We start from the raw sequence: 55806 nt of genomic DNA on the forward strand, positions 1-55806 counted from the left end.
CTGGATCAGGCTCGCACCCGCGCGAATCTTGGTGAGCGCCGCACCTCCGCTGTCGATGCCGCCGGCGCCGATCAGCGGAAATGCACCTTCGACACGTACGAAGGTCTCTGCCACCATGCGGGTGGACAGCCTGAACAAGGGCCGCCCGGACAATCCGCCCTGCTCTTTCGAGCGTGCCTGTTCGCGCAAGGTCGAGGGACGGCCGATGGTGGTGTTCGCGACGATCATGCCATCAACGCCGCGCGAGCGCGCGACATGGACGACATCGTCGAGGTCGGCGAGGCTGAGATCGGGCGCGATCTTCAGCAACACCGGAGAATCTCCCGCATTCTTGCGAACGCGCTCACGCGCATCGATCACCCGCGCCAGCAGATCGTCGAGTTCGGCGGCCTGCTGCAGATTGCGCAGGCCCGGCGTGTTCGGCGATGACACGTTGACGGTGAAATAGCTCGCCACCGGCGCAAAGGTCTCGATCAGCCGCACATAATCCTGCGTGCGATCGGGCGAATCCTTGTTGGCACCGACATTGACACCGACGATACCGCCATTCTGCGCACGTGCAGCCAGCCGACGCAGCACGACCTCTGCACCGTCATTGTTGAAGCCGAGCCGGTTGATGACCGCTTCGTCACGCTCCAGCCGAAAGATGCGCGGGCGTGGGTTGCCGGATTGTGGCTTCGGCGTCACTGACCCGATCTCGGCAAAACCGAAGCCGAGACGGAGCAGCGCGTCCGGCACTTCGGCATTCTTGTCGAAGCCGGCGGCGATCCCCACCGGATTGGGGAAGTCCAGGCCGAATGCGCGGACTGCGAGTTTCGGATCGTCCGGCCGCGGGCGGGCGTAAGGCAGCATGCGCAACCCGCGGATCGCGAGGCGGTGCGCGTCTTCGGCATCGAGCATACGCAGCATCGGTAGAGAAAAGGCATCGAAAGCGCGGATCACGATTTGAGCTCCGGAATGTCGTGGTTGCCGTCGGAGCGCGCACGCAGATCCATGACGGCCGTGACGGCGCCGAGATCGAGTTCGCCGTAGAGATGCGGGAACAGATCGCCGCCGCGGGATGGCTCCCAGCGCAGGTCGTCACCGAGTGCGTCTGCGTCCACAGCGACCAGAAACAGGCCGGTCTGGCCGAAATAGTACTTCCGGAGCGTCTCGGGAAGCTGTGCCGCGGTCGAGAAGTGGATGAAGCCGTCCCGGGCATCGTCGGCGCTGCCGCGATAGGTGCCCTGGCGCTCGGCCTCGCGCCAGCTCGAGGCCGGACAGATTTTATAGATGGTGCGCAACCGCCCAGACTTCCAATTTGGTTGAATCAGCTGTTTTCGATGTGGTGTGGACGCCCAGTCGCGGGATTCGATGGCTGGAGCCGACAGTCGACCGTATCGGCGCCCCCCCTCCACTTCAAGGCTGCACATTTTTTTCAAATGCCTGTTGCGAAATCCGTGCATTCACGGCAATAATTCCTAGATTTCGCCACGATTCACCGCCCCGCAGAAATCCGGGCCAAGGGACCGAAACCGATGATGCTCTCGCACGCCCAGATCTGGAACGCACTCGACCGCCTCGCAGAGCGCAACGGCATGTCACCCTCCGGCCTTGCGAAGAAGGCGGGGCTCGACGCCACGACCTTCAACAAATCCAAGCGCATCACCAACGACGGCCGCGAACGCTGGCCGTCGACGGAGTCGGTCTCGAAGGCGCTGACCGCGACGGGCGTGACCATCGACAGCTTCGTCACGCTGATCGAAGGCACCAAGCGCATCGTGCAGTCGGTGCCGCTGCTCGGCTTCGCACAGGCCGGCCATGGCGGTTACTTCGACGACGCGGGTTTTCCCGCCGGCAGCAAGGGCTGGGACGAAGTGGGCCTGCCGTCGGTGAATGACGAGCACGCTTATGCGCTGAAGATCTCTGGCGACTCGATGAAGCCCGCTTATCGCGACGGCGACATCATCGTCGTCTCGCCGGAAGCGCAGATCCGCAAGGGCGACCGCGTCGTGGTCAAGACCAAGGACGGCGAGGTGATGGCGAAGGAATTGAAGCGCCGAACCACGAAGATCATCGAGCTGCAGTCGCTCAATCCGAACCATGTCGACCGCAGCTTTCCGGCCGCCGACATCGCCTGGATCGCGCGCATCGTCTGGGCGAGCCAGTAACCGAACACACTCTAGACTGGCGTCCGGCCACCGAATGATCTATGCGAGTTCCCTATCCGAAACTCGCAACCTTCGGTGGCGCCATGAAAACCAGAACAATCGTTGCCGGCGCGATAGCGCTGGCCCTCGTTAGCGCAGGTTCTCTCGCACATGCGAAGCCCATGACCTGCGCGGTCGTCACGACAAAGCAGATCGAAGCGCTATTCGACCGCTGGAATGCCTCGCTCGCAACGCTCGACCCCGCCAAGGTCACCGCCAATTACGCCTCGGACGCGGTGCTGCTGCCGACGGTGTCGAACACGCCGCGCACCGACAGCGCGTCGATCCAGAGCTACTTCGTGGATTTTCTGAAGAAGCACCCGCAAGGCAAGATCGACACGCGGACCGTAAAGATCGGCTGCAACATGGCATCCGACGTCGGCACCTACACCTTCACGCTGTCCGGCAAGTCCCCCAGCGATACGCAAATCGTCAAGGCCCGCTACAGCTATGTTTATGTCTACCGCGACAAGAAATGGCTGATCGCGCATCACCACTCGTCGGCAATGCCGGAACCTGTCACGCCCGCGGCAGCGACGGCAGCGCCGAAGTAGGCGTCAAGAAAAAGGCGCGCTCCGTCAGGAAGCGCGCCTTTGACGTTTCGCAAAGCGTGAGCCTCAGGCCGAGCGCGCCAGCGCGCCGTCGATCATGTTGATCGCATTCTGCACGCCATAGACCGCGACGAAGGACCCGAAGCGCGGGCCCTTCTCCTGGCCGAGCAGCACCTGGTACAGCATGTTGAACCAGTCGAGCGAGACGCCGGGCCGGCCATCCTTGGCAAGCTTCTTGTGATCAAGGAACGGCTCGCGGCGGCCGATCTCATAGACCGCGTTCTGGATGTCTTCCGGCGTGGCCTCCGCCGGCAGTTGCGAGAGCGCATCGCGCAGATCCTGCAGCGCCACGCGCTCGATATCGGTGGGCTCGCGGAACGTCTTGGTCGGCGCCACAAAGTCGCGATAGTAGTTGATGGCATAGCCGACCATCGCGTCGAGCCGCGGATGCGTCGCCGCGGAGACGCCCGGTCGATAACGCCGGATGAAGCCCCACAGGGTTTCGGCATTCTCGGCATTCGACGACGACACCAGCGTCAACAGGAGCTGGAACGTAACCGGCATATCCGCCACCGGCGGATCGCCGGCATGGATGTGCCAGGCCGGATTGGACAGCCGCTGCTTGCCGTCCTGCCTGGCGTAACCTTCGACGAACTGCTGATATTCGTCGACATTGCGCGGGATGACGTCGAAGAACAGCCGCTTGGCCGCCTTCGGCTCGCGATACATGAACAGTGACAGCGATTCCGGCGAGGCATAGCGCAGCCATTCGTCGATGGTCAGGCCGTTGCCCTTCGACTTCGAGATCTTGCCGCCCTTGTCGTCGAGGAAGAGCTCATAGTTGAAACCTTCCGGCGATGTCCCGCCGAGCGCCGCGCAGATCTTGCCCGACAGCTTTACGGAATCGATGAGATCCTTGCCGGCCATTTCATAGTCGATGCCGAGCGCCGCCCAGCGCATCGCCCAGTCGGCCTTCCACTGGCACTTCACATTGCCGCCGGTGACCGGCGTCGTGACTTCTTCGTTAGTGTCAGGATCGACATAGGTGACGGTGCCGGCAGCCACGTCGCGCCGGATCATCGGCACCTGCAACACGACGCCCGTCACCTTGCTGATCGGCAGGAACGGTGAATAGGTCGCACGGCGATCCGGGCCCAGGGTCGGCAGGATGATGTCCATGATCTTGTCATAGACTGCGAGCATCTTCAGCAGCGTCGCGTCGAACCGGCCGGATGTGTAGTAGTCGGTCGACGAAGCAAATTCGTAGTCGAAGCCGAACTGATCCAGGAAGACGCGCAGCCGTGCATTGTTGGCCGCGCCGAAGGAGGGATATTCGTTCGAGAACGGATCCGGCACCCGCGTCAGCGGCTTGCCGAGATGCGATGCCAGCATGTCCTTGTTCGGCACATTGTCCGGCACCTTGCGCAGACCGTCCATGTCGTCGGAGAAGGCAATCAGCCGGGTCTTGATCTTGTCCTCGGTGAGTACGCGAAAGGCATGGCGCACCATGGTCGTGCGCGCGACCTCGCCGAAAGTGCCGATATGCGGCAGGCCCGACGGACCGTAGCCGGTCTCGAACAGCACTTCGTCTTTCGGCGTTTTCTTCAGACGCGCCACCAGCGCCTTCGCCTGCTCGAACGGCCAGGCGTTGGAAGTCTCGGCGAGCGCGCGCAGCTCGCTCGGGCTCATGGTGGGGTCTAGCGTGGACATCGTGTTTTGGGCCTCCGGGCCGCGGAACCTAGCGGCTCCGCACCGAAATGCCAAACCGCGGGATGAGAAAATTCAGAACGGGCTGACCGAGAAATAACGCAGCCACAAATCGGTGTAGCGGCCTTTCTCCCAGACCCGGAACAAGGCCCAGTTCAGCGCCTGGCGCAGCGTGTCGTTGCCTTTGCGGACGGCTATGCCGATGCCCTCACCGAAAAAGCGGCTTTCGATGAAGGGGCCGCCGCTGAAGGCGCAACAATCGGCGGAATCGCTGCCATTGATCCAGAAGGCGAACGAGATCGCATCGCCGAAGATGAAATCGACCTCGCTGCGTTTCAGCGCCTGGCGTAGCGCATCGTCGCTTGGAAAAGGCACCAGCACCGCATCGGTGAACATCGCCTTCAGATAGGCCTCATGGGTCGAGCCCGCGATCACGCCGACCCTCTTGCCTTCGAGATATTCCGGGCGGATCTCCGGCATCACCGCATTCTTGCGGGCCACGAAGCGCGCCGGCGCACGGTAATAGGGATCGGTGAAATCGACGCGGGCGCGAATCTGCGGCGTCACCGCCATGGAGGCGATGATCGCGTCGCCCCGGTTGCTGGAAATGGCATCGAGCAACGTCTCGAAGCGGCGCATCTGTACGGTGCAAGTGACCTTGATCTCCTCGCAGAGAAGACGTGCGAGATCGACGTTGAAGCCCGCCGGATTGCCGTCGGGGCCGGTGAAGTTGAACGGCGGGTAGTCGGTCTCGGTCAGAAAGCGGATCACGGTGATGCGCGACAGGTCCGGCCGGTCCGGACGGCGACGCGGATCCCAGAAGCCCGGCACAGCCTGCGGACCGGGCTGGTTCACAGCCGGAGTCGACGTCTGTGCCGAGACGACCGTCACCGAAAACAACGACATCCACGCGCCCAGCAGCAGGCCAAGAGTCAGCTTGAGCGTCAGCGCAGTTGCGCGACACTTCTTCAGCGGTATTTGGTTGCTGGAATTAACCATCTGTGGTTGCATATAGGCGGGTCCGGATCGCGGTCTTATAGACCATCCGGCGCGAGACGCGAGTAGCGTTTGTGGTGTGAGGGCGTTGCATGGGGGTGCAGCAATCTTCCCGGGGTCATCGGCCGCGCGTTTCGCGCCAGCCGGCCGCCGCGCTACGCTCTCCTCCTCTGCCGATCGGCAGGATGACCTCCTTCCCCATGCCGGAGCGAGACGGGTCGGACCGGCGCGCGGAACCAGCCAGCGAACTCGACTGCCTGCGCGGCATACTCCCGGTCCCGCTTCTGCACGCCGCGGAGCGACGGAGTCGCGAGCTCAATCTCGGCGCCGATCAGATCCTGATCCAATGGGGCGTGATCACCGAAGAGACGTATGTCGCGCATCTGGCCCGCCACCTTGGCATCGGCTTCGACGATCTATCGACAGTCGGGCGCGCTCACTGCCCCCTGGCGAATGCCGATCTTCCGGAGATCGCAGAGTTCGGCATCCTGCCCCTCCAGCAGGATGACACACTCAACTGGATCGTCACGCCGCGCGCCTTTACGGCACGGCGGCTGATGCGTTTCTCCACCACATATCCATCACTTATCGCGCGCATTCGGCTGACCACGCGGCGTCACCTGCATCAATATCTGACCGAGCAGACCGGCGACGCGCTTTCGGATATCGCCGCCGAAGGCCTGCTGCAGACGCGACCTGCCATGTCGGCCAAGTCGATCATCGGTTGGCGCAGAGGATTGCAGCCAGCTATTCTGCTGCTGATATGCGCGGTTCTCGCGCTTCTGCATCCGGCGCTGATGATGGATCTGATCGGCGGCCTGGCGGCGATCTGGTTTCTCGCCTTTTCGCTTCTCAGGCTGACTTGCGTGCTGGTGCCGCCGCAGCCGGAGCAACGGTTTCCGCACTTGCGCGACGATCAACTGCCAATCTACTCGGTGGTCGTCGCGCTCTATCGCGAGGAAGCGTCCGTTCCGGGTCTGTTGCGATCCCTGCAAAGGCTCGACTATCCCCCCGAAAAACTCGATATCATTCTGGTGCTTGAGCCCGACGATCTGCGGACCCGCGCGGCGGTTGCCAGAGCCCGGCCGGGGCCGCAGGTTCAGGTCCTGTTCGCACAGGCGACGGGTCCGAAAACCAAGCCGAAGGCGCTGAATGTTGCACTTCCCTTCGTGCGCGGCAGCTTTCTGACCGTGTTCGATGCCGAAGACGATCCCGACCCCGGCCAATTGCGCGCCGCGCTCGGCATGTTTCGCCAGCATAACGACGACGTCGCCTGCGTTCAGGCCGGGCTGCATTTCGACAATCTGACGCACAGCCTGCTGTCACGCATGGCGGCAGTCGAATATGCCGGGCTGTTCGCGGTCTTCCTGCCCGGGCTGGTCGCATTGGGCATGCCACTGCCGCTTGGCGGCACCTCGAACCATTTCCGCACCGACACCTTGCGCGGCATCGGCGGCTGGGATGCCTATAACGTCACGGAAGATGCCGACCTCGGGATCCGCCTGGCGCGGCTGGGCTATCGCTCGGTGACCATTCCATCGGTCACGCTTGAGGAAGCACCGATCGCGTTCGGCGCGTGGCTGCGCCAACGCTCACGCTGGATGAAGGGCTGGATGCAGACCTGGGCCGTGCATATGCGCGATCCCCGAAAACTGTGGGACGAAGCCGGTGCGCGGGGATTCCTCGCACTCAACATCGTCTTCGGCGGCAATATCCTGACGTCGCTGGCTTTTACGGTGCTGGTCGTCAAACTTGTCGCCTGCCTGCTGCTTGCCGATAGCACCCTGCTGCTTGGCGACCGGCTGTCGTCACTGCACGCGCTGGCCATCGCCTGCGGCTTCATCGCGACCTGCATCCTGGGCCTCACCGGCCTGATGCGCCGCGGCCGTCTTCGCGACGGCTGGATCCTGGCCCTGACGCCGATTTATTGGGGATGTCTCTCGATCGCGACCTGGCGCGCGCTGTGGCAATTCTGGACCCGGCGCCATCACTGGGAAAAGACCGAGCACGGTCTCGTGCATCGGACCGGCACGATGGCAGCGAACCGCAGGCGACCTTAGAGATAGCGCTTGAGATCCGTGGCCGCTTCTTCCGGCTTGCGCTTGAGGTTGAACGGCGCGACGAAATTGCCGTCGCGGTCCATCAGATAGATCAGCGCGGTGTGATCCATCGTATAGTCACCGTCCTTGGTCGGCACCTTCTTGGCATAGACGCGGTAGCCGGAAATCACCTTCGCCACCGCATCAGGCGTACCGGTCAAACCCTTCAGATGCGGATCGAAGCTCGACAGATATTCCTTCATGATCGGTGCCGTATCGCGCTCGGGATCGACGGAGACGAAATAGGTATTGATACGATCGGCGTCCTTGCCCATCGCGCGCAGCACTTCCGACATTTCGAACAGCGAGGTCGGGCAGATGTCCGGACAATGGGTGAAGCCGAAGAAGACCAGCGTCGGCTTGCCCTTCAGGCTCTGCTCGGTGACGGTCTGGCCGGACTGATCGGTGAGCTGGAACGGACCGCCGATCGAGGCCGGTGCGGCGACATTGCGAAAACCACCCGTCAGCCACAACACGACCAGCAATCCCGCCGCGAGACTGCCGGCAAAGGCAGCAATGATCACCAGCGGCCGGGTGGTTCGATCAGTCATGGAATGTCCCCTGAATTACCCTTGGCAGCCGATCACATGCAGGCGGCGATGCCAGTCTTGATCATCTCGAAAAATACGGCCGTGCCGTAATGTGCCCACAGCCCGATGGCGCCCACCACAAGGAGCGCCACGAATGCCGCGGCCGATGCAACAATGACCGACGCAAGCCGTGACGGCCGCTCGGACGCGGGCATCGTGCTCTCGGGCGTCGATAAAGGCTGCACCATCAGACGATCTCAGAACGGCCAAGACCCGAGATCATTCAGGAGCCTGCCATCCAGGTTCCAGATAGGCTGAGATGACGGCGCGGGCAAGCGCTCCCGGCGCCGCAGGGCATCACGTCATGCTGATGGAATAAAACCCAGATCGGCCTTTAGCTTTTTGTTCTGACGCGTTTTCTTGACGCGAACCGGCATCCACTTCGCTCGAAAACGCTCTAGCGCGCGCTGGAGGCGTGGGCGTCCATGTAACAGGGCTTGTACATGCCCATCAGCTGGCGACCGCGCAGGAAGATCATCTGCGTCTTCAGTCCGCCGCGTTTGGAGATCCAGCGCCGGATCTGCGTCGGATACATCGAATACAACATCTGGGTGGCTTCCGGGTTGGTCACCGCGCGACCATTGGCGCCCATGTCCCAGGCCGCATGAAAGCCGAGATTGGCATTGGAGGTGACGCAGATCCGGTCACGCGGAACCGCGCCGAGCACGATCGTGCAGGCCGAGGCGCACAGGCCATCGATGATCACGGTTTCGCCGGAAGTGCGCAATCCCTGATATCTGTCGACATAGGTTCCGATCCGTCCGCCACGATCATCCGCGATCCGAACCACCGCGTGACTTGCCCCGACGCCCGCGAACAGCAAGACCGCCGCCAGCAAACCCGTAACGAACTTCATGTCCAGCCCCAAAACCTGTCGATCCCGAATCTGAGCGCCCTGGTGATGCAGGGCATCGTCAGCGTGTTGCCAGATCGTGGCTTTGTCCAGACGAGCATGACGCTTCCAATGCGATTCAAATCGAGTGTTGCGCGCGGGATGCACCTCGTTCCCTTGCGGTATCAATCTGAAACAGCGCCGCCCTTCGCGCGCAATTTCCGTTGACCAAAGTTCCCGTGCCGACTTCAATCTCCATTAACAAAATGGGGGAAACAGTATGGCCGTTGATGCGGATGTCATCGTCGTCGGCGGCGGACTCGCGGGCCTTGTCGCGGCTACGGAAATTGCCGACGCCGGCAAGCGCGTTGTCGTGGTCGATCAGGAAGGCGAGCAGAATCTCGGCGGCCAGGCGTTCTGGTCGTTCGGCGGTTTGTTCTTCGTCGACTCGCCGGAACAGCGGCGCCTTGGCATCAAAGACTCTTATGACCTTGCGATGCAGGACTGGCATGGCACGGCCGGCTTCGATCGCGATGAGGACCTCTGGCCACGGCGCTGGGCCGAAGCCTATGTCGCTTTCGCGGCCGGCGAGAAACGCGACTGGCTGCGCGCCATGGGCCACCGTGTGTTTCCCGTGGTCGGCTGGGCCGAGCGCGGCGGCTATGACGCGATGGGCCACGGCAATTCGGTTCCGCGCTTCCATGTCACCTGGGGCACCGGACCGGGCATCGTCGAACCGTTCGAGCGGCGTGCGCGCGAGGCACAGAAGAAGGGCCTGCTGAGTTTCAGGTTCCGCCACCGCGTCGATGCGCTCAGCGTGACCAACGGAACTGTCGATGGCGTCACCGGCGCGATCCTCGAACCGGCCAACACCGAGCGCGGCGAAAGCAGCTCGCGCGACGTGATCGGCGACTTCTCGTTGCGTGCGCAAGCCGTGATCGTCGCCTCCGGCGGCATCGGCGGCAATCATGATCTGGTGCGCCAGAACTGGCCGAAGCGCCTCGGCGAACCGCCGAAGCGCATGATCTCCGGCGTGCCCGCCCATGTCGACGGCCGCATGATGGGCATCACGGAAGCCGCCGGTGCGCGGCTGATCAATCGCGATCGCATGTGGCACTATGTCGAGGGCATCGAGAACTGGAATCCGATCTGGCCGAAACACGGCATCCGCATCCTGCCCGGCCCATCGTCGATGTGGTTCGACGCCACCGGCAAGCGGCTGCCGGCGCCGCTGTTTCCGGGCTCCGACACGCTCGGCCAACTGCAATATATCCAGTCCACCGGCTATGATTATTCATGGTTCGTGCTGACGCAGGCGATTATCAAGAAAGAATTTGCGCTCTCGGGCTCCGAGCAGAACCCGGACCTCACCGGCAAGAGCTGGCTGATGACCGCGCGCCGTGCCACCAACAAGGGCGCGCCGGCGCCGGTTGAAGCCTTCAAGGATCACGGCATCGACTTCGTGGTGCGCGACAATCTCGACGACCTCGTCAGCGCAATGAATGCACTGACCGGCGACAATCTGCTGAAGCTCGATGAGATCCGCATGCAGATCGAGGCGCGTGACCGCACCATGGCCAATCCCTACGTCAAGGATGCGCAGGTGATGAACATCCACAATGCGCGCAAATATATCGGCGACCGCCTGATCCGCACCGCGAAGCCGCATCGCATTCTCGATCCCGCGCAGGGCCCGCTGATCGCGGTGCGGCTCAACATCCTGACGCGCAAGACGCTGGGCGGTTTCGAGACTGACCTGGACTCGCGCGTATTCGGCAGCAACGGCCAGATCATGCCCGGCCTCTACGCGGTCGGCGAAGCCGCCGGCTTCGGCGGCGGCGGCATGCACGGCTATCGCTCGCTGGAAGGCACGTTTCTCGGCGGCTGTCTGTTCACAGGTCGGACGGCGGGACGATCGGCGGCGAAGGCGGTGGGGTGATCGCTTCGCCGGTCACAGCCATCCATTGCGCTTGAAGCGGGTATACAGGTAACCGCAGATCGCGGCGATGCCGCCCAGCACGACGTAATAGCCGTAAGCCCATTTCAGCTCCGGCATGTGTTCGAAATTCATGCCGTAGATTCCGGCAATCGCCGTCGGCACCGCCAAGATCGCCGCCCAGGCCGCAAGCCGGCGGGTAATCTCGGTCTGCTGCGACTGCCCTGACATCAAGCTGGCTTCAAAGGCAAAGGCCAGCACTTCGCGCAGCGAGTCGATATCTTCTTCGGCGCGTTTGACGTGATCCAGCACATCGCGGAACAGAGGTTTCATGTCATCGTCGATGAACAGAATATCGATATGTTCTAGGCGATGACAGACATCGACCAGCGGCCCGACCGCGCGACGCAGCCGCAGCAGCTCGCGGCGCAGCTTGTAGAGCCGCTCGAATTCGGCCCGCGTCAGCATGCGATGCAGGACGCCATCCTCGAGCTCGTCGATCTCGGACAAGATGGATTCGATGACAGGACGATAGTTGTCGACGATGAAATCGAGAATTGCGTAGAGGATGTAGTCTTCGCCGTGCGTCAGGTTGGTCGGGCAAGCCTCGCATCGCTCGCGGACAGACGCATAGGACGTCGAGGCGCCATGGCGCACGGACACGACGTAGCCTTTACCCAAGAAGATATGCGTCTCGCCGAAAGCAACAGTCTGATCGACCAGTTGCGCCGTTCGCGCGACGATGAAGAGCGCCTCGCCATATTGCTCGACCTTGGGGTGCTGATGCGACTTCAGCGCGTCCTCGATGGCGAGCGGATGCAGATCGAATTGCGCGCGCAGTTTCTCGAGCAGTTCAAGCGACGGTTCAAACAGTCCGATCCAGACGACATGGCCCGGCTTCTGCGCCCAGACGCCCGCCTCCTCGACGGGGATATCAGCAACACGGCGGCCATTGGCATAGACGCTGGAGGCGACAACACCGGGCACATTGCCGGCGGTTGCAGCTGAGAGGGGAAACGTCATGCAAGAACCTTGTGTTGTGCGAACAGCAACGGGCGCCTTTGAAGAACGGCGGGGATGCCAAACCGTTCAATCGCCATGCGGCACCGATCATCTGGAATGAATGAAGGGGCTGGAGCGGACGGAGGGAATCGAACCCTCGTATGCAGCTTGGGAAAACGATTCATTTACCGTCCCAACCTGCCCCTATCCTGTCTTAAACTATTGTATTTACGAGATAATGTGTATTTTGCTAGTCTGGAACACATACAGAACTTTGGATAGTCATTTTAGCTGCATTTGTATGATCGTTGTACGGAGCATTGATGTCTTACTCAAGGAAGTCGCGACGACTGATCCAGTCCGACGTAGACAGTGCGATCGCCTACAGCGCGAGTGAGGAGTGTCGCAGGCAAACGCTTGAACTGGGGGACACAAAAACAGTCGGACTTACGCTGCGGATCATCCCGGGAAAAGCAGTCTGGTACGTGCGCAGGAGGGAGACGACGCTGCGGCTCGGCGAAGCTCATTATCTTTCACTAGAGGACGCACGTTATTATGCCGAGCAGATTAGGCTTGCTGCGGACCGACAGGTCGACTTGAAGCAATTCGCGAAGGTTCTCATCAGTTTCGTCTCCAGCCCAGATTTGAAGCCCGATCAATTGCAAACGATTGTCGAGCACGGCATCGCGCAGCGCGAAAAAGCGAGGACGATTCCAGAGGCGCCCAATTGGACTTGGGCGACGCTAACCAACCGGTTTCTTCAGGAGAAGCTTCCGAAGCTAAAGGAGAAGTACCGCAAGGCCTATGAACATTACCTTCGTCTACCTGAATTCGGCACGATAAACGGAAAACTCGTATCCGAAATCAAACTTCGCGATCTAGAAAAGTTACGCGACGCGATCTTCCTTGCGCATGCTCCCTCCGCAGTCCATCGCGCTCTAACGCAATCAAAAAAGATGCTCAGCTGGGCGTGGCGCTTCCATGCGACCAGAGCGGGGCTAGATGACGTGCAACACGAATGGTGGCTTAGGTGGTCATTCGAGTACAAGACGCGCGCTCGAACACACGAGCCGACCCTGGACGAGATCGCTCGCACCCTGGCAATTGCGGAAACCTATACGCACCTTGCTGACGGCGAACATGACACTTATCCCGGCACACTAGGCGCGTTGTGGGGAGTAGCCCTGACGGGGCAACGAACAGGCGCATTCCTGCAGCTGCGAAACGATCGACTGTTCGACGCCGCGAAACTTCATAGGAAATTGCGTGGCTGGCAGATTGCGAACTGGACTGCTCAGGAGATGAAGGGTGGACGCGACGGCGGACGCCCACACTCTCTACCACTGCCGCCAGAAACTCTCCGGATACTGAATAAATTCCACAAGCAGGCTGGGGGCATCTCACCGTGGATGTTTCCGGCTCGGACGCCAGCTAAACACGTCACGCCTTCGGCCCTCACCTTGCTTATGCACAGGCTGCAGGGCCGCGTCTACGATCACACGGTGAAGCAGAAGCCCCCTCGCGGAGGAAAACCTGGTCCCAAGCCCCGTCCCAAGAAGCATAGGCCGAACCTATTTGAACATTTTGAAGTCCGGCCCTTTACGCTGCATGATTGCAGACGAACCTTGGCAACGTATCTAGACGACCGCAGGTTGGGAGGGGCGGCCACCGCTATCCTCGGGCACAAGAGCAGTACTTCGCGAATGGATGAGCGCGAGAAGCTCGCTCCCGTTACAGAGCAGCATTATAGCCGCTCGCAGAAGATCGATTTAAAGGCGGAAGGTATGGCGTTGTGGACAAAGGCCCTCATCGCTGCTTATGAGCGGGAGCGGCGTAAATTCGGAGAAGCAGTGGCCCTCGCCTTGCGGCATGAAGGTGAGGAACTTGTGATTGCGAAGTACTGACAGGCAGTAGAGCCCGTCGCCGAGCGGTCGCCCTTCTTTATCCTTCAGTTGGACCTGCTTTCGAAGCGAGGCAAATTGTTCGAAAAGGCTGAATAACTCGAATAGACGCCTGGTTCTGATAGCATGATTGTCGCGTTCTGCCGTCGCGCCATGCGGCCGCCGGCGATTAGTGCTGAGACGGTGATGAGGCTGCGATCCCGGAACGACAGTCCCGTTCGCTTCCAGACATCGCCGAACAGCAGTGTATCGGTGTAGTCCGCCAGAGCGAGCGCGAGCGCCTGCATGTCCGGCGGCGCCGCACGAGACTTATCCTGCGCGGAAACTGGCACTGCGGTCAGGCCGTGCGCCGCGAGCGATAATGCGATAATCTTCATCGCAGGTATCCCTTGCGTACGATCATCCCACCACCGGCATGCGGTCGAGAAGCTTGTCGAGCGTAATGGGATAGTCCCTCACCCGGACACCCGTCGCATTGTAGATCGCATTCGCGAGCGCCGCTCCCACGCCGATGGTCGGGTTTCAAGCCTTCTCAATAAGGATCTGCGCCATCCGCTCACCAATCAACACGCAGGTTGCCATTGTCGCAACTCCGGGAATACGCGGCATCACGGATGCGTCGGCAATGCGAAGATTGCGCACGCCATTGACGCGTAGTTTTGAGTCAACCACGGCTTCCTCGTCCTTGCCCATCCGGCAAGTGCCGACCTCATGAAAATAGGTCGTGGCGCCATCGCGAATGAAATCGGTCATTTCTCGGCCGGCAAGTCTCTTGCCCGGTGCGACCTCGCGTTTCGCGAACGCCTTCATGGCCGCGGAGTTGCCGAGTTCGCGGCAAAGCTCGATGCCCGCTGCAAGCGTTGCCACGTCATCGGGATGCCCGAGAAAGTTTGCCTCGACGATCGGCTTGTCGGCAGGATTGGCTGATTTGAGGCGCAGTGTGCCACGGCTCTTGGGTGCGACTAGCCCGGCGCAGAGGGCCCATGTCGTTGCCGGCGGCGCGTATCGTTTCGCGATGACTTCACTGGCATATGGCAGTTCGATCTGGACGATGTTGATATTGGGCGAGGAAAGGCTTGCGCTCGTTTTCCAGAAGCCGGCCACTTCGGCGCCGCTATTGCGCAACTCCATTTGCTGCGGTGCCTCCCACAGGCAACCACCGTGCAGGATATGATCGTGGAAGTTTCGTCCCACTTCTTTTCGGTTGGCGACGGTCTTGATTCCATGAGACTTGAGATCATCTTCGTTGCCGATGCCGCTGAGCATGAGGATTTTGGCGCTGTTCATGCCACCGGCGCAAAGTACGACCTCCCTGCCAGCGCTGATAGTCGTGATTTTGCCGTCGAACTCGACCTCGACGCCGGTGACACGGTCGCCAACCAGGACCAGCCTGTGGACTTCCGCATTTGTCAGCAGCGTCACGTTGCTTTGACCCAGCACCGGATAGAGATAGGAACGCGCCATGCTCTGGCGCTGTCCGTCGCGGATGATCTGGTTCATCAGGGCGAAGCCACCGCTCGCCTCTTCTCGGGCTCCGTTTTGGTCCGACAGAACCTCGTGCCCGAGCTCACGCGCTGCGTCCAGCAACGCCGGCGCGAGCGGCGAAGGATCGGCTGCTGACTGGCACCAGACCGGGCCGCCCTTGCCGCGGTAGCGGGCATCCGGCGCCCCCTGCCAGTCTTCGGCCTTTCGAAAAATGGCGAGGCCTTGCTCGTAGCTCCAGCCTGGGTCGCCGGTGACGTCAGCCCAATGATCGAGATCAGCCTTGAAGGGGCGCGCCCAGATCGTCGCGTTGATACTGCTTCCACCCCCAACCACCCGGCCCATGTGTTCGGGAATCGCCCGACCGTTCACGCTGTCGGAGGGCTCCGATATAACGCCCCAATCGCGCTCGGTGCCGAGGTTCGTAAACCAGAGCGCGGGGTTCGAGACCGACGGCGCCGTATCCCAGTCCCCAGCCTCGATGAGCAATATACTGATGGAGTTGTCGCTTGCCAGGCGGCCGACCAATGCCGAGCCAGCGCTTCCCGAACCGCAGACGATATAGTCATAGCTCGACGAGAGTTTTCGTCTGCGGTCGTTTTGATTGGCGCGAATATCCTCGAGTTGATCGGCCAGCGCAGCCAAGCCGACCGATGACAACCCCGCTGCGACAGCCATAGTGAGGAAAGCGCGGCGGTCGATTGAGCGGTTGAGAAAGGCTCGCTCCAGACCTGCAAGTGCCTGTTGCGATGTATCGACTTCACGCATGCGACACCTCCCTGAACTACTCCCAGCTATTTTTTGCCGGTCTAGTTATGTTCAACCTTCCATAGCGTTTCGCCTAATGTCAAACGGATTTCTCATTGTGCAATGCCAACACACGCTTTCGATGATAGAGCCATCGGTACTTGCGAGCCGTTTATGCGCCTGCCAAGTCTCTTTCCGGCTATCCGATGCCAAGAAATCGCTCGCGGATCGCGGAGTCGTCGGCCAGCGCCTGATTGCTCCCGCTCCAGATGACGGTTCCTTTTTCGACGACGTAATGCCGATCGGCGAAGGTCGACAAAGCATCAACCTCTTTGTCGATGATCAACATTGCCAGCCCGAGCTCCTTCAGGTCGATCAGCCGCCGCCAGATTTCTTCCCTGATCACGGGGGCCAGCCCTTCGGTGGCTTCATCGAGTACGAGCAATTGCGGATTCGTCATCAAGGCGCGCCCGATCGCCAGCATCTGCTGCTCGCCGCCGGACAATTGGCCGCCGCCATTGGACAACCGCTCGCCCAGCCTGGGAAAGAACTCGATAACCTTCGCCATCGTCCAGGCATCCGGTAGGCCACCTGGATTAGCCTCGGCCATCAGCAGGTTTTCTCGCACCGATAGATTGGGAAAGATGTGACGCCCTTCCGGCACGAGCCCGACGCCGAGCCGCGCGATTCGGTGCGGTCGAAGCTGGCTTATAGCCTGGCCCGAGATCGCGATCGACCCGGATGTTATGGGCAGCAGACCGCAGATCGTCCGGACCGTCGTCGTCTTACCCATGCCGTTGCGGCCGAGCAATGTGACGACCTCGCCTGCCGCAATGGACAACGATATGCCGAACAGCACTTGGCTTTGGCCATAGGCAGCGTGAATGTTGGCGACATCGAGAAGCATACGAACTACCTGTGCCCGAGATAGGCCGCGCGTACGGCCGGATCCGACCGGATGTGACCCGGCGCGCCTGTCGCGATCGCTTTTCCGGCAACCAGCACGGTGACGCGGTCTGCGAGCCTGAATACGGCGTCCATGTCGTGCTCGACCAGCAGGATCGAATAGCGCGATTTCAGGCGCAGAAGCAGCGACGTCATGCGCGCGCTATCTTCGCGGCCCATGCCTGCCATCGGTTCGTCGAGCAAAAGAAGTTTCGGCCGCATCGCCATCGCCATCGCCAATTCGAGTTGGCGGCGCTCGCCATGCGAAACATCGCCAGCGCAACGATTGGTTCTGCCGAGCCCGACGGCGTCGAGCATCTCTTGCGCCGGGCCGGTCAGAGCCGGATCGGTATGCGTGCCGCGCCAGAAGCGGAAGCTATGTCCCTGTCGCGCCTGCACCGAGACGGCCACATTGTCGCGCAAGCTGAACTGCGGGAACACCGAGGAAATCTGGAACGAGCGCGCCAGGCCGGCATGTGCGCGGCGGTGAGACGGTTCGCGCGTGACATCGCGGCCATCGAACAGGATCGACCCCGCGTCAGGCGTCAGGTCGCCCTGCAATTGCGAGATCAGCGAGGTCTTGCCAGCACCGTTGGGACCAATTAGCGCCAGCGTCTCGCGATCGGCGACATGCAGATCCAGATGGTCGGTCGCGACCAGTCCGCCGAAGCGCTTCACCAGGCCGGTCACCTGCAGCAACGCGTCGCTCATGGCCGGCGCCCCGTTTCGAACGCCATGCGCAGCAGGTCGGTCAAACCGCCGCGTAACAGGACAACGATGCCGATGATGATCAGGCCGAAGCCGAGTTGCCAGTAGACCGTCCATCCGGAAAGCACGATTTCGAGCACCAGGAAAACCGCTGCGCCCAGCAAGGGACCCCAGACCGTCGACATGCCGCCCAGCACGCACATGACTACGAGGTCGCCGGAGCGGACCCAGGACATTTCCGACGGGCTGATGAACTGCTGCCCGGCAGCCAACAAACCGCCACCAAGGCCGGCGATGGCACCGGAGATCGCAAAAGCCGCCAGTTGATAGCGCAACGGCGGGATGCCGAGCGCCGCCAGTCGCCGTTGATTCTGCGACGAGGCGCGCAGGACGACGCCGAACCTGCTCCCAACCAGGCGCTGCAGCACCACCAGCACAACGCCGAGAGCGATAACGCATCCGAGATAGAACGGCACCCGTGCCATCGCAGGATATCCGAACAGCGTGATGTCGCCGTTGATCTGCAACCCGTCCTCGCCGCCATACTTCTGCAAGGCGACAAAGAAGTAATAAAGCATCTGGTTGAAAGCGAGCGTGATCATGATGAAATAGGCCCCCCCGGTCCGCAGCGACACCACGCCCATGACTGCGGCGGCCAGCGCCGAGACGCAGATGGCCGCGGGCAGCACGACGGCAAGTTCGGTCGAGCCGGGAATGAAGCCGAAAAGCGGTTCGCCGGCCTCGGCCTGGAAGGCGAGGATGCCGACGACATATCCGCCGATGCCGAACAAACCCGCATGCAGAAGGCTGACAAGTCCGCCGAATCCGAGAACGATGTTCAGTGCGATCGCGGCCAGCGCGAACACGATGACCCGGGTGCCGATCTTGAGCAGGAACGGATTGCCGGTCAGCGATGCCACTAGCGGTAATGCCGCGAACAACAAAATCAGGATCGCTATCGGCGTGACGCCGGCGAACCGCGGCGACGGCGTCGCTTCGACGACGGAATGGAGCGCACTGTCAGCCATGGACCGGAAACAACCCCCGTGGGCGCAAAGCCAGAATGACCGCCATCAGCACGAAAATCAGCATGCTGCCGAGCGCGGGTGGCAGCAGCACGCGGCCGAACGTGTCGACGACCCCGACCAAAACGGCTGCAATTAACGCGCCCTTGATCGAGCCGATGCCACCGATCACGGTGACGACCAGCGCCAGGATCAGCACGGGCTCGCCCATGCCGACCTGAACCGCACTGATCGGTCCCGCCATCATGCCCGCAAGGCCTGCCAGCGCGGCGCCGGCCGCGAAAACCAGCGAGAAGATCAGCTCGACATTAACGCCCATGGCCGACGCGATGTCACGGTTGCTCGCGCCTGCGCGGACCCACATGCCGACGCGCGTGTGCGACACCACAAGATACAAGCCCGCCGCGACCAGCAGACCGGCCGCGAGAATGACGAGACGGAAACTCGGATAGATCAGGCCCGGCATCAACTGCACCGACGATGCCAGGGCCGACGGCAGCGGCATGGGGACAGGAACGGGCCCCCACACCATCTTGGTCAGTTCGTTGAGAACGAGGATCAGCCCGAACGTCACCAGCACCTGATCGAGATGGCCGCGGTGATAGAACCGCCTGAGCACAACCGCCTCGAGCAAGGCTCCGGCCAGCGCCGTCGCCGGCACGGCCAGCGCCACGGCGAGCGCGAAGCTTCCCGTGCGGGCCAGAATCGTGGCGGCAGCGAAGGCGCCGATCATGAACAACGATCCATGAGTCAGGTTGATCATGTTCATGATGCCGAACACCAGCGTCAGCCCGGCCGCCATCAGGAACAGCTGGACGCCCAATTGAACGCCATTGAGCGACTGTTCGACAATCAGCGTCAGCCCCATCGCGTCAAACTCCAGATCAAAGACCGCTACTGCGCCGGCTTCATGGCGCAATCGGAGACATGGAAGTCCGCCAGATCCGCCTTGATCAATTCGCCGCGCTTCATGACCGGCCGGCCCTTGCCGTCCTTGACGATCTCGGCGAGGTAGGCGTCCTGGATCGGGTAATGGTTGGTGTTGAACTTGAACTTGCCGCGTAGCGAGTCGAACGTGACCGCCTCCAGAGCTTTCTGGAACGCAGCCTTGTCCTCGATCTTGCCGTCGATCGATGCCAGCGCGGCATTCAGCAGGCGCGCGCCATCAAACGCATTGGCGGCGTAGGGAGACGGCAGACGGCCATACGCGGCCTCGAAATCCGCCGTAAACATCTTGCTCACCGGGTTGTCGAAGTCTTCCGTCCAGAACGTGGAGGCAAAGGCGCCGACGGCCGCCTCTCCCATACCGGGCAGCACGGTCTGGTCGAGCGAGAACGATGGCCCGTAGAGCTTGATGATATTGGCCAGGCCGGCCTGGGCATACTGCTTGACGAAATTGATACCCATTCCGCCAGGATAGAAGAAGAACACGGCGTCCGGCTTGACCGAGCGCAATTGCGAGATTTCGGCGGCGTAGTCGAGCTGGCCGAATGCCGTATAGACCTCGCCGGCAACCTCGCCCTTGAAAGTGCGCTTGAAGCCCGTGAGGTAGTCTTTGCCCGCCGGATAGTTCGGTGCCATCAGATAGACGCGCTTGGCCTTGTTGGACAGATAAAGCCCCATCGCCTCGGGCAATGTGTCGTTCTGGAATGCCGAATTGAAGTAGCGCGCGTTGCACTGCTTGCCGGCATATTGCGAGGGCCCGGCATTGATGCTGAACACGAAGGCGCCTGCATCGAGGACCGGTTTGGCAACCGCCAGCATCACGTTGGAGAAGGTGATGCCTGTGACAATCTGCACGCGATCGCTCTCGACCATCTTGTCGGCAAGCTGGCGACCGACGTCAGGCTTTGCCTGATCGTCGCCCTGGATAATTTCGACCGACCGGCCACCGAGCTTGCCTCCAGAACTCTTCAGGCCAAGCTTGAACCCGTCCAGCAGCTCCTGTCCCAACTGCCCCGACGGACCGGAAAATGTCGAAATGAATCCGATCTTGATCGGCTGCTGGGCATGCGCGTTTGCACCTGCGAGGAAACCCGCGGCACACAATAAGAGCGTTGTCTTTCTCATGGTCCCCTCCCTCCGCAGCGCCTCTTTTTGAACGGGCGACTGCCAAATGAATAACTTGTCGGGCAACGATGGCCTACGAGGCGATCGGCTTTCCAATCGTGATGTCGATCTGGCCGAGACCGGCAATACCGCCGGTGACCTTGTCGCCGGTGACGATGGCGCCCACGCCGGCGGGCGTTCCGGTCATCACCAGATCACCGGGCTTGAGGACCATCGAGCGCGACAGAACGGCAATGATGTCTGGCACCGGCCAGATCAGCTCGGCGAGGTCAGCGTCCTGCTTTACATCGCCGTTAACGGCGAGCCAGATGCGGCCAGCATTGGGCCGGAACGAGCCATCGACGCGATGCAACGGCGCGATAGGCGCCGAGTGATCGAATGCTTTGCCCCAATCCCACGGCCTACCCTTATCACGCGCTTCGAATTGCAGGTCGCGCCGCGTCAGATCGATGCCGACGCCATAACCGAACACGTGATCAAGCGCGGAGGCGGCTGAAATACTGAAGCCTCCCTTGCCGATCGCGACGATCAGTTCGATCTCGTAGTGCAGGTTTGCGGTTTCCGGCGGATAGGGAATCGTCTCGCCGTTATCCACCACCGCGTCGCTGGGCTTGGTGAAGAAGAACGGCGGCTCGCGATCCGGATCTTTCCCCATTTCACGGGCATGCGCGGCATAATTTCGGCCGACGCAAAAGATGCGTCGCACCGGAAAGCGGGCGGAGTCGCCGGCTACCGCGACGGAAGCAATCGCCGGAGGCGCAAAAACAAAATCAGTCATCATTGGCGTCCTAAATCACGCGTTGCCGCGGTCTTCGCGAAACAGATCAAGCTTCTGCTGAACCGGCCGATCCGAGAAGCTGAAGAGAACTGCATCCTCGTCGCTTTCGTGAGTCACCCACTGCCAACTTGGCACGACGAACAGATCTCGCGGCCCCCACTCGAAGGTTTGATCACCGATCCGCGAACGACCCCGACCTTCGATCGGCGCAAATACTGTGGCGTCCGTGGAACGGTATCTTGCGGTCTTGAAGCCGTTGGGCAGAAGTTGAATGAAGGTGCCGATGGTCGGCATCGCGAAATCGCCCGTCACGGGATTCGAGAATCTCAGCTTGAGACCGTGGCAGGCATCCCACTCATCGTGAGCCTTCGCCGCTTCGAGCGCCTCGCGCGTATATGAATATGGATAGTTGAAGATCGGCGAGGCTTTCGCGGTGCGCTTTAGATCGACCGGCAGCAGGTTGCGGCCATAACGCGCGAAGCTGTCCCCGACAGGACGAGTGACTTTCTGCTCGTCCTCCTCGAGCCCCTCCGCGAAGGAGGCATCGAAGAACTGCACCATTGGGATATCCAGACCATCGAGCCAGAACATCGGCTCCGACGCCTGATTGCCGTGATCGTGCCACTTCATTGAGGGCGTGATGACGAAGTCACCCGGCGCCATCATGGTTCGCTCGCCATCAACGGCAGTATGAGCGCCCTCGCCTTCCAGAACGAACCGCAGTGCGGATTGACTATGGCGATGGGCGGGCGCCACCTCCCCCGGCATCACCATCTGAACGCCGGCGTAAAGCGAGGTCGTGACTTTGGATTGGCCACGCAGACCCGGATTCTCGAGAACGAGAACGCGGCGCTCCGCTTCCTTCGCCGTGATGAGCTTTCCCGCCTCCATCATATAGGCGCGGATGTCGTCAAACTTCCAAAGATGGGGCCGACAAGCACTCTTGGGTTCGGGCGTAATAAGATCGCCCATCACATTCCACAGCGCTGACAGGTTTTCACCGTCGATCTTGCGGTAAAACGATTCTCGTTCCGGCGTTTTTTGAATGGCGTTGTCCATAGACAGCCTCCCGTCGTTCTTCTCACTTATTTGACAGTATACTGACAAAACGCATACTGTCAGTCAAGCTTTTCAAAAGCGTGATATCGAAAATGGGAGGGCTAGATGGAACTACACGGCTATTTCCGCAGCAGCGCCTCATATCGCGTCAGGATCGCCCTCAATCTCAAGGGGCTGACCGCACAGCATCTTTCGTATCATTTGCGCAACGGAGAGCAGCGCAGCAGCGCCTATCTCGCCATGAATCCGCAAGGCCTCGTGCCGACATTTCGCAACGCAACAGGCGACCTACTGACCCAATCGATCGCCATCATCGAATGGCTCGACGAGACCTATCCCGATCCATCACTGCTGCCGCAAGATCCGCTGCAACGCGCGCGGGTTCGTAGCTTCGCCATGGTGCTCGCCTGCGACACACATCCAGTGCAGAATCTCAAGGTGCTTGCACGCCTGCGACAACTTGGTTTGACTGAAACGGTCGTCACGGAGTGGGCTGCGTGGGCAAACCAAGAGGGACTCACTGCATGCGAAGCTCTCATCGCAGGCGAGACAGGTCCGTTCTGCTTTGGCGCATCTCCCACGCTCGCCGACATCTGCCTTATTCCACAGCTCGCCAATGCCAAGCGTTTTGGCGTGGACCTTGCTAGGTTTCCTCGTCTAAAAGCCGTGGCATCCGCCGCCGCGGAACTAAAGGCTTTCTCCGATGCCGCGCCAGAAAAACAACACGACGCTGAATAAGCCAGTATTCAACGGCGGTGCATCCCCCCCGTCATCCGCTGCGATGGATGACGTCTACAAGAAGCCAGGCTACCTGTTTCGGCGCATGCAGCAAATTGCGGTTGCCGCTTTCATGGAAGAGTGCCAGGCGGTTGATCTGACGCCAGTTCAATACGCGGCGCTTGTCGGTATTCGGGCCCATCCGGGCATCGACGCCACGCGTTTGTCGGCACTCATCGCGTTCGATCGTTCAACACTCGGAAGTGTCATCGAACGCCTGGAAACAAAGGGCTTTCTTGAGCGGAAATCGGGCCCCGACGACAAGCGCGTCAAACTGCTGCATCTGACAAAAGCTGGAGCCAGCGAGCTTCGCAACGTCGAGCCGCTGGTTGCACAGGCGCAAACCCGCATGTTGAAGCCCCTCTCTCCGACCGACCGGCAGGCCTTGCTCAAACTCCTGACCCAGCTTGTGGACTTGAACAACGACGTGTCACGCGCTCCGATGCGCGTAGATGACGTGATGCAACATCTGAACAAACTGGGCTGAGTCCTGCGGTTAGCTGATCCGTTTCGTCTCATCCGTCGCTATAGTCTCAAAAGCGCCTGACGATCGATCTTTCCTGTCCCCGTTTTCGGAAGCTCGCTCACAAACTGCACTTCACGCGGATATTTGTACGGTAGCAGCCTCTCCTTGACGAAACTCTGCAGCATTTGGGTCGCCTCAGCCGCGTCGAAATCGTTGACATCCATCACGACAACGGCCTTCAGGCTCATCCGACGATCGGCGAGCTCGACCGCAAGCACTGCGCATTCACGAACGTTGGGATGTTCCGCCAAGCACAGCTCGACTTCCAACGGGTAGACCCACTGCCCCGACACCTTGATGAGATCATCCGCGCGACCGCGGAAAAAGTGAAATCCCTCGCTATCGCGCACGAATCTGTCGCCGGTGTAGATCCAGCCGCCCTCACGTATCGTTTCCGCCGTCTTATCCGGCCTGTTCCAATATAGTGGAGTGTTGGAGTCGCCCCGCACCCATAGAATGCCTTCCTCGCCATCAGCAACCGTCTCTCCGTCCTTGTCCTTCAGCGCGATCTCGTAGCCGGGAACGCGCTGACCTGCCGACCCCAGCTTCTTGGCGCCGGGGCGGTTCGACAGATAGATATGGAGCACCTCCGTCGAGCCAAGGCCCTCGACGATCTCAAGTCCCGTCAATGTCTTCCATTCCTTGAAGACGTCCGCCGACAGGACTTCGGCGGCAGACAATGACAGACGCAGCGAGGAGAAATCATGCTTTGCCGCGCCCGCGGCTTTTGTCAGCGCTGTGTAAAGCGTCGGCAATCCGAAGAAAACGGTCGGACGGAATTGCTCGACCGCCGCAAAGATCGCATCCGGCTTCGGCTGCCCAGGCAGCAGCAGAGCGGCAGCGCCGACCGAGAACGGGAACGTCACCGAGTTGCCGAACCCGTAGGCGAAGAACATCTTCGGCACGGAGAAACAGATATCGACCTGTGACAGCTTGAGGATATCACGGGCGAAGGCTGCTTCACTGTACGCCATATCGTGCTGTAGGTGAACGATCCCCTTGGGTCGACCTGTCGATCCGGATGAGTACATCCAGAACGCCATCTCGTTCCGATGCGTGTCCGCCTCAGCCAATTCATCCGAAAATCCTGCCAACCACTGCTCGGACGCAAGCCGAGTCGCAACGGACCCTGCCTCAGCCGTTCCATTGACTACGATCAGCGTGCGTAGCGCGGTGTCGCGGCAAGCCGTTTCATTGAATATGGCACCGAAGGCAGCATCCGTGACGGCAACGCTTGCCCCGGAGTCCGACAGGTAGAACTGCAGCAGGTCAGGCGGCGTAAGGGTATTGATGAGCAATGGGACGAATCCCGCACGCACGGCACCGAAAAATGCCGCCGGATATGCCGGGGTATCGTCGAGAAACAGCAAGACCCGATCGCCTCGCTGCAGGCCAAGCGATCGAAATCCATTTCCCCACTTGCAGGCGTCTGCGCACAGCTCCTGATAAGTGCGCGTACCAGATAGCCCGATGACAGCGACCCGGTCGCCTCGTCCAGCGGTGAGATTGTCAAACAGGATTTGGCTTGCATTGTAGCGAGCGGGAATGGAAAAGCCGATTTCGCAGGCGCCGACGCTGTCAAGCGGCACCTGATCGTTGATGATGAGACCGTCCTGCGGCTTGCTCATCGTGTGCCCTCCCCCCGTTGCGCCTCGTCGTATTGCGCCATGAATGACGGCGACATCTTTCGCAGCCGATCATCATCGACACGACCGGACCGCGTGATGTAGCTGTAAGCAAAATCCATCATGCCAAGCTTCATGTGTTCGGGGAATTTCTCGTACCAATCGGAGCTGGTGCGCGCAGCGGCGATGAGCTTTTTTACGATCGGCTTGCGCTCGGTCTCATAGCGCGCCAGTCCCGCTGCGATATCCGACTCCGCATCCAACGCCTTGACGAGCGCGATCGCATCCTCGATCGCCAGCCGTGTGCCGGATCCGATCGAGAAGTGCGCCGAATGCAGCGCATCGCCGATGAGCACCATATTCTTGAAGGACCAGTGCTCGTTCCAAACCCACGGAAAGTTTCGCCAAACCGACTTGTTCGAAATAAGCGGATGGCCATCGAGCGTAGCGGCAAAGACCTGCTCGCAGACTGATTTTGACTCCTCGATCGTCTTATTGGCAAAATCGTAACGCTGCCAGGTCGTGCGGTCGCACTCGACTAGAAACGTGCTCATCGTCGGCGAAAACCGATAGTGATGCGCATTGAACGCGCCATGCTCGGTGGAGATGAAGGTCTGCGACAACGTTTCGAACCGCTTCGTCGTGCCATACCAGGCGAATTTATTGCTGGAATAGGAGAGCGAACTGCCAAAATCGCCCTCGAAGGTCCGGCGAACGAGCGAATTGAGCCCGTCGGCGGCGACAATCAGATCGTAACCGGCAAATCGGTCAAGCGATGGCACGACGGTGTCGTAATGCAGCTTGACGTGAGCACCGCGCGCACGTTCCTGCAACAGTTTGAGTAGTTCGAGCCGTCCGATCGACGAAAACCCTACGCCATCTATATCGATCGTGCGTTCGCAAAGATTAAGCGTGATGTTCTTCCAGCTCTCCATCCGCGGCGCGATGGCGTCGACCGTCTCGGGATCGTCCGCACGTAAAAAATCAAGAGCCTGCTCGGAAAAGACGACACCGAAACCCCACGTCGCATCGGCGGGGTTCTGCTCGAACACCTCGACCTCGGCGGCGGGATGCTTGACCTTAAAAAGGTAGGCAAAATAGAGGCCGGCCGGACCTCCTCCCAGTACGGCAATGCGCATTTTTCTCTCCCAGAGCCGCTTTTATATTATACAATTGATTGCCTATTAGACAAAAAATGAAGGAACAGCAAGCGATGTTCGAAACCGGCTTTACAGTCGAATGGGGGGATTGCGATGAAGCAGGCATCGTTTTCTACCCAAACTATTTCTATTGGCTGGACTGCACCTTCCAGCGCTTCCTGCGATCTCATGGCTTAAACCAGCGCGAACTCCGCAAGCGGTTTGGCGCTGTGACGCCAATTATTCAGGCTCATTCAGACTTCAAGGCGCCTATTCGATACGACGACACGCTGGTCATCAGAGCGATTGTCCGCCAGGAGAGCGAGCGGCGCTTCCGCGTGGATTACCATTTGAGTTCGAACGGAACCCCCGTCGCAAACGCGCACGAAATTCGCGCATGGGCACTTGTCGCAGCCGACGGATCGATCAAAGGTGGACCAATCGACCCGGAATTCCTTGCGATATGCAATGCATCCGATAAGCCCTAATTGACCCTAGAAATCACGATATGAAACAACCGAAACCCGCCGCTACATTTTCACCCAAGCGCGGCAAGGCGACCGGGAAGACATCGCGATCAATTGCCGAAGCCAAAGACTCATTGGAAGCCAAAGCAAAGCCCGCGATCCGCCGGGGCATCCAGTCGGTTGAGGTCGGATTTCGTGTGTTGGCCGCGCTCACCGCGGAATCGCAACCTTCAACATTGAGCGCGATCGCCAAACGATCGGAGCTTTCCGCCTCCCAAGCACATCGTTACCTGTCGAGTCTCATCGCCATCGGCATGGCTCGTCAGGGCTCACCTTCAGGGCTTTACGAGCTGGGGCACCAGGCGATCCAGATCGGACTCGCAGCTCTCGCACGAACCGACATCTTCCTCGAGGCCGATCCCGCCATCGCAGAATTCACGCGCTCAACTGGGCGGACTACACTGGTCGCCGCGCTTGGTCCCCTTGGACCGACCATCGTTCGATGGCATGCGGGCCGAATCCCCGTCATTACCTCGCTCTCAGTCGGATCCGTCCTGCCCCTCCTCGGCTCAGCGACGGGGCATACGTTTCTGAGCTTCATGGGAGCCGAGGAATTTGAAGGCGCGATCGAACGAGCCAAGACCGAAAATGCAGACGCCGCCAAAATCGATGTCGGCTCAATACGAAAACGTATACTCGCGAACATGTACGCGTCGGTGGACGAGTTATTGATACCGGGTTTGCGGGCCACCGCCGTTCCAATCCTCGATATCCAGGGACGAGCCGCCTTGGTTGCGACAGTCTTGGCAACGCCAGCATTCGCTCGCTCGGACGACGAGGCCATCATCAAGAAACTCCAAGCGGTCTGCAGATCTCTCACTGCAAAACTTGGCGCTGCCTAGCTGGACTTGTCGCTCATTTGACGGCGCTGCCCTTTTTGATTCTGCCTTTGCATTGTCCAATTCGACATAGAGATAGACTAAGCCCATGAATTCGCTCGATCGGCATGAATGAGCGGGGCAACATCGAAGAAGTAGTTGCCCGCCGGAAAATCTCCATTTGCTTGAAGGCACGTCTCTAGCGGCTGACGGGACCGCCAATCCGTTCGGACAGATCGCTTGCAGCTTTCTTCAGTGCAGTTTCCACTTCCGCGATCGTTTTCCTCTTCGTCAGATCGAGACGCTCCGCATAAGGAACGGTGAGCGCGGCAATGGCCGAGCCTTGCGTGTCTAGAATCGGATAGCTGACTGCGTGCAGCCCTTTGACCTGAACACTAACAATCGACTCGTAACCACGGCTCCGGACCTTTCGCAGGACCTGCTCGATCTGGGCGTTGACCTGATCAGGACGTCGCCGAACGGACTCCTTGATCCGCTGCTGCGCTATGGCAGGATCCTGAAATGCCAGAAGCACGCGGCCCGACGCCGAAACCAATACGTCCAGTTCGGCGCCCACCCGCACACTGAATCCGAGGCCGCTGGGATTATCGACCTTTGCAATGACGATCTGGGCGCCGTCGCTGTAGACGGTCAGATGACAAGCCTGCTCCAGACGCGACGAGAGGTCCTGCATGATCGGGCCCGCTTCCGATAGAAGCCGGTTCGTCGGAGGATTACTATGAGCGAGGGCGAAGAGCTTCGTCGTAATCCCATAGCTTTCACCCAAGCTGACAACATAATTCCGGCCGACCAGACAGGCGAGCATTCGATAAATCTCGCTGACACTCCGGCCCAGGCGGTCCGCCATTTCGGTTAGCGTCATCGACGTGTTGCTGCGGCACAGCAACTCGAGGATATCCAGCCCTTTCTCAAGGGCGGGCGCAGAATATGTCGCAACCGACGACGAATCCGCCACATCTGATTTTTTTGTTGGTTTGCGGCTCATTGTCGGCTTTTTCATTCCGGAATTCCCTGTTGCTCGGTTGGACAATCCTACGTGAGACCGCCCCCTCGTCGATAGATTCATCGGCGCGAGTTCGCCGCTAAATTTGCACTGCAAAATGCGATCTGTGGACCACCCCGCTGCGCAGGGCGCGCGCATCACTACGGCAATCCGGCAGTTGCGAGACCGCTGTGGGATGGATTGTTCCGTCCGAATGCTGCAACGCCTTAGGTTATTTTCATATATAATAGTTTGACTTTATATATAAAAACTGGACTACTTGCCCATCAACGGCTGATCGCTATGGCGAAACAGCAGCACCCGCTCTCTCCGGAGCCTCTTCGTCCAGAGCGGAAAATAAAAAACAAACGCATCGGGAAACGCCACTGTCACTTCGGAGGGAATGCTCATGCTGAGATCACTTCTTGGTTCACTTGCGCTGCAGTTGATCGTCGGGACCGTCGCTGCTCAAACAAACGATTCAATCAAGATCGGCGTCATGAATGACCAGACTGGCATTTATGCCGATTTGGCCGGCCCCGGTTCTGTCATCGCGGCGCGTCTGGCCGTCGAGGATGCAGGCGGCAAAGTGCTCGGCAGACCTATCGAAATTGCCGTCGCCGACCACCAGGGTAAGCCCGATATCGGCGCCAATATTGCGCGCAAGTGGTATGACGTCGATGGCGTCACTGCGATCCTTGACTTGCCGGTGTCGTCTATCGCGCTCGCTGTCCAGGAAGTTGCACGCCAGCGAAGCAAGATCGTGATATTCTCAAGCGCCAGCGCGTCGGACCTGTTGGGGAAGTCGTGCAGCCTGACGTCGTTCCAGTGGACCTTCAATACGCTGTCCGCAGCACGAAGCACGGCTACCGCCGTCTTCAATGAAGGTGAGAAATCCTGGTACTTCATCGCTGCAGATTATGCCTTTGGAAAAGCGATGGTGCGCGATGCGAGCGCCGTTATCGCACAAAAGGGAGGCCGAGTTGTGGGCACCGCGTGGCACGCGCTCGGCACATCTGATTTCGCATCCTATCTGCTGCAGGCCCAAGGCTCAGGCGCGCAGGTCGTCGCGCTCGTGAGCGGCGGTTCCGACTTCATCAATGTGATGAAACAGTCGAGCGAGTTCGGCTTGGCCTCCGGCGGACAGAAGATCGTCTCGCTGCAGACGTTCATCTCGGATGTTCACAGCATTGGCTTACCGATCGCCCAAAAACTAACGCTCACCGCCGCGTTTTACTGGGATCTCGACGCAAAGACCCGCGCATGGTCGAAACGCTTCGCCAACCTCAGTGGCGGTCGCATGCCGACCATGGCCCAGGCCGGCGTTTACAGTGCGACTTTACACTACATCAAAGGGATCGCAGAAGCTGGAACAACTGACGGTGCGGCTGTGGCCACGGCGATGCGAAAACTGCCTGTCGATGACATGATGACCCATGGCGCCCGCATTCGCGATGATGGGTGGGTGATGCGGGATCTCTACCTTTTCCGCGTCAAGACACCGAGCGAGTCCAAGGGGCCGTGGGACTACTACACGCTTCTGTCCAAGATCTCCGGGGAAGACGCCGCCCCTCCCCGCCTTCCGGAATGCAAATGAACAATACTATTTCCATCTCGATCAGACGCCTTGGTCGGTCCGATCTGTTGGACCGGGTACCCGAGGCACCGGGTGACGGAGAATATAGGCACTTGCGCTTCAGTTGAACCAAAGTGGCCGCCACCATTTGCCGACTTTTTCATATATAAAAACTTGACATCATATATAAATTGCCATTCTTTGTTTCTCAACAACGGCACGGACCTTGATGTCCGGCAGAAAGGCGGGAGTGTTGCGTGAGGGAAGACTGGCCAACAAGGTCGCGATCATTTCCGGCGGCGCTGGAGGCATTGGATCGGCGGCAGCACGACTGTTCTGCAAAGAAGGCGCTCGGATCGCGCTCGTTGACCTCGACGCCGCGAGCCTTCGCGCCGTTGCGGACACCGTGAGGTCGGAGATCGACGGAGCAGAGTTGATGTGTATCGCCACCGATCTTCGTGAAGAGCGTTCAGCCCAGGATATCGTCTCACAGGTCCTGAAGGCATATGACGGTATCAGCGTTCTGGTGAACAATGCAGGCATCCGACGTTACGAAGCATTGGCGGACGCTCCTTGGGAGGCATGGGAAGACATCATCCGGCTCAACTTGCTGAGCGTGGCGTCGCTCTCACGTGCCGCGCTGCCGGCCCTGCGCCAGAGCGGCAAGGGCAGCATCATCAATGTCTCCTCGACATATGCGGTGTATGGCCGAAAGGGCATGGGCGCCTATGACGCAACTAAATCGGCGGTTCTCTCCCTCACCCGAACCCTAGCCTATGAGGAAGCCGCACACGGCGTACGGGCAAATGCTATCTGCCCGGGGTTCACCCGCACGCCGTTCCATATTCAACGGCTCGGCGTCGAGACTGTCGAGAAGATAACGCCGCCTTGCGTGATGAAACGTTGGGCCGATCCGATGGAGATGGCTTATCCAATGTTGTGGCTCGCTTCCGATGAGGCATCCTATGTCACGGCAGCGACCCTGATGGTCGATGGCGGCCTTCCCGAATAAATTCGCCCAGAAAGAAAGGACCGCGCGATGGACCTTAAATTACATCACGTGAACTACTCGACCAAAAACGTCAAAGCGCTCTCCGACTTCTATAAATCGCTCTTCAATCTGACGCCGGCTCATGCAGGCGCACACACTCAAATTGTCTCACAGGGCTATGACGGTCAGGTTGAGTTTCTAACCGACGGAACGACCGAGTTCCACATCGCGCCGCAGGATCTTGGGGTGGCCTTCCGCACCAAGCAGAGTCTCAACCCCCTCGATCGCGGCCATATCGCATTCCGCACCGATGATATCGAAGCGTTCAAGACCATGCTGAACGAAAAAGGGATCCAGTTCGCCGACTACGGCGTCTGGGCCGTCGGCGGCTGGTACCAGATTTTCCTTCAGGATCCTGATGGAACGATCATCGAGGTGCATCAGGTGGATTACAAGGAAGCAGGCTGACCTGCAGCTTCCTCTCGATCGCGGATCAAACGAAGAGGCGAAGGCCGATATGCTTCTCAATGACAAGGTATGCCTCATCGTGGGCGCGGCATCCGAACGAGGCATTGGATTCGCGACAGCTAGACTGTTTCGCGAACACGGCGCATCTGTCGTCGCACTCGATATTCAGATGGAAGGCAGTATTGTCGCCACACTCAATCGGGTCGCAGGGCATGATCGTGGACCGGCAGGTAGAATTGAAGGACGACGGTGTGACGTGACCAACCGCGACGATTGTGCCGAAGCTATTAGGTGGACGTGCGAACGCTTCGGCCGGATCGACGGACTGGTGAATTGCGCGGGCATCGTGACAGCTCGTTCGATGTTGAGCATATCGGCGGCAGAGCTGGATCGAATGATCGACATCAACCTGAAGGGCGCCTTCAATGTCTGCCAGAGCGTCGTCGAGGTAATGTCGAGGCAAGGCAGCGGATCGATCGTGAATGTTGCCTCCGTGGCAGCGCAACGGGGCGGCGGACTGGTAGGCGGCGCGCATTACGCGGCATCGAAAGGAGGCGTCATCAGCCTGACGCGCTCGATCGCCCGGGAGTTCGGCCCGACCGGCTTGCGAGCAAACACGGTTTGCCCATCCTTGATCGAAACCGCCATGCTGGATGGCAACATCAACGAACAACAAATGAGTTCGCTGCTTGGGCAGATCCCCCTAGGGCGCGCCGGGCACCCCATCGATGTCGCCGGTGCCTGCCTATTTCTGATTTCCGAGCTATCCGCCTACGTCACGGGCGCAACCATCGATGTGAATGGCGGCAGCCACATCCACTAGCGTCACCCAGCACCGGTCTCGGCGCCGCGCAAGACGATCTCCGTGAGCTGACCGCACGGCGAAGAAAGGCTCGACGAATCCGTTCAACTCAGTTTGCCCTCCGTTGTCGCGGCGACGAGATGGCCCACGACATAACGTACGCGAGGACTGAGCTAGGCCTGACGCGGCCAGACCGCACGGACGTCTACCCGAATGGTGGAATGCCCCTGAAGGACCTTCTGCAAGGTGCCACGCCCAAGGTGATCTCGGACAAGCACATCGGGAGCTGGCAAAGCCCCAGCCCGCCGACGGCGGCATCGACCATCGCGTCCCCATCTCCTACTTGGTGCGCGACCGGAGGCGAGATGCACTTTTCCGATACACCATCGCCTACCTGCCTCCCGATGTCCATTGGCTCGTCAACACCATGACACGGAAGGGCTACGTCGCGCGGGTTGCACGCGCGATTGCGGTTTGAGCTACTCCGAATGCCTGCTGTCTCTGGTCAACGGCACCTGCCTATCCCACTTGCCCACCCTCGATACTGACGCCGCCATGCGGCGCTCGGGTGCGGTTGTTCGTGGTGATGAAGACTAGCACGGCATTCGGAGTAGCATTCTGGGTCCAGCCCCCAGCACGCACGCCCTCTAACGGCCAGCGACAGACCTTCGGTTCAGTCCGACGAGCGCTCCAAAGATGACACCGACGCATATCGGCATTCCGATCATTGACAGGGGCGACACGAGCAACTGCATTAGCACCGCGTAACCCTTGCCATCAGCCTCGCTTGCCGACTGAGACTGCAAGAAGCTCGTCACGAACACGGCTAGAAGCACCCCGGCCACCGCGACCTTGAGCCACCTGATGCCCCTCGGGAGGCGCTGCGCAGCGTAGCTCACTGCGACCGCCGGGAGCACAGTGAGTGCGACGAACAGCAGAATAATGAAGATCAAGACCAGTCTCGCTTCCAGCGGCGCACGGTCCTCTCGACACTTGAATACTGTGGCAGAACTAACGTGATCGCCGTGAATGTCGTGATCCAGAGTATCATGTAGAGCGGCAGAGCGACGCCTTGATAGTACGCTGACTGGCTCGATGTTGACAGCGCTAATTGGTAGTCAGCCGATCTCCCGCGGGTACTTTGGCAAATTCGGCTCGACCTAGACATGCCGGCAGATCGACATCAACAATATCTTCCCGAGGGCACAAAGCGCGACGCGGTTACCTTGCGAGCGCGCTTCGCCCCTTCGACGCTTTGAACGCGACACCAGCACACGCGCTAGACAGCCGACGATTGCCGGATGGTCACGGGCACCAGGTCGCTTCGAAATGCGCCGACCTGTCATCCCACCGCGTCAGGAAAACCTGCGTTTCCGGCGGCACGACCGCCTTGGTGCTGTCCTTCCCCGCGAAGGCTTCAATCGCGGCCATCGATTCCCAGAACGTGATCTCGACGATGGCGACTTCGTCCGCTTCGTTGCTGCGCATGAAGTACGAGCCCTTGTAGCCGGGCACCCGATGCAGCGCAGGCAGGGTTTCCGTCGTCAAAAGTTTTTCATAGGCGCCCGCCTGTTCCGGCTTCGCCCAGCCACGCCATACGCGTCCAATCATCTTCGTCTCCTGTGTGATGTGAAATCTCGACCCAAATTCAATCGAGAACTCGAATGCGGTTTGGCGCGACACGTACTGTAACCGTGTCACCTGCCCTGAAATTCTTGCTGTCGGTTGCGAGGCATCGAATGTGATGGGCACCCACCGAGACCACGTAGCGGACACGCGATCCCAGAAAGATTGCCGTTTCTACCCGCGCACTGCATCCCGTTTGGCCCGCCGGAGCTAATTGTACTTCTTCCTGCCGAAAGGTGATGGTCGCCGCGCCGTCGCGACCATAGCCATCCGCCAATAGAAGCGCTCCCTCGGCAGAGAGTCGGGCATGACAAGTGGCGCCATCCGTTTCCAGATTTACATCAAGAATATTGGAAGAGCCCATGAAGGCCGCAGAGAACCGCGTCGCCGGTGCGCCGTAGAGTTCGGACGGCGTGCCCTGCTGTTCGATCTTCCCTTCATTCAGGAGAATGATGCGATCCGACAAACTGAGCGCCTCTTCCTGGTCATGCGTCACGAAGATGGTGGTCAGCCCGGTCTGCCGATGCAGCTGGATCAGTTCCTCCTGCATGCTTTCGCGCAGGCGGGCATCCAGGTTGGACAGCGGCTCGTCGAGCAGCAGCACCTGCGGCCGCGAGACAACGGCCCGCGCGACCGCGACGCGCTGCTGCTGGCCACCGGACAGCTCACGCGGCCTGCGCGCGGCGAGATGACTGAGCTGAACCATCTCCAGCACGTCTTTCACCCGCCTGGCCTGTTCCTGTCTCGTCCCGATGCTGCGCATCCGGAGCGGAAACATCACGTTGTCGAACACGCTGAGATGCGGCAGCAGCGCATAGGACTGGAACACCATGGCGATGTCGCGCTTCTCCGGGGGAAGCGCGGTCGAATCCTTGCCGCCGATGACAATCGATCCGCTGGTCGTCTGCTCAAGACCGGCGATCATGCGCAACAGTGTTGTTTTTCCGCAACCACTCGGTCCGAGCAGGCTGACGAATTCGCCCTTGGCGATCGACATGGAAACGCCCTTGATGACGGCGGCATCACCGAAGCGCTTCGTGATATCGATAAGCTCAACCGCGGCCATCAAGCTGCTACCTTCTGCACGCCGAGCAGCCGGTCGATTGCCAGCAGCATCACAATGGTCAACCCGATCATCAGGGTGGAGACGGCCGCGATCGACGGATCGGGGCTGAACTCCAGTTGCGTATAAATTTGAATGGGCAGGGTCATGATCTCCGGCGAGCGCAGGAATAACGAGACGATGGCCTCATCGAACGATATGTTGAAGGCGAAAAAGGCGCCTGCAGCGATGCCGGGAAGGCACTGCGGAAGAATCACGTAGAGCAGTGTCTTCCAGCGGCCTGCCCCCATGGTGCGCGCCGCTTCTTCCAAAAACTTGTCGGACGTCGATAGCACCGCAAGCGTGGTGCGGATGACGTAAGGCACCGCGATCACGGTATGACCGATCCAAAGGGATACGAAGGACGTCCGGCCGATCTGCGCACTCCAGAACATCAGAAGTCCGAGCGCGAACACGATGGTTGGCAGCACCAGCGGAGACAGCACCAGCGCCGATAGGATGCCGGTACCCGGAATGCGCCCGCGATGAAGTGCGATGGCCATTCCCGTTCCGACGACCGTCGCAGACGCCGTCACGACCGCGGCGAGTTGCAAGCTGTTCCAGGCTGAATGGACATAGACATTCGAGTCGAGGACCGTGTGATACCATTTCAGACTGAAGCCCTGCGGCGGAAATGCAATGTAGTCTCCTGCCGTGAAGGATACGCCCGCCACAACGACGATCGGTCCGAGAATAAAGACGAGCATGACCGCAACGAAGAGCGCGGTGACGATACGAACCCAGGAAGGAATGGACCTAACCATGGGATTTCCTCGTCAGCCGAATATAGGGGATGAGGAGGATCAGCACCCCCACGAAGAGGATCAGTGACTGGGCAGCAGCGAAGGGCCAGTCCTGTGATTTGGTCGCGGTTTCGTAGATCGACCCGGCGAGCACCGGCAGGCGAGCGCCGCCGAGTAGTGACGGTGTGATGAAGTAGCTCACCGACAGCGTGAACACCAGCAGCGACCCGGCAACGATTCCCGGCACGGACAGCGGAAGCACCACGCGCCTGACGGAAGCGAGAAAGCTGCACCCCATGACGCGCGATGCTTCTTCGAGGCGCGGATCGAGTCTCAGGATGACACCGAGGACGGACAGGACCATGAATGGAAAGAGGATCTGGATCATGCCGATCACGATGGCGGCCTCGGTATGCATCATCGAATAGTTGCGCCGGACAAAACCCATCGCATACAGCGCCTCGGGCAATAGCCCGCCCCGCCCCAGCAGCACCATCCAACCGAATGTCCGGACGACGACGCTGGTCATCAAGGGCAGCGTGATGAAGATCATCAGCCAGACCCGCAGGCGGGGCCTGGCGCGGGCCATGACATAGGCGAACGGGAAGCCCGCGATCGCGCAAACCAGTGTGATGATGCAGGATAGTTTGATGGTTCGCCAGGCAACGCCGAGGTAATAGGCATCCGTCAGAAAACGTTCGATATAGGAAAGCGTAAAGGATCCGTCCGGGTTCTTGACGCCGAGCACCATGATGCCGGCGACAGGAACCAGAAACGCCAGACACAGAAGAAGAATCCCGGGAGCGGCAATGATCCAATCGTCATAGTGCCTGTTCATCGCGCCCTCGGTATTCGTCTATTGCAGCGGTCAGCGTGCGATCAGCTTCTTCCAGCTCTCGATCAGTGCCGCCCTGTTGCTGTCGACCTGAGCCGGGTCGAAGCGGATCAGAGACTTCACGCCGTCGCCGAACACCACTTCGGATGCGACGGCATCATCAAGCTTGGTCTTGCGGTTGGTGGGCGAGTATCGCATCTCGCGGGCAAATGCCGCCTGAACGTCCGGAGACAGTTCGAAGTCGATCAGCTTCTTGGCAAGCGCCTGGTTGGGACGACCGGCGACGAGATTGGCGGTAAAGAACACCGCCGGCGCGCCTTCTTCGGCCATCACGAACTTCACCGGCTGGCCGGCTTGACGGATGACATGGGCGTAGTCCTGCGAGAACGCGGCAACCCATGCATCATTCTGGGCAAAGTTCTGTTGCACTTCCGGCGATGACGAGATGATCACCGAACGGTTGAGCAACTCGCCGACCTTCTGAAGGCCAGGCTTCGGGTCGTTGAGAGCACCGCCCCACACCTTGTTCATCATCAGGAAGCCGAGCAAGCCGTAGGAATTGGACAGGTCGGTCAAGACCAGATGGTCGCCGTACTCGCTCTTCCAGAGATCCTTCCAGGCTTTCGGAGCGTTCGGAACCTTCTTCTCGTTGTACAGCAGGCCGATTGCCGTCACCAAATGGACAGGGCCTTCGCCGCGCGCCATGCCTTCGGTGGCGAACGGATAAAGATCGGCGGCATTCGGCAGTTCCTCGGGCTTGATCGGCGAGATCAGGCCTTCCCGTGCCGCAACCACTTCCTGGCCGCCCGAGAAATGTACCACGTCATATTGCGGAGCGCCCTTCTGGGCACGCAGCTGCGCCAGCGTGTCGGCGGAGTAAACCGTCACGACCTTGATCTTGACGTTGTTGGCCTTCTCGAAGGGTTCGAACACGAGCTGCTTGTGCAGCTTCTCATAGGCGCCGCCCCACGAATTGACGACGAGCGTCTCCTGCGCAACGGCACCGGAGACGGAAGGCATGATAAGGAAAGACGTTAGGAGCGCCAGAACGGTCTGATTTGCTTTCACTGCACTTCACCTTTCAATGTCTGATCAATGCTTGCGGATATTGCCTCGATTGAAGCGCGTAGCCGCGCTTCAAGACCCCTCGGAGTTTTGCCGGAGTATCGCGCAAGACACCGGCAATTTGCCCTAGACGTTCATGGGCGAGTTTTCGAGCAACGTCAGTTCACCGGGCGTCAGGACCTGCTTGATGAAGCGCTCCTGGTGCGGCTTGTAGAAATCCCACAACCGGCGCAGTTCGAGATGCGGATTTTCAGCCCAGTCAATCCGCAGATCGACAAGCGGCCAGGTTTCACGATCGGCAATCAGCAGCGCAGACGACATGATGGGCTTGGTCTCGCCACCCGCAGCCAGCCCTGCATCGACCGCGGCCAGCAGCCGCTCCGCAAAGACCAGGTGCTCGCTCGCCTCGAACGTCTCGACCATCGCGCGCGGCACGTCTGTATTCGCAATGAAGTTGCCGGTCGAAACGCAAGATTTCCCGGTGAAGCCCGCATTGATGCACTCGATCTCTGGACCGTTGAAGAAGGCGACACGCCCCTCCTTGTCGACCGCTGCGAATTGGCGCTCCTGAGGAAAGTCGTTTGTCGCGGCCAGCAGGTTGACCGTTTCCTGCGCAGAACACCCGCGAGACAGCAGGTCGATACCGAGCGGGCCTGCCCGCGTATCGGTACGGTGCTGTGTCGTGACGGCCCCGACCCCGGCCTTCACCCAGGGACAGCGATTGCCGACCGCAACCGCGGATGTGGCGATGCCAATGCCGAACATTCCTGACTTTGGATCCCGTGCCATGATGGAAAACGTCAAAACTCTCTCCAATACCGTTCGAACATGTTATTTTAGCGCTAAAATATGGTAAGGGTTTCGCTCGTCAACTTAAAAAAGCAGCAGATTGCAGCAATGTCTGAAATTGGGGCATCGTGACCAAAATCGGGCAATCTATGCAACTTTCCGACGGCAGAAGGTGGATGACATTTTGAACGACCAGAAGAGCCCAAAGCGCTCCATCAAGATGTCCGATGTCGCGCGGGAAGCCGGCGTCTCTCCCATGACCGTCTCGAACGCGTTCAAGCATCCGGCAAAGGTCGTTGCGGAAACGCGCGAGCGGGTATTCTCGGTCGCGGCCCGGCTCGGCTATGTGCCAAATCTGATGGCAGGAAATCTGGCATCGGGTCGCAGCAACATCGTCGCCGCCATCGCGCCGTCGATCCAGAACTCCAACTTTGCCGGCATGATCATCGGGCTCGAGAACGCACTGCGGGCCCGCGGCTACCATCTCATCATTTCCGTGGTGGATAAGATCGAGAGGGAATTCGAAGCCGTACGCGCGCTGATCGGGCGCCGGGTCGATGGTATTGTTCTCACGGGAGTGAATCGTGATGATGCGACGCGGACAATGCTTGTTAATGCCGGCATTCCCCTTGTCGAGACCTGGGATCTCGAGGGGCCATTTATCGACATGGGTGTCGGCTTCTCGGCCCGAAAAGCTGCCAAGGACATTACGCGCCTGATGATCGCCAGCGGCAAGCGGCGCATCGGGCTGGCGGGTTACGAAGTCAGCAACAACCGTCGCTTCCAGGAGCGGGTTATCGGCTTCGAGGAGGCGATGATGGAGGCCGGGCTAAGCCCCAACCTCACGGCATTCGTTCCGGACTGGTCGGGTTTCTCGGGCGGTCGTCTTGCGATGGACGAGCTCCTTGGGCGTGAGCCGCTGCTGGAAGGCATGTTCTGCTTCACCGACGTTCTGGCAACCGGCGCACTGTTCGAATGCATGCGGCGAGGCTGGGACGTGCCGGGTCGATTTGCCATTGCTGGATATGGCGATTACGAAATCGCTGCGGAAGTACCTCCCGGGCTGACCACGATCCACACGCCGGGCGACAAGATCGGTGAAGCTGCCGCCGACATGATTCTGCGCCGCATTAACGGCGGCGACACGTCGGATATGATTATCGACGTCGGCTACCGTCTTGTGGTTCGAGGCAGCGTCTGACGCTGGGCGGACCCAGTGTCAAATAGCCGATCAACCTACGCCTTCGACAGCGACCACGTGACGCTCGGAAGCGCGGCGAGCCTCAGGGTTCTATCAAGGTCACTTGCTCGACTGCGCTGGGAGAACGCTCCGTGGCTCCCATCATCCGACAGTTCGCCATTGATCACCTGCGCATCAGCGTTTTCCTCGACCTGGCAAATCGCGTCGTCGATCTGATTGGAGAGTGATATGATCTCGCCATCCGCACCGGGCAGCTTGTCGACTCCCGTCTAACGGCAACGCGCATAGCATCTCGCGGTCTCCATACCTGCGCGTCACCTTCATATCTGGAGGCACGGGGCACTCCTCAGCTTGTTGCCGATCTCGGCAACTACGAATGCCTTATCGGGTCGAGTGCGACGTGGCATTTTACAGAGAGCTCCGACGATGTCATTTATCATCCACAAGGCCGCTGGCGATGCAACAATGGCGGCGTCGTGCTAGAGGCCGCGATCTCCGGCATTGGCATCTGCCAGTTGCCTGACTTTTACGTGCGTACGCGCTGAATGACGGACGTCTCATTCCGGTACTAACCCCATTCAGACCGAGCGATGAAGCAAATCTGGGCCATCTCCCCCCAGCGGCGCCATCTGCTGCCGAAGGTGCGCAAGTTGGTCGAGATGCTTCGGCTGCATCTGCCTCGAGACCTGGACTTGTTGTAGACCCAGGATGCATCATCATTATGTCTTTGGGCCTTTCCGCCGAGTAGCGGCGACGCGCGCGCCGATCATCGATAGCGGCATCGCTTCGGATTGCGCCGCAATCGTCGAGCCGCTTAACGCATATGCTCGTCGATCAGCGGTCAAGGGTAGCGCGATGGAGCGATGAGATGGGTCGATCGGCGCAATTCAGATATCTTCATAGACAGCGCGCATCGGCACTCTGCTGGTCGCGTTGTTGGAGGAGGCAATCTCAACAAGCATCGACAGGAATTGTTCTGCGCGCTCCTTGCCGAGAGGAGCGAGAACACGCTCTTGCGCCCGCACCACCGAGGCCTCGATCGCTCCAAGGAGTTTGAGGCCATTCTCGGTCGGATAGAGGCGGCGCGCCCGGCGGTCGTCAAGATCGGCCTCGCGCCGTATCGCTCCGCGAGTTTCAAGCCGCTCGACGCATTTGGTAACCGACGAACGGTCGAGGCCGGAGCGATGTGTCAGTCGCGTCTGATCGAGACCAGGTTCTGCAGCGATGAGTCCCAGGGCACCATATTGGGCTGGGCTGAGATCATACTCGGCCGTCTCTTCGATGAAGATTGCCATCGCCACCTGATTACATCGACGGATGAGAAATCCCGGCATCTGCGTGATGTCCTCTGACCGCCATTGGCGTTGCGACTGTCGTCTGCTCACGGAATGCTCCCTTGACGCTTCAATTTAGTTGCAGTACTGAATTTCAGCGATACAACATAAATCATCGACCTTGGTCAACCTTTCCATCCGGTCTCATGCTCGACGTCACCAAATCCCAGCCAGCAACACACACCCCACCGGCCCGGCGTCGCCGACGTTATCGACGCATTGGAAAGGCGCTGTCGGGCGCCATGGCGCGTCTCCTGGTTCCGCTTTTCATTCTTGCTATCGTTGCAGTACTGATCGGCGTCGCTATTGGCGGATGGGAAAAGCGGATGGGTCAGGCTGCCATTCAGGTAACCGACGACGCATATATCCGGGCGGAGATCACTAGGCTTTCGAGCCAAGTGGCCGGCCAGGTGCAAAGGATCGAGATCAGCGACTTTCAACGGGTCAAGGCCGGCGACGTCCTGGTGCAGATCGATCCACGCGACTTCAAGGCGCAGGTCACCCAAGCGGAAGCGACCGTCAACGGGGCACGCGCGGCACTGCTGAACCTGGAGAACCAGATTGCGCTGCAACGTGCGACGATATCCCAGGTGGAAGCCCAGCAGACTGCCGCCACCGCCCGTGAACTACAGTCGCGCCAGGAGCGGGAACGACAGGAAGCCCTGCTCAGGACGACGTTCGGCACCCAGCAAAAGGTGGAACAGGTGGTCGCCCAGCACGAAGCGGCGCAATCAGACCTGAAAGCCAGTGCGGCTGCCGTTCAGGTTCAACGGCGGCAGCTCGATGTACTCTCGGGCAACCGGGAGCAACGTGCAGCCGAAGTTGCCGCAGACGAGGCGTTGCTCGACGCGGCAAAGCTTCGCCTGAGCTACACGCGGATCGTCGCGCCGACCGATGGCGTGGTCAGCGAACGGCAAGTGCAACGCGGTGACTATGTGACGATCGGCAGCAGCCTCATTTCAGTGGTGCCGCTGCCCGACGTCTATATCGTTGCGAATTACAAGGAGACGCAGCTGACGCGCGTGCTGCCGGGCCAGCATGTCGATATCAGCGTCGATACATTTCCCGGCGAGACGTTCCGCGGTCATGTCGAACGCATATCGCCGGCGAGCGGCTCCCAATTCTCACTACTGCCGCCAGACAATGCGACGGGGAATTTCACCAAGGTCGTCCAGCGCATTCCTGTGCGGATCAGGCTCGACGTCGATGAGGTCGCGCGCGCGAAGTTACGCCCCGGAATGTCGGTGACGTCCCGTATAGATACCGTAACACCGGCCACCGACATCGCGGGGCGATAACGTGGCGACCGCCAATATGGACAGCGTCACGGCGTCCGGCCGCCGGTCTCATCATCCCCTGTGTGCGGTGGGAGCAGTACTGATAGGCTCGTTCCTCGTCGGCTTTCAGACCAGGTTGTTCTCGATCGGCCTCGCCGACCTGAAGGGTCACTTCTCGCTAAGTTTCGATGAGGGAGCCTGGCTCAGCACGGCGGCAAATGCGCCCCAGATCCTGATCGCGCCTGCCGTGGTCTGGCTCGCGGTCACGTTCGGAGTCCGCCGTATCCTCTGCTTGCCGAGCCTCGTCTTCGCGCTGATCTGCACAATCATTCCATTCGTGCGCGACTTCGAGACCCTCCTGGTGCTCCATGTGCTGCAGGCGCTGCTGCTCGGACTGTTCATTCCGGCGACCATTATCGTGATTCTCCGCAATCTTCCGCAGCGCTGGTGGCTACCGGCGCTCGCGATCTATGCGTTCCGTTCTGCATTCACGTCGAATTTCGGCGTGTCGCTTGTCGGATCCTACGTCCAGAATCTCGGATGGGAATGGCTGTACTGGCAGGGCACCATCCTTGCACCGATCATGGGCCTGTTCGCCTATTTCGGAGCCCCGGACGAGCCGGTCAGCCGGGATGCATTGACCCGCGCCGACTGGGGCGGAATGATCCTACTCGGCAGCGGGCTGGCGCTCGTCTATGTCGGCCTTGACCAGGGCAACCGGCTCGACTGGAGTTCCTCCGGTATCGTCATGGCGACGCTCGCAGGCGGCCTCGCATTGATCGTTGCGTTCTTCATCAACGAATCCGTCATTGCCGAGCCGTGGGCCAGTGCGCGAGTCCTCATGTCGCGCAACCTGATCCTTCTGTTTGCCACGACGACGCTATTCCTGCTCAGCAGTCAGTCTAACTCGCTGCTGCTGCCGAATTTCCTCACCGTCGTGGCGGCTCTGCGGCCGGAGCAAATGGGGCCTCTTTTCGTCAATTATGTCGCCATACCGCTGTTTGTCCTCACAATAATCGCCGTCTTGCTACTGCGCCGGATCGATGCCCGGATCGTATTGGCCATGGGGTTGACGGCATTCGCGTGCGCGGCGCTGCTCGGCACGACTCTGACCCAGCAATGGCGGTTGGTCGATTTCGAGGTTCTGGCCTTGTTCCAGGCGATCGGCCATGCATTCACGTTCATCTCGATCATCGTTTTCACCTTCGCCAATGTCGACCGGACCAAGGCCGTGGCTGCCGCTGCCTACATCCAGGTCTTGCGACTCGGTAGTGCCGAACTCGGCCTGGCTCTGCTGAGCACCTGGCTGCGCATACGCGAACAGATCCATTCGCATTATCTTGGTCAGCACGTCGCGTCAGGTGATTCAGTCGTGGTGAAGAGGCTGGCACAACTGAAGGCCCATTTCGCGCCCGATTTCACCGGAGCCGCCGCCAAACGAAGCCTCTCCGCTCTCGCTACGACAATCCAGAAGGAGGCGTATACCCTCGCTTATATCGACGGTTTTTGGCTGTCGTTCTGGGCCGCCATCGGAGCCCTGCTTCTGGTTGCCATGATGAAGGCGGCACAGCCCGGACCGTTCACCCCGACACCATCGCCGCGCCACGGCAGAGACGCAGCGAACCGCAATCGTCGCGCCAGCTGAACTCGCTGCAACACGGAGGAGTTACGGAGGTTGCAGCAAGGCTCTGCTCTGCTCGATAGCTCCCGAGATTGCATTCTGAACCGCCACGATCCTCGGCGCATGCCGACTGTCCTGATGGACGCCCATCCAGATTTCGCGCGTCAGATGGGGAGGCTCGCCGACCCGCACGAGCGATGGGTGGCCTTCGGCGAGATAACGCGGCAGGTGGCCGATCCCCAGTCCGGCCAATACGCCACGCAGTTGAACATCGCGATTGTTTGCCAACAAAACCGGCCTGGTCCCAGCCGTGCGGTCCGCAAACCAGCGCGCGTCTGGAGTGTCCAGAAGGTCGTCTTGTACCCGTACGATACGATGCCCAGTAGCGCCGGAAGCGAGGTCCGGGATGCCACTCTCCTCCAAATAGCTGCGGGAGGCATAGACCGCGAAGGCCATCTCGCCGACCTTTCGGACAACTGTTTCGTGCGCCTGGAAGCGGCCAAGCCGAACCGCAATGTCGGCTTCGCGCCTTGCCAAGCTGAGCGCGCGGTTATCAGTAATGAATTCGATAATGATTCCAGGATGCAATGCATGGAGCGTTGGCAGGCCACGTGTGAGGACGTGCGCAGCCAGCGCATCCACGCTGGTGACCCGCACGATACCCTCCAGCCGACGGTCCTCGCCGGAGATCGTGCGTTCGAGCGACAGCGCCGCGTCTTCCATACGCTCGACCTCGCCGAGGATCGCAGACCCCGTAGCCGTCAAGCGAAAGCCCGATGGTGTGCGCTCCAACAAGACAGCACCGGCCCGACCATGAAGATGGTCGAGCCGGCGGCCCATGGTCGTCTGACTGACCTTCAGCGCCCGCGCCGCAGCCGACAACGAACCGTGGCGCGCGATGGCGAGGAAAGTCTTGAGATCGTCCCAGTCGAGCATTGAAGGCCTCAGGCGGCGCGCCCCTCATCGATACTCCATGGCCCGGCGCCAACGGCGGCGAGATAGAGGAAACCGAAGCAGTAAAGGATCGCCAGCTCACCACCGTTCACTGCCGGAAAGAAGCTCTGTGGTGCATGCACCATGAAATAGGCAACCGCCATCTGACCGGAGAGTATGAACGCGACCGGACGCGTATATAGCCCAATCAGCACGGCGAGACCGCCGACGAGTTCAAGCACACCGGCAACGCCGAACAGACCCATCAGCGGGACTTGGCCTGGCTGCGCGCCGGCGGGAAAGCCAAACAATTTCACGAGGCCGTGCGTCAGAAACAAAAGGGCCATGACGATCCGGAGTACGGATAGCAGGCGTGGAGCCCATGCAGTTGCGGTGGAGAAAGGGCTAGCATTCGTTGTTGTAGAGGTCACATCATTATCCTTTTATCAGAGTGGAATTCGTTTCGGGAGGAGTCGGTAGTGGTGAGCCAGTCGGCGACTGCAGAGGTCGTTGGAAAACCTATGCCGTGGCCGATGCCATCGGTCAGAAGAAGGTCCACGAGATGACCGGCGGCGGAAAGTCGCGCGGCGGCCTCGGCGGACAGCGCCGAAGGCATCACCCGGTCGGCACGGTCGTGAACAAGAAGAAGAGAAGCGAGACGCTCCTCGGTCGGCACGACCGGCGCAGCCAGTCGACCGGCAATCGCCACCGCGCGGCCAGGGTGTAGTCCCTGCGCCACCATAGCGAGCGTCATGATCGCCCCTTGGCTAAAGCCGAGCAGAACCAGATCATCGCGCTTCAAGCTGCGGTCCTTGGCTAATCGGTCGAGTCGATCCACTAGCGACGGCAGAGCCTCAGCGACACGAAGCGGTCGATCAGCCTCGGTCACACCAGCGACAGAAAACCACTGCCGTCCGGCCCCACCACCATCGAACGGATCGAGGCCGTCGAGCGCCAATACTTCGGCAAAACGCTCGAGCGGTGCCAGCGCGACTGCCATATCACGTGCCGAGGAACCGACACCATGCAGCGCCACAATTAAGGGCCGGCTCATGCTTCACCGCCAAATGCAAACGCATCCATCCGTAGCACACCGTGCGTAGTACTCCGATGAAGATGCTTGGAGCGCTCGTCGTTACCCGCTCCCATCGCCACAAATAGCGGCAGCAAATGCTCCTCTGTCGGGTGGTTGCGGCGCGCGTGCGGCGCACGGTTGCGGTAAGCGATCAAGTCACTCACGCGCCCCTGCTCGATCGCATCGCTCATCCACTCAGCGAACTGGTCGACCCAGTCGGGCGCAGCTGCATTCAGTGCATGAAAATATTCTCTGAAGCTCGACAGGTCGTGCGTGAAGCTCCCCGAGCCGACGATCAGGACGCCTTGGTCGCGTAGGGGCGCAAGTAACCGTCCAATTTGAAAGTGATAATCGGGGCCAAGCGCCGTTTGCACAGACAGCTGCACCACGGGGATATCCGCATCCGGATAGACGAGTCTTAAAGGCACCCACGCCCCATGATCGAGGCCGCGGGCAGCGTCACGCCGAACTGTTTGACCCGCTCCCTCTATAATATCAGCGACACGATCGACCAACCACGTGGAGCCCGGTGCGGGATAGCGAATATCGTAAAGCTCTCGAGGAAAGCCGTGGAAGTCGTGGATGGTGTCGTTAATCGCGCCAGCGGTAACCTGGGGCGTCGCGGTTTCCCAATGGGCGGAGATAACGAGGATAGCGCGCGGACGCTCAGGCAAACGACTGGCCAGTTGCTCAAGAAAGGCGCGCGCTGGTGCATCGGTTAGGGGAAAGGACGGCGCACCGTGGGATACGAAAAGAGACGGAAGCATAAATCACCTGTGGCTGTGCTGCTCCCCATGTTGCCCATGCGATATCGTTTATCCATTCGTCAAAATCGTGAACCGAGTCTGCATTTTCGCATATTGCGTTGTGTTGGAAAAGCCCGAGTGGTCGGGCAACACGGGCAGTATCCAATCAACTCAGTCTGCCCGTTGCAGCAGCAGCGACGAGTTGATCCACGACATAGCGTACACGGGGGCTGAGTTGGGCTTGTCGCGGCCACACGGCATGGATGTCGACCGAAACGGTAGAGAGGTCCTTCAGTACCCTTTGCAACGTGCCGCGCTCAAGATGGTCGCGGACGAGCGAGATCGGAACCTGGCATATTCCCAACCCGCCGATAGCGGCATCAACCATCGCCTCCCCGTCCCCCACCTGATGTGTGGAAGGAGGCGTGATGCGCTTTTCCAATTCGCCATCGCGCACCTGCCAAGTGAGCGGCGGTCCTTTTGGTGATCCGACGATGCAGCGATGAGACCGAATGTCCTCAAGTGTCATGGGCTCGCCATGCCCCTGCAGATAGGACGGCGCTGCACAGATCACCCGCTCCTGGGTAACAAGATGTCGCGCGATCAAGTTGCCGCTGTCTTTCAGGGCGCCAAATCGAACTGCAAGATCGACATCTTCTTGCAACAGATCACTCGTCGCATCCGTGAACGTAAGGGTAAGGCTGAGGCCAGGATGTGGCCGTGAGATCTCGATGAGAATGGGCAGTAGGACGCGCCGACCGAATGCAACCGGCATGTTAATATGCAGGCGGCCACTGAGTACCCGGTTGCTCGATGACAGCGCTGCCTGAGCCGCGGTAATTTCGTCCATCGCTGCAGCACAAGCGGCCAGATAGGCCTCACCATCGCCCGTGAGACGCATCAGGCGCGTAGTCCTGTGGAATAGCTTGAAGCCCAGCCGCTCCTCCAGCCGCGCAATGCTCTTACCGACGGCAGATTTGGTGATGCCCAGCCGCTCGGCTGCTTGGGTGAAGCTGCCCAAACGAGCAGCTGACACGAAAATGGAGACCCCAGATAAGGGATCATGGCCTATCATTTGTAGCATCCTAGTCTACTTAGAGTCGCCCGATGGCCTGTTTATCATCAAACATTCTACAGTGTATCACCGCTCACAAGATCAGCGCGCCGGTAAAACCTTCATCGGGCGTGCCGTGGATCTCAAAAGGAGCACACCATGCCCGTCGTTCGCGTCAGCTGGTTCGAAGGTAAGAACCATACTCAGAAAGAGACGGTTGCTGCAGAAATCACGGACAGCATCGCCCGTAACACCGGCACAGATCCGAGCTATATCTACGTCATCTTCGAAGACGTGAAGCCCAGCGACTGGGCCGGCGCCGGTAAATTGTTCGGCAGCCCTGCGGATAAGGCCACGTCCCAACATACGCAACTATAGATTGTTACAAGAGAGAAAACACCGAAAGCGGGAAGGCGAGATGTCGCGCAAGACTTTGATAAGGACGTTATGCGCCTTCGTTCTTGGTGCGGTGCCAGCTCAGGCCACAGCTGAAGCCGCATTGCAGGTGCTTGGTAAGGATTTTACTTTCCCAAACAAGATCACTCCCCTTCCGTCCAAGCTGTCAGACTTCCAAGGTTTGGAAATCAATGCCTTCGTCACGACAGACGGAGTGAGATTATCCTACTGGGAGATGGGCGCAGGCCGTCCACTCGTCTTCGTCCCCGGCTGGTCGGCGAACGGTGCCCAATACATCAACGTGCTTTACCTGCTCTCCCAGAACTATCACGTCTATGTGCTGGACCCCCGCAATCAGGGGCTCTCGCAGCATGTCGACTATGGAAGTCGAATTGCCCGCTTTTCGATGGACCTCAAAGAGTTCGGTGATCATCTCGGGCTTAAGTCAGCCTACTACGTTGGGCACTCGATGGGATCCGCTATCCTGTGGAGCTACATCGACCTCTTTGGCACCACCAAGATACGCAAGATCGCGTTCGTCGACGAACCGATCTCTATTTATTCCCATAGCGACTGGTCAGAGCAGGAGCGACTTGAGGCTGGCGGCACCACTACATCGCCGGAGCGTACTGTCGCTGGTTTTACCGGCATGGGGCCGATCAACCAGCTCGTCACCGATATGAAGCCGTTCGAGCGCGCTCAACTGACCGACTCGCCCTACTTCGTCAATTCCGAGAGCTTTTCCAAAGCGGTTGTCCATGATGACCCGATAGCTATGGGACGGGTCCTCTTCAACCACCTCATCAACGACTGGCGCGATGTGGTCCGCCGAAAGATCGACATCCCGGCCGCGCTGTTCTCAGGTGTGGAAAGCAACAACCTACCCAGCCAGCGATGGGCTGCATCAGTAATTCCGAATGCGACGCTCTACGTCTACACCTCGGCTGAACAGGGCGATCACTTTCTGATGTTCAAGAATCCATTGAAATTTACCCAGGACCTTCGCTCGTTCCTGGAGCGCTAATCAGCGAGCGTCGCAATCGACGTCACAGGCACAGCATCTACATCTCCAGGAGAGGACGAAACTATGCGCGGCGAAATCTACTCCATCTATCACCTGTCCGTTGAGCCATCGAAATTTCCGGCATTCCAGGCGTTGATTGCGAGAATTGTCGCTGCTACGCGCGAGGAGCCGGACACGCTCACTTATGAATATGTCGCCAACGAGGATAAGACCGCCGTCCATATCGTCGAGCGCTATCGCGCCGCCGGCTTGCTTCCGCATATTGACAAGACCTTCTCGCCTTTCGCAGAGACCTTCCTGTCACTTGCCAAGATCGAAAAGCTCTACGTCTATGGCGAGCCGACGACGGAAATGCGGACAAAGCTCGATGGCTTCGGTGCCGTCTATCTGCATCCCTTCGAAGGCTTCACCCGCAACTAAAGCTTGTGGGATCCATCTCTCAACGGAACCGTCTCCGGATTCGCGTGCATGACGTTCGCTCGCTTAACGCGCATGAAAGATTGAGATGAACAGAACGATGAAGGCGGTCGTGATGTACGCGCCAGGGGGGCCAGAGGTACTGAAGATCGAGGAACGGCCAGTCCCGATTGCTGGTGCTGGCCAAGTGTTGATCAGAGTGGAAGCGTTTGGACTTAATCGCTCTGAATTGTTTACCCGACAGGGTCATTCACCAAACGTGCGCTTTCCCCGAATCCTTGGCATCGAGGCGACCGGTACCGTTGCGGACGCCCCCGGTGGTGAGTTCACCGTGGGAGAAAAAGTTGCCACCGTCATGGGAGGACTCGGCCGCGCCTTCGACGGCAGCTACGCAGAATACTCGCTAGTCCCGGTCGAAAATGTAAGGGCCTTCGTCAGCGACATGCCTTGGATGCAACTGGGGGCATTACCGGAGATGCTCCAAACGGCTTGGGGCGCTCTATTTCGTTCGCTCCGAATCCGGCCCGGCGAACGGCTGCTGATCCGAGGCGGCAGCACATCGGTCGGCCTCGCGGCTGCGACGATCGCCAAGGCTCACGGAGTTGAGGTGGCAGGAACCTCGCGCCAGGTCGCGGGCGAGCGTTTGATCAGGAAGAATGGCGCCGATCGCTTCTTTCTCGACGATGGGACGATTGCCGAACGTGTCAGACGTGATTGGGATGGCGGAGCCGATAAGGTTCTAGAGCTCATTGGCACGACAACACTCGCCGATTCCATCGCAGCAATACGCGAACCGGGCACCGTCTGCATGGCGGGGATGGTTGGCAACCAGTGGTCGTTTCAAAACTTCGCACCGATGGATGTGATCCCCACGGCCGTCGCGCTCACGACCTATTCGGGTGGCGTCGAAGACTTCATGGCGATGCCGCTGCAAAATTTGATCGATCAGGTCGCTGCTGGATCGCTGCCAGTGGCGATCGGCCGCGTGTTTCAGTTGGATGACATCGTTCAAGCGCATCGCGTGATGGAAAACAATGAGGCGGGCGGAAAGATTGTCGTACTCACTCGCTGATCTCAGCATTGGCAAGATCGACGTATTAGCCAAGCCGTTCTTCGGTGAGGGAGTAAGCTGCTCAGCCAACACTGAGCAGCTTCAAGATGCCTTGGTGCGGCGCTCTACAATCAAACAAGACAATAATTCTCTGCATTCAAGACCTCACTAATATTCACCCCTAAACTTCGTACATTCTTGGAGCATTGAAATGAAAATACTCTCCATCGGCGGACTGGCGACGGTCGCGAGCGCACTGCTCGGAGTTATAGTTCCGGTGGCAGCCAATCCCGAGCCTCGCCTGGGCGATTTCCGCCTATCGGGCGTGTGGTTGCAGCAAAGCACCTATCGGGGGCAAGCTGCATTTGAACTAAAGATGCCGTCCTCGGCTTACCAAGATCCAGCAAAAGAGAAACTCAGCGACCGCAACTTCATGGCATGGCTGCCGGTTGATTTTCAGAATGGAGAAATTGATGTAGAGGTTGCAAGCGAACTCGCACAAGATGCACCAGATTATGCGAGAGGCTTTGTCGGCCTGACTTTCCGCATAGACACCGAAGGGCGCTTTGAAAGCATTTACCTTCGTCCAACGAATAGCGTCGCCAGCGACCAGGTTCGACGCAATCACAGCGTCCAGTATGTCGCTTATCCCGACTTCCGTTTCGATCGATTGCGAAAGGAGTTTCCAGAGAAGTATGAAACCTATGCGGACATCGGGACTGGTCGCTGGATCCATATGCGACTTGTGGTCGAAGGCAACCACGCAAGCCTCTATCTCGACGGGAAACTCCAGCCTGCCCTTCTCGTTAGCGACCTAAAGCTCGGGCCCAACCAGCGCGGTGGTGTCGGCGTTTGGCTTGAGTCCGGAACAATTGCGCACTTTCGAAATCTCCGTATCACTCACGCGCGCTGACCTCTCGACCTTAACGATAAAGGCCAACCACATTTGCCTTTGCAACGAAGTGCGGAGCTCTTAGCTCCGCTCTTCCGAACGAGTAATCAGATAAACGAAACACCAATCGTACCGAGCGGGCCATAATCGGCTGAAATCACATCACCGCGGGCAATATCGACCGGCCTCGTGAAAGACCCTGCGAGAACAATCTGCCCCTTCAATAGTTTCGCATCGACGTCGTGAAGCTTGTTCACCAGCCACGCGATTCCCGCGGCAGGGTGTCCCATGATGGCGGCCGAGACCCCGGATTCCTCGATGATCCCATTCTGCGAAAGAGTCGCACCAACCCAACGGATATCGACATCGAACGGCCGGATCGTGCGACCGCCGAGGACGATGGCGCCGAAGGCCGCATTGTCAGCGATCGTATCGACAATGGCGCGAGGCACCTCTGTCCGGTAGTCGATGATCTCGAGGGCCGGAACGACAAACTCTGTCGCGCGGAGAACGTCGTGAATACGGACGCCGGGGCCGCCGAGGTCCTCGCCCATGACGAATGCGAGTTCCACTTCGAGCCTCGGCTTGATGAAGCGACTCGTCGGGATTTTCGCTCCATCATTGAAAAGTGCATCGTCAAGAATGCGACCATAGTCCGGCTCGGTCATCTTTGACGCAAGCTGCATCGCGCGCGAGGTCAGCCCGATCTTGTGACCGACAACACGCGCCCCCTTTGCGATCCGTTGCTCCGCCCAGAGATCCTGGACACGGTAAGCGTCCGCTATCTCCATGGCGGGAAAGGTTTTGCTGAGTTGCGGCACAGGTTTGCCTTCCCGTTCGGCGCGCAAAATTTCTTCGGCGCCCCGGCGGCGCTCGTCTTCGTTCAACATCTGGTCGTTCCTCGGTTGTAATTGAAGTTATAGCAGCGCTACCGGCCGGACCGGAGAGCCGGTGGCTCCGCTGATTCGGACCGGCAATGCGACGAATGCGAAAGCTCCCCGAGCCTGACGGCCCAGCTCTTCCAGTTCGAGGTTTTCGATGATGTGAATGCCGTTCTGGGCAATGAGGATCATATGCACTTCAAGCGTGATATTGTGGTGATTCATCACTTCGAACGCCGAGGTATCCGAGCCGACGGAGAACGGGCAACGCTCGGCCAGCCAACGCCCCGCGGCGACGCCCGGCCCCGGAGCGCCGGCTGAATTCAACCCGAGGTAACGAGGAGAATCCGACCAGTAAGCGGCCCAGCCCGTCCGGACGAGCACGACGTCGCCTGCCATCACTGACGCGCCCGAAGCAGCCTGAGCCGCTTCCAGATCTGCCACCGTGATTTCATAGGCTGGTTCAAGAGCATCCACGCCGCGCGTGCGCGCAACATCCAGTAAAACGCCACGTCGGAAGATCGGATCGATTGTCTCGGCGCCATGAATCTTGAACAGATCAGTGCCGGCCTGCTCGTCTGCGGCAATGTGCTTGCCGTAGAGGGCACCATGTTCGGAAACGTGGCAGAGCGCGTCGATATGCGTCGATGAATGCGTGCTCGTGACCATCAACTCGTTGGAGGAGGAGTGCCCGCAGCCACGCAGCACGTCCCCATGACGGTTGTTCAGCGTGATGTGAAACGGCGGGTGCGCCGGATGAATCGGCATGCCCTTTTGCATTGGGTGACTGAGGTCGAGCTGTCGGGCCTGAGCGGTGGAGCGCAACCAGGAATCGACGCGGAACTCCGTTGCATGAAGTGGGGTCGCTATATTCATTGAAGCGCAGCTCCTTTTGTCTCACGCAGGAAAAACAGAACTATAAGTCCGGCCAGCACGTAAAACCCCGCCGTGCAGGCAAGCGCTCCGCCCAAGCCAAAACTTGTCGCGAGGAAGCCAACCGCGGCTGGCGCCAGAGCGCTGACAGCGCGGCCGGAATTGTAGATAAAGCCTTGTGCTGTCGCCCGGACATTGGTCGGAAACAGTTCGGCGAAGGTCGGCGCGAAACCGCTGTAAAAGCCGGTCCCGACAAAGGCGACGATCGGACCGAAAATCAGCAACGCGGTCGGTGTCGTCATCTGTGTGTAGAACGGCACTGCAAGCGCAGAGAGCATAAAGTAAAGGATGAAGGCCGCCTTGCGGCCAAGCCAATCCGCGACATATCCGAAAGAGACAAAGCCAAGTGCAGCACCAACCTGCATGACAATGATCCACGTCGTCGATTTGACCAGATCCAGTCCGGGGCCGCCGTTGGCAACAGGCGTCGCGAGCCAGGTCGGAATCCAGGTGAACAGTCCCCAGTATCCGCACATGGCCGCGGACGTGAACGCGAAGCCGACGAGCGTGCTGCGACCGTGCTCGCCGAACAGCATCCGAAAGGTGGCGCCGATCGACAATCGCTCAGACTGCTGTTTCCAAATTTCCGGCTCCGGCGTGTGACGGCGGATCCAGAACGCAAGCATTGCGGGCGCAATACCGAAGAAGAACACGCCGCGCCATCCGACCAACGGAAGGAATATGGCAGACACCAGGGCTGCCAAAGCGTAACCGGACGCAAAGGCGCTCTGGACCCAAGCCATAACCTTACCACGGTGATGAGCCGGCCATGTCTCCGTGATCAGCGCCGCCCCCGCCGACCACTCACCGCCGACACCAAGGCCGACGACGATACGGAACAGGAGAAGCTGGGTGACACTCTGTGACAGGCCGCAGAGCAACGTGCCGATCGAGTAACACAGGATAGACAGCACCATGGAACGGGTGCGACCGATCCGATCAGCCAGAAAACCAAAGACCAGTCCGCCAACTGCCGTTGCGACCAGACTGGCCGAGGCGATCATTCCCGCAGTCGAGCGGTCCATGCCCAGTTCGGCGCTGATATGGCTAAGCAGCATCGCAAAGAGAAGCAGGTCCATGATATCCAGCGCCCAGCCGAGATAAGAGGACCAAAACGTTTGCCACTGGGCCTTTGTCGCGCCGACATACCACCGGCCGCCCGAAGACGCAGCTGGAGCCCCAATTGTTTCTACACTCATGGCAATCCTCCCCATTTTATGTTTGTTCTTCATTGCACCGCTGAGTGCGGGCTTTTTTTTTGCAACGCCGAAGCGTCATATGTCCGCGGCAAGGCAGCGGTGCATACGTCCAACGTTACCGATTTCATAGGAAGGTGCCGCCGTGACCGCAATTGACCAATTCTCAAGTGCTCTGTGAGCAACGTTGACATGCCAGCGTACAAACGCCCCGATCAGCAAAACGGCATTGTCGTACAAGGCTCGGTTGGGACATGACCGCCTCGTACCGATCACTTCCGTCCATTCAGGCGTTACGCTGCTTTGAGACTGCCGCACGCGTCGGCAGCTTCACCCTCGCGGCCGATGAGATGTGCATCACGCATAGCGCGATCAGCCACCAGATACGCGGTTTGGAGGAAATGATCGGGCAGCCACTGTTCGTGCGACAGGGCAACCGGATGGCTCTCACTGACGTCGGGCGCGCGCTCGCCATAGAGACGCGGCGGGCATTGGACTATCTCAGTCAAGCCTACTCAGTTGCCCACGTCGAGACGGCCGCACGCCCACAAACGCTCAATTTGGCTGCACAAACCGGGTTGATCGAGCACTGGCTGTTGCCACGTCTCGCAAACTTCCGGGCTGCCCTCGGCGATATCGGCCTGCGCCTTTCCAGCCTCTCCGATCTTTCCGAGAATTGTTCGGACGAGGTGGATATGGCGCTGGTTTACGGCACCGGTGATGTGCCAGGCATGATCTCGGAAAAG

Annotated in this window: 59 protein-coding genes (2 of these 59 only partly in view); 23 read left to right on the forward strand and 36 right to left on the reverse strand. The window is 59.7% G+C overall.

The features are described from left to right. Positions 1-942, reverse strand: partial view of a quinone-dependent dihydroorotate dehydrogenase gene (locus tag BLW80_RS28170; RefSeq protein ID WP_093761728.1) — the 5' portion only. The gene continues 153 nt to the left of window position 1, outside the view; only the first 942 of its 1095 coding nucleotides appear in the window; its start codon is at positions 940-942; its stop codon lies beyond the left edge, outside the window. Further along, positions 939-1283, reverse strand: a complete 345-nt coding sequence (locus BLW80_RS28175; RefSeq protein ID WP_170849835.1) for a DUF952 domain-containing protein — start codon at positions 1281-1283, stop codon at positions 939-941. The genes BLW80_RS28170 and BLW80_RS28175 overlap by 4 nt, the downstream gene beginning before the upstream one ends. Before the next feature lie 237 nt (positions 1284-1520). On the opposite strand from BLW80_RS28175, the gene BLW80_RS28180 reads away from it, so the two are divergent. Then, entirely contained in the window at positions 1521-2150 is a 630-nt protein-coding gene (locus tag BLW80_RS28180) for a S24 family peptidase (RefSeq protein WP_089266927.1), read from the forward strand. Positions 2151-2233: 83 nt separating this feature from the next. Next, a complete protein-coding gene (locus tag BLW80_RS28185; protein WP_093761832.1) occupies positions 2234-2743 on the forward strand; it encodes an SgcJ/EcaC family oxidoreductase in 510 nt (169 codons plus the stop codon). A 63-nt stretch (positions 2744-2806) separates the two neighbouring features. On the opposite strand, the gene BLW80_RS28190 is transcribed toward BLW80_RS28185, so the two are convergent. Continuing rightward, positions 2807-4450, reverse strand: a complete 1644-nt coding sequence (locus tag BLW80_RS28190; RefSeq protein WP_093761730.1) for a lysine--tRNA ligase — start codon at positions 4448-4450, stop codon at positions 2807-2809. 72 nt (positions 4451-4522) lie between these two features. Continuing rightward, the gene (locus BLW80_RS28195; protein WP_502688642.1) at positions 4523-5353 is read right to left on the reverse strand and encodes an ABC transporter substrate-binding protein; all 831 of its coding nucleotides are present in this window, start codon (positions 5351-5353) and stop codon (positions 4523-4525) included. Positions 5354-5628: 275 nt separating this feature from the next. Between BLW80_RS28195 and BLW80_RS28200 the strand changes: the two genes are divergently transcribed. Continuing rightward, a complete protein-coding gene (locus BLW80_RS28200; RefSeq protein ID WP_170849836.1) occupies positions 5629-7503 on the forward strand; it encodes a glycosyltransferase in 1875 nt (624 codons plus the stop codon). On the opposite strand, the gene BLW80_RS28205 is transcribed toward BLW80_RS28200, so the two are convergent. The 3 genes from BLW80_RS28205 to BLW80_RS28215 all read right to left on the reverse strand — a co-directional run bounded on the left by BLW80_RS28205 (position 7500) and on the right by BLW80_RS28215 (position 8988). Next, positions 7500-8093, reverse strand: coding sequence for an SCO family protein (locus BLW80_RS28205; RefSeq protein WP_089266787.1), 594 nt, complete (start codon positions 8091-8093; stop codon positions 7500-7502). The genes BLW80_RS28200 and BLW80_RS28205 overlap by 4 nt on opposite strands. A 32-nt stretch (positions 8094-8125) precedes the next feature. Further along, entirely contained in the window at positions 8126-8287 is a 162-nt protein-coding gene (locus BLW80_RS28210; RefSeq protein ID WP_244528478.1) for a hypothetical protein, read from the reverse strand. A gap of 242 nt (positions 8288-8529) precedes the next feature. Further along, the gene (locus BLW80_RS28215; RefSeq protein WP_089266785.1) at positions 8530-8988 is read right to left on the reverse strand and encodes a Clp protease/crotonase-like domain-containing protein; all 459 of its coding nucleotides are present in this window, start codon (positions 8986-8988) and stop codon (positions 8530-8532) included. Positions 8989-9244: 256 nt separating this feature from the next. Between BLW80_RS28215 and BLW80_RS28220 the strand changes: the two genes are divergently transcribed. Beyond that, positions 9245-10903: an FAD-binding dehydrogenase gene (locus tag BLW80_RS28220; RefSeq protein ID WP_093761736.1), complete on the forward strand. Its 1659-nt coding sequence runs from the start codon at positions 9245-9247 to the stop codon at positions 10901-10903. A 12-nt stretch (positions 10904-10915) separates the two neighbouring features. Here BLW80_RS28220 and corA read toward each other — a convergent pair whose 3' ends face one another. After that, the gene (gene corA, locus BLW80_RS28225; RefSeq protein ID WP_089266783.1) at positions 10916-11923 is read right to left on the reverse strand and encodes a magnesium/cobalt transporter CorA; all 1008 of its coding nucleotides are present in this window, start codon (positions 11921-11923) and stop codon (positions 10916-10918) included. Between the two features lie 302 nt (positions 11924-12225). On the opposite strand from corA, the gene BLW80_RS28230 reads away from it, so the two are divergent. Continuing rightward, the gene (locus BLW80_RS28230; RefSeq protein ID WP_093761738.1) at positions 12226-13806 is read left to right on the forward strand and encodes a tyrosine-type recombinase/integrase; all 1581 of its coding nucleotides are present in this window, start codon (positions 12226-12228) and stop codon (positions 13804-13806) included. Positions 13807-13850: 44 nt separating this feature from the next. Here the strand turns inward: BLW80_RS28230 and BLW80_RS30650 are convergent, their stop codons facing one another. The 9 genes from BLW80_RS30650 to gtdA all read right to left on the reverse strand — a co-directional run bounded on the left by BLW80_RS30650 (position 13851) and on the right by gtdA (position 22617). Beyond that, positions 13851-14180, reverse strand: a complete 330-nt coding sequence (locus BLW80_RS30650) for a carboxymuconolactone decarboxylase family protein (protein ID WP_093761740.1) — start codon at positions 14178-14180, stop codon at positions 13851-13853. Positions 14181-14325: 145 nt separating this feature from the next. Next, entirely contained in the window at positions 14326-16053 is a 1728-nt protein-coding gene (locus BLW80_RS28240; RefSeq protein ID WP_093761742.1) for a GMC family oxidoreductase, read from the reverse strand. Between the two features lie 178 nt (positions 16054-16231). Next, a complete protein-coding gene (locus tag BLW80_RS28245) occupies positions 16232-16939 on the reverse strand; it encodes an ABC transporter ATP-binding protein (protein WP_093761744.1) in 708 nt (235 codons plus the stop codon). 5 nt (positions 16940-16944) lie between these two features. Further along, positions 16945-17688, reverse strand: a complete 744-nt coding sequence (locus tag BLW80_RS28250) for an ABC transporter ATP-binding protein (RefSeq protein ID WP_093761746.1) — start codon at positions 17686-17688, stop codon at positions 16945-16947. Continuing rightward, positions 17685-18713, reverse strand: coding sequence for a branched-chain amino acid ABC transporter permease (locus tag BLW80_RS28255; protein ID WP_093761748.1), 1029 nt, complete (start codon positions 18711-18713; stop codon positions 17685-17687). Before BLW80_RS28255 ends, BLW80_RS28250 begins: the two co-directional genes overlap by 4 nt. After that, positions 18706-19572 carry a branched-chain amino acid ABC transporter permease gene (locus tag BLW80_RS28260; protein ID WP_199488758.1) on the reverse strand — a complete coding sequence of 289 codons (867 nt, stop codon included), beginning with the start codon at positions 19570-19572 and terminating at the stop codon, positions 18706-18708. Before BLW80_RS28260 ends, BLW80_RS28255 begins: the two co-directional genes overlap by 8 nt. A 32-nt stretch (positions 19573-19604) precedes the next feature. Next, a complete protein-coding gene (locus tag BLW80_RS28265; protein ID WP_093761750.1) occupies positions 19605-20780 on the reverse strand; it encodes an ABC transporter substrate-binding protein in 1176 nt (391 codons plus the stop codon). A 73-nt stretch (positions 20781-20853) separates the two neighbouring features. Continuing rightward, positions 20854-21558, reverse strand: coding sequence for a fumarylacetoacetate hydrolase family protein (locus tag BLW80_RS28270; protein WP_089266302.1), 705 nt, complete (start codon positions 21556-21558; stop codon positions 20854-20856). A gap of 15 nt (positions 21559-21573) precedes the next feature. Beyond that, entirely contained in the window at positions 21574-22617 is a 1044-nt protein-coding gene (gene gtdA, locus BLW80_RS28275; RefSeq protein WP_093761752.1) for a gentisate 1,2-dioxygenase, read from the reverse strand. A 105-nt stretch (positions 22618-22722) separates the two neighbouring features. On the opposite strand from gtdA, the gene maiA reads away from it, so the two are divergent. After that, the gene (gene maiA / locus BLW80_RS28280; RefSeq protein ID WP_093761754.1) at positions 22723-23355 is read left to right on the forward strand and encodes a maleylacetoacetate isomerase; all 633 of its coding nucleotides are present in this window, start codon (positions 22723-22725) and stop codon (positions 23353-23355) included. After that, entirely contained in the window at positions 23321-23881 is a 561-nt protein-coding gene (locus tag BLW80_RS28285) for a MarR family winged helix-turn-helix transcriptional regulator (protein ID WP_502688641.1), read from the forward strand. Before maiA ends, BLW80_RS28285 begins: the two co-directional genes overlap by 35 nt. Positions 23882-23919: 38 nt before the next feature. On the opposite strand, the gene BLW80_RS28290 is transcribed toward BLW80_RS28285, so the two are convergent. Both BLW80_RS28290 and BLW80_RS28295 read right to left on the reverse strand, forming a co-directional pair. Continuing rightward, the gene (locus BLW80_RS28290; RefSeq protein ID WP_093761758.1) at positions 23920-25548 is read right to left on the reverse strand and encodes a benzoate-CoA ligase family protein; all 1629 of its coding nucleotides are present in this window, start codon (positions 25546-25548) and stop codon (positions 23920-23922) included. Then, positions 25545-26684, reverse strand: a complete 1140-nt coding sequence (locus BLW80_RS28295) for an FAD-dependent monooxygenase (protein WP_093761760.1) — start codon at positions 26682-26684, stop codon at positions 25545-25547. Before BLW80_RS28295 ends, BLW80_RS28290 begins: the two co-directional genes overlap by 4 nt. Before the next feature lie 56 nt (positions 26685-26740). On the opposite strand from BLW80_RS28295, the gene BLW80_RS28300 reads away from it, so the two are divergent. Together BLW80_RS28300 and BLW80_RS28305 are read left to right on the forward strand one after the other, a co-directional pair. Beyond that, the gene (locus tag BLW80_RS28300) at positions 26741-27172 is read left to right on the forward strand and encodes an acyl-CoA thioesterase (RefSeq protein ID WP_170849837.1); all 432 of its coding nucleotides are present in this window, start codon (positions 26741-26743) and stop codon (positions 27170-27172) included. A gap of 20 nt (positions 27173-27192) precedes the next feature. Further along, positions 27193-28053 (forward strand): IclR family transcriptional regulator, encoded by an 861-nt coding sequence (locus BLW80_RS28305; protein WP_093761762.1) that lies wholly within the window; start codon positions 27193-27195, stop codon positions 28051-28053. Positions 28054-28228: 175 nt separating this feature from the next. Here the strand turns inward: BLW80_RS28305 and BLW80_RS28310 are convergent, their stop codons facing one another. After that, the gene (locus tag BLW80_RS28310) at positions 28229-29050 is read right to left on the reverse strand and encodes an IclR family transcriptional regulator (RefSeq protein WP_199488720.1); all 822 of its coding nucleotides are present in this window, start codon (positions 29048-29050) and stop codon (positions 28229-28231) included. 258 nt (positions 29051-29308) lie between these two features. Further along, on the reverse strand, positions 29309-29443 hold the full coding sequence (locus tag BLW80_RS30950; RefSeq protein WP_283805532.1) for a hypothetical protein: 135 nt from the start codon (positions 29441-29443) through the stop codon (positions 29309-29311). Here BLW80_RS30950 and BLW80_RS28315 point away from each other — a divergent pair. From BLW80_RS28315 to BLW80_RS28330, 4 genes are all read left to right on the forward strand, one after another. After that, positions 29442-30629 (forward strand): ABC transporter substrate-binding protein, encoded by a 1188-nt coding sequence (locus BLW80_RS28315; protein WP_093761836.1) that lies wholly within the window; start codon positions 29442-29444, stop codon positions 30627-30629. The two genes, BLW80_RS30950 and BLW80_RS28315, sit on opposite strands and share 2 nt — an antisense overlap. A gap of 208 nt (positions 30630-30837) precedes the next feature. Next, positions 30838-31620 (forward strand): SDR family NAD(P)-dependent oxidoreductase, encoded by a 783-nt coding sequence (locus BLW80_RS28320; RefSeq protein WP_170849838.1) that lies wholly within the window; start codon positions 30838-30840, stop codon positions 31618-31620. Between the two features lie 27 nt (positions 31621-31647). Further along, positions 31648-32067, forward strand: a complete 420-nt coding sequence (locus BLW80_RS28325) for a VOC family protein (RefSeq protein WP_093761764.1) — start codon at positions 31648-31650, stop codon at positions 32065-32067. Positions 32068-32116: 49 nt separating this feature from the next. Beyond that, the gene (locus BLW80_RS28330) at positions 32117-32890 is read left to right on the forward strand and encodes an SDR family NAD(P)-dependent oxidoreductase (RefSeq protein WP_093761766.1); all 774 of its coding nucleotides are present in this window, start codon (positions 32117-32119) and stop codon (positions 32888-32890) included. Positions 32891-34174: 1284 nt separating this feature from the next. Here the strand turns inward: BLW80_RS28330 and BLW80_RS28345 are convergent. The 6 genes from BLW80_RS28345 to BLW80_RS28370 form a co-directional block, all read right to left on the reverse strand. Next, a complete protein-coding gene (locus tag BLW80_RS28345) occupies positions 34175-34480 on the reverse strand; it encodes an antibiotic biosynthesis monooxygenase (protein ID WP_093761772.1) in 306 nt (101 codons plus the stop codon). 37 nt (positions 34481-34517) lie between these two features. Then, positions 34518-35561: an ABC transporter ATP-binding protein gene (locus tag BLW80_RS28350; protein ID WP_093761840.1), complete on the reverse strand. Its 1044-nt coding sequence runs from the start codon at positions 35559-35561 to the stop codon at positions 34518-34520. After that, the gene (locus BLW80_RS28355) at positions 35561-36361 is read right to left on the reverse strand and encodes an ABC transporter permease (protein WP_089266196.1); all 801 of its coding nucleotides are present in this window, start codon (positions 36359-36361) and stop codon (positions 35561-35563) included. The genes BLW80_RS28350 and BLW80_RS28355 overlap by 1 nt, the downstream gene beginning before the upstream one ends. Next, the gene (locus BLW80_RS28360) at positions 36354-37178 is read right to left on the reverse strand and encodes an ABC transporter permease (RefSeq protein WP_093761774.1); all 825 of its coding nucleotides are present in this window, start codon (positions 37176-37178) and stop codon (positions 36354-36356) included. The genes BLW80_RS28355 and BLW80_RS28360 overlap by 8 nt, the downstream gene beginning before the upstream one ends. Positions 37179-37208: 30 nt before the next feature. Then, entirely contained in the window at positions 37209-38195 is a 987-nt protein-coding gene (locus tag BLW80_RS28365; protein WP_093761842.1) for an ABC transporter substrate-binding protein, read from the reverse strand. A gap of 171 nt (positions 38196-38366) precedes the next feature. Beyond that, a complete protein-coding gene (locus BLW80_RS28370) occupies positions 38367-39029 on the reverse strand; it encodes a DUF1028 domain-containing protein (protein WP_089266194.1) in 663 nt (220 codons plus the stop codon). A gap of 184 nt (positions 39030-39213) precedes the next feature. On the opposite strand from BLW80_RS28370, the gene BLW80_RS28375 reads away from it, so the two are divergent. Together BLW80_RS28375 and BLW80_RS31045 are read left to right on the forward strand one after the other, a co-directional pair. Beyond that, positions 39214-40230, forward strand: a complete 1017-nt coding sequence (locus tag BLW80_RS28375; protein WP_139285965.1) for a LacI family DNA-binding transcriptional regulator — start codon at positions 39214-39216, stop codon at positions 40228-40230. A 239-nt stretch (positions 40231-40469) separates the two neighbouring features. Further along, positions 40470-40775 carry a LysR substrate-binding domain-containing protein gene (locus tag BLW80_RS31045; RefSeq protein WP_093761844.1) on the forward strand — a complete coding sequence of 102 codons (306 nt, stop codon included), beginning with the start codon at positions 40470-40472 and terminating at the stop codon, positions 40773-40775. A gap of 342 nt (positions 40776-41117) precedes the next feature. On the opposite strand, the gene BLW80_RS28385 is transcribed toward BLW80_RS31045, so the two are convergent. Then, a complete protein-coding gene (locus BLW80_RS28385; RefSeq protein ID WP_089266184.1) occupies positions 41118-41564 on the reverse strand; it encodes a MarR family winged helix-turn-helix transcriptional regulator in 447 nt (148 codons plus the stop codon). Positions 41565-41710: 146 nt separating this feature from the next. Between BLW80_RS28385 and BLW80_RS28390 the strand changes: the two genes are divergently transcribed. Beyond that, on the forward strand, positions 41711-42862 hold the full coding sequence (locus BLW80_RS28390) for an HlyD family secretion protein (RefSeq protein WP_244528479.1): 1152 nt from the start codon (positions 41711-41713) through the stop codon (positions 42860-42862). A 1-nt stretch (position 42863) separates the two neighbouring features. After that, positions 42864-44486 carry an MFS transporter gene (locus tag BLW80_RS28395; protein ID WP_349633315.1) on the forward strand — a complete coding sequence of 541 codons (1623 nt, stop codon included), beginning with the start codon at positions 42864-42866 and terminating at the stop codon, positions 44484-44486. Between the two features lie 21 nt (positions 44487-44507). On the opposite strand, the gene BLW80_RS28400 is transcribed toward BLW80_RS28395, so the two are convergent. The 5 genes from BLW80_RS28400 to BLW80_RS28420 all read right to left on the reverse strand — a co-directional run bounded on the left by BLW80_RS28400 (position 44508) and on the right by BLW80_RS28420 (position 48291). Then, positions 44508-45398, reverse strand: a complete 891-nt coding sequence (locus BLW80_RS28400; protein ID WP_093761780.1) for a LysR family transcriptional regulator — start codon at positions 45396-45398, stop codon at positions 44508-44510. Positions 45399-45406: 8 nt separating this feature from the next. Next, complete coding sequence (locus BLW80_RS28405) at positions 45407-45766, reverse strand: DoxX family protein (protein ID WP_502688643.1); 360 nt, start codon at positions 45764-45766, stop codon at positions 45407-45409. A 56-nt stretch (positions 45767-45822) separates the two neighbouring features. Continuing rightward, positions 45823-46449, reverse strand: coding sequence for an alpha/beta hydrolase family protein (locus BLW80_RS28410; RefSeq protein WP_093761784.1), 627 nt, complete (start codon positions 46447-46449; stop codon positions 45823-45825). Beyond that, positions 46446-47237, reverse strand: a complete 792-nt coding sequence (locus BLW80_RS28415; protein WP_093761786.1) for a DODA-type extradiol aromatic ring-opening family dioxygenase — start codon at positions 47235-47237, stop codon at positions 46446-46448. Before BLW80_RS28415 ends, BLW80_RS28410 begins: the two co-directional genes overlap by 4 nt. Positions 47238-47382: 145 nt before the next feature. Further along, on the reverse strand, positions 47383-48291 hold the full coding sequence (locus tag BLW80_RS28420; RefSeq protein WP_093761848.1) for a LysR family transcriptional regulator: 909 nt from the start codon (positions 48289-48291) through the stop codon (positions 47383-47385). A gap of 138 nt (positions 48292-48429) precedes the next feature. On the opposite strand from BLW80_RS28420, the gene BLW80_RS28425 reads away from it, so the two are divergent. From BLW80_RS28425 to BLW80_RS28445, 5 genes are all read left to right on the forward strand, one after another. Next, positions 48430-48648 (forward strand): tautomerase family protein, encoded by a 219-nt coding sequence (locus BLW80_RS28425; RefSeq protein ID WP_093761788.1) that lies wholly within the window; start codon positions 48430-48432, stop codon positions 48646-48648. 40 nt (positions 48649-48688) lie between these two features. Then, positions 48689-49690: an alpha/beta fold hydrolase gene (locus BLW80_RS28430; RefSeq protein WP_093761790.1), complete on the forward strand. Its 1002-nt coding sequence runs from the start codon at positions 48689-48691 to the stop codon at positions 49688-49690. A 63-nt stretch (positions 49691-49753) separates the two neighbouring features. Continuing rightward, the gene (locus BLW80_RS28435) at positions 49754-50110 is read left to right on the forward strand and encodes a putative quinol monooxygenase (RefSeq protein ID WP_093761792.1); all 357 of its coding nucleotides are present in this window, start codon (positions 49754-49756) and stop codon (positions 50108-50110) included. A gap of 85 nt (positions 50111-50195) precedes the next feature. Then, a complete protein-coding gene (locus tag BLW80_RS28440; RefSeq protein WP_244528480.1) occupies positions 50196-51179 on the forward strand; it encodes a zinc-binding alcohol dehydrogenase family protein in 984 nt (327 codons plus the stop codon). A 190-nt stretch (positions 51180-51369) separates the two neighbouring features. After that, positions 51370-52071: a LamG domain-containing protein gene (locus tag BLW80_RS28445; RefSeq protein ID WP_199488721.1), complete on the forward strand. Its 702-nt coding sequence runs from the start codon at positions 51370-51372 to the stop codon at positions 52069-52071. A gap of 86 nt (positions 52072-52157) precedes the next feature. Here the strand turns inward: BLW80_RS28445 and hpaH are convergent, their stop codons facing one another. From hpaH to BLW80_RS28460, 3 genes are read right to left on the reverse strand one after another with little or no spacing between them, the layout of a single operon-like run. Then, on the reverse strand, positions 52158-52940 hold the full coding sequence (gene hpaH / locus BLW80_RS28450) for a 2-oxo-hept-4-ene-1,7-dioate hydratase (RefSeq protein WP_093761794.1): 783 nt from the start codon (positions 52938-52940) through the stop codon (positions 52158-52160). Between the two features lie 27 nt (positions 52941-52967). Continuing rightward, positions 52968-53807, reverse strand: coding sequence for a cyclase family protein (locus BLW80_RS28455; RefSeq protein WP_093761796.1), 840 nt, complete (start codon positions 53805-53807; stop codon positions 52968-52970). After that, the gene (locus tag BLW80_RS28460; RefSeq protein WP_199488722.1) at positions 53804-55096 is read right to left on the reverse strand and encodes an MFS transporter; all 1293 of its coding nucleotides are present in this window, start codon (positions 55094-55096) and stop codon (positions 53804-53806) included. Before BLW80_RS28460 ends, BLW80_RS28455 begins: the two co-directional genes overlap by 4 nt. Before the next feature lie 218 nt (positions 55097-55314). On the opposite strand from BLW80_RS28460, the gene BLW80_RS28465 reads away from it, so the two are divergent. Then, positions 55315-55806, forward strand: the 5' portion of a protein-coding gene (locus BLW80_RS28465; protein WP_093761800.1) for a LysR substrate-binding domain-containing protein. Its footprint extends 408 nt past the window's final position; 492 of the gene's 900 nt are visible here — the first part of the coding sequence; the start codon lies at positions 55315-55317; its stop codon lies off the right edge, out of view.

Source organism: Tardiphaga sp. OK245 (assembly GCF_900108575.1).
Taxonomy (GTDB): domain Bacteria; phylum Pseudomonadota; class Alphaproteobacteria; order Rhizobiales; family Xanthobacteraceae; genus Tardiphaga; species Tardiphaga robiniae.

What these genes read in the sequence shown, in the direction of transcription:
- BLW80_RS28415 (WP_093761786.1), bottom strand. Translation starts at nt 47,237, where the DNA reads ATGCTTCCGTCTCTTTTCGTATCCCACGGTGCGCCGTCCTTTCCCCTA.
- BLW80_RS28355 (WP_089266196.1), bottom strand. Translation starts at nt 36,361, where the DNA reads ATGGTTAGGTCCATTCCTTCCTGGGTTCGTATCGTCACCGCGCTCTTC.
- BLW80_RS28305 (WP_093761762.1), top strand. Translation starts at nt 27,193, where the DNA reads ATGAAACAACCGAAACCCGCCGCTACATTTTCACCCAAGCGCGGCAAG.
- hpaH (WP_093761794.1), bottom strand. Translation starts at nt 52,940, where the DNA reads ATGTTGAACGAAGACGAGCGCCGCCGGGGCGCCGAAGAAATTTTGCGC.
- BLW80_RS28345 (WP_093761772.1), bottom strand. Translation starts at nt 34,480, where the DNA reads ATGATTGGACGCGTATGGCGTGGCTGGGCGAAGCCGGAACAGGCGGGC.
- BLW80_RS28245 (WP_093761744.1), bottom strand. Translation starts at nt 16,939, where the DNA reads ATGCTTCTCGATGTCGCCAACATTCACGCTGCCTATGGCCAAAGCCAA.
- BLW80_RS28255 (WP_093761748.1), bottom strand. Translation starts at nt 18,713, where the DNA reads ATGGCTGACAGTGCGCTCCATTCCGTCGTCGAAGCGACGCCGTCGCCG.
- BLW80_RS28325 (WP_093761764.1), top strand. Translation starts at nt 31,648, where the DNA reads ATGGACCTTAAATTACATCACGTGAACTACTCGACCAAAAACGTCAAA.
- BLW80_RS28460 (WP_199488722.1), bottom strand. Translation starts at nt 55,096, where the DNA reads ATGAAGAACAAACATAAAATGGGGAGGATTGCCATGAGTGTAGAAACA.
- BLW80_RS28265 (WP_093761750.1), bottom strand. Translation starts at nt 20,780, where the DNA reads ATGAGAAAGACAACGCTCTTATTGTGTGCCGCGGGTTTCCTCGCAGGT.
- BLW80_RS28250 (WP_093761746.1), bottom strand. Translation starts at nt 17,688, where the DNA reads ATGAGCGACGCGTTGCTGCAGGTGACCGGCCTGGTGAAGCGCTTCGGC.
- BLW80_RS28370 (WP_089266194.1), bottom strand. Translation starts at nt 39,029, where the DNA reads ATGGCACGGGATCCAAAGTCAGGAATGTTCGGCATTGGCATCGCCACA.
- BLW80_RS28285 (WP_502688641.1), top strand. Translation starts at nt 23,321, where the DNA reads ATGCCGCGCCAGAAAAACAACACGACGCTGAATAAGCCAGTATTCAAC.
- BLW80_RS28315 (WP_093761836.1), top strand. Translation starts at nt 29,442, where the DNA reads ATGCTGAGATCACTTCTTGGTTCACTTGCGCTGCAGTTGATCGTCGGG.
- BLW80_RS28200 (WP_170849836.1), top strand. Translation starts at nt 5,629, where the DNA reads ATGACCTCCTTCCCCATGCCGGAGCGAGACGGGTCGGACCGGCGCGCG.
- BLW80_RS28195 (WP_502688642.1), bottom strand. Translation starts at nt 5,353, where the DNA reads ATGTCGTTGTTTTCGGTGACGGTCGTCTCGGCACAGACGTCGACTCCG.
- BLW80_RS28240 (WP_093761742.1), bottom strand. Translation starts at nt 16,053, where the DNA reads ATGCGTGAAGTCGATACATCGCAACAGGCACTTGCAGGTCTGGAGCGA.
- BLW80_RS28220 (WP_093761736.1), top strand. Translation starts at nt 9,245, where the DNA reads ATGGCCGTTGATGCGGATGTCATCGTCGTCGGCGGCGGACTCGCGGGC.
- BLW80_RS28390 (WP_244528479.1), top strand. Translation starts at nt 41,711, where the DNA reads ATGCTCGACGTCACCAAATCCCAGCCAGCAACACACACCCCACCGGCC.
- BLW80_RS28365 (WP_093761842.1), bottom strand. Translation starts at nt 38,195, where the DNA reads ATGCCTTCCGTCTCCGGTGCCGTTGCGCAGGAGACGCTCGTCGTCAAT.
- BLW80_RS28330 (WP_093761766.1), top strand. Translation starts at nt 32,117, where the DNA reads ATGCTTCTCAATGACAAGGTATGCCTCATCGTGGGCGCGGCATCCGAA.
- BLW80_RS28445 (WP_199488721.1), top strand. Translation starts at nt 51,370, where the DNA reads ATGAAAATACTCTCCATCGGCGGACTGGCGACGGTCGCGAGCGCACTG.
- BLW80_RS28360 (WP_093761774.1), bottom strand. Translation starts at nt 37,178, where the DNA reads ATGAACAGGCACTATGACGATTGGATCATTGCCGCTCCCGGGATTCTT.
- BLW80_RS30950 (WP_283805532.1), bottom strand. Translation starts at nt 29,443, where the DNA reads ATGAGCATTCCCTCCGAAGTGACAGTGGCGTTTCCCGATGCGTTTGTT.
- BLW80_RS28410 (WP_093761784.1), bottom strand. Translation starts at nt 46,449, where the DNA reads ATGAGCCGGCCCTTAATTGTGGCGCTGCATGGTGTCGGTTCCTCGGCA.
- corA (WP_089266783.1), bottom strand. Translation starts at nt 11,923, where the DNA reads ATGACGTTTCCCCTCTCAGCTGCAACCGCCGGCAATGTGCCCGGTGTT.
- BLW80_RS28430 (WP_093761790.1), top strand. Translation starts at nt 48,689, where the DNA reads ATGTCGCGCAAGACTTTGATAAGGACGTTATGCGCCTTCGTTCTTGGT.
- BLW80_RS28350 (WP_093761840.1), bottom strand. Translation starts at nt 35,561, where the DNA reads ATGGCCGCGGTTGAGCTTATCGATATCACGAAGCGCTTCGGTGATGCC.
- BLW80_RS28205 (WP_089266787.1), bottom strand. Translation starts at nt 8,093, where the DNA reads ATGACTGATCGAACCACCCGGCCGCTGGTGATCATTGCTGCCTTTGCC.
- BLW80_RS28435 (WP_093761792.1), top strand. Translation starts at nt 49,754, where the DNA reads ATGCGCGGCGAAATCTACTCCATCTATCACCTGTCCGTTGAGCCATCG.
- BLW80_RS30650 (WP_093761740.1), bottom strand. Translation starts at nt 14,180, where the DNA reads ATGAAGATTATCGCATTATCGCTCGCGGCGCACGGCCTGACCGCAGTG.
- BLW80_RS28230 (WP_093761738.1), top strand. Translation starts at nt 12,226, where the DNA reads ATGTCTTACTCAAGGAAGTCGCGACGACTGATCCAGTCCGACGTAGAC.
- BLW80_RS28290 (WP_093761758.1), bottom strand. Translation starts at nt 25,548, where the DNA reads ATGAGCAAGCCGCAGGACGGTCTCATCATCAACGATCAGGTGCCGCTT.
- BLW80_RS28295 (WP_093761760.1), bottom strand. Translation starts at nt 26,684, where the DNA reads ATGCGCATTGCCGTACTGGGAGGAGGTCCGGCCGGCCTCTATTTTGCC.
- BLW80_RS28300 (WP_170849837.1), top strand. Translation starts at nt 26,741, where the DNA reads ATGAAGGAACAGCAAGCGATGTTCGAAACCGGCTTTACAGTCGAATGG.
- BLW80_RS28400 (WP_093761780.1), bottom strand. Translation starts at nt 45,398, where the DNA reads ATGCTCGACTGGGACGATCTCAAGACTTTCCTCGCCATCGCGCGCCAC.
- gtdA (WP_093761752.1), bottom strand. Translation starts at nt 22,617, where the DNA reads ATGGACAACGCCATTCAAAAAACGCCGGAACGAGAATCGTTTTACCGC.
- maiA (WP_093761754.1), top strand. Translation starts at nt 22,723, where the DNA reads ATGGAACTACACGGCTATTTCCGCAGCAGCGCCTCATATCGCGTCAGG.
- BLW80_RS28185 (WP_093761832.1), top strand. Translation starts at nt 2,234, where the DNA reads ATGAAAACCAGAACAATCGTTGCCGGCGCGATAGCGCTGGCCCTCGTT.
- BLW80_RS28425 (WP_093761788.1), top strand. Translation starts at nt 48,430, where the DNA reads ATGCCCGTCGTTCGCGTCAGCTGGTTCGAAGGTAAGAACCATACTCAG.
- BLW80_RS28420 (WP_093761848.1), bottom strand. Translation starts at nt 48,291, where the DNA reads ATGATAGGCCATGATCCCTTATCTGGGGTCTCCATTTTCGTGTCAGCT.
- BLW80_RS28270 (WP_089266302.1), bottom strand. Translation starts at nt 21,558, where the DNA reads ATGACTGATTTTGTTTTTGCGCCTCCGGCGATTGCTTCCGTCGCGGTA.
- BLW80_RS28320 (WP_170849838.1), top strand. Translation starts at nt 30,838, where the DNA reads ATGTCCGGCAGAAAGGCGGGAGTGTTGCGTGAGGGAAGACTGGCCAAC.
- BLW80_RS28455 (WP_093761796.1), bottom strand. Translation starts at nt 53,807, where the DNA reads ATGAATATAGCGACCCCACTTCATGCAACGGAGTTCCGCGTCGATTCC.
- BLW80_RS28385 (WP_089266184.1), bottom strand. Translation starts at nt 41,564, where the DNA reads ATGCCGGGATTTCTCATCCGTCGATGTAATCAGGTGGCGATGGCAATC.
- BLW80_RS28180 (WP_089266927.1), top strand. Translation starts at nt 1,521, where the DNA reads ATGCTCTCGCACGCCCAGATCTGGAACGCACTCGACCGCCTCGCAGAG.
- BLW80_RS28190 (WP_093761730.1), bottom strand. Translation starts at nt 4,450, where the DNA reads ATGTCCACGCTAGACCCCACCATGAGCCCGAGCGAGCTGCGCGCGCTC.
- BLW80_RS28440 (WP_244528480.1), top strand. Translation starts at nt 50,196, where the DNA reads ATGAACAGAACGATGAAGGCGGTCGTGATGTACGCGCCAGGGGGGCCA.
- BLW80_RS28310 (WP_199488720.1), bottom strand. Translation starts at nt 29,050, where the DNA reads ATGAAAAAGCCGACAATGAGCCGCAAACCAACAAAAAAATCAGATGTG.
- BLW80_RS28215 (WP_089266785.1), bottom strand. Translation starts at nt 8,988, where the DNA reads ATGAAGTTCGTTACGGGTTTGCTGGCGGCGGTCTTGCTGTTCGCGGGC.
- BLW80_RS28210 (WP_244528478.1), bottom strand. Translation starts at nt 8,287, where the DNA reads ATGCCCGCGTCCGAGCGGCCGTCACGGCTTGCGTCGGTCATTGTTGCA.